This is a genomic window from Labilibaculum euxinicum (assembly GCF_009795715.1).
GTDB lineage: Bacteria > Bacteroidota > Bacteroidia > Bacteroidales > Marinifilaceae > Labilibaculum > Labilibaculum euxinus.
The window spans coordinates 57,672-115,342 of record NZ_WTCR01000014.1; the positions used below are offsets into that span (position 1 = coordinate 57,672).

General features: G+C 36.6%; 45 protein-coding genes and 5 tRNA genes (2 of these 50 cut by a window edge). 31 read left to right on the forward strand and 19 right to left on the reverse strand.

Features of this window, described 5'->3' with window-relative positions; all coding sequences use genetic code 11:
- The 4 genes in view from GQR60_RS16740 to GQR60_RS16755 are tightly spaced (at most 9 nt apart) and all read left to right on the forward strand, a layout consistent with a single transcriptional unit that may run on beyond the window.
- A protein-coding gene (locus GQR60_RS16740; protein WP_124994035.1) for a calcium/sodium antiporter crosses the window boundary here: on the forward strand, positions 1 to 132 show its final stretch. Its footprint begins 804 nt before the window's first position; 132 of the gene's 936 nt are visible here — the last part of the coding sequence; the start codon falls outside the window, past its left edge; the stop codon is at positions 130 to 132.
- 9 nt (positions 133 to 141) lie between these two features.
- Positions 142 to 801, forward strand: coding sequence for an ABC transporter ATP-binding protein (locus tag GQR60_RS16745; protein WP_124994036.1), 660 nt, complete (start codon positions 142 to 144; stop codon positions 799 to 801).
- The gene (locus GQR60_RS16750; RefSeq protein ID WP_124994037.1) at positions 794 to 1,570 is read left to right on the forward strand and encodes a TIGR02757 family protein; all 777 of its coding nucleotides are present in this window, start codon (positions 794 to 796) and stop codon (positions 1,568 to 1,570) included. The genes GQR60_RS16745 and GQR60_RS16750 overlap by 8 nt, the downstream gene beginning before the upstream one ends.
- A gap of 5 nt (positions 1,571 to 1,575) precedes the next feature.
- Positions 1,576 to 2,295, forward strand: a complete 720-nt coding sequence (locus GQR60_RS16755; RefSeq protein WP_124994038.1) for a tRNA1(Val) (adenine(37)-N6)-methyltransferase — start codon at positions 1,576 to 1,578, stop codon at positions 2,293 to 2,295.
- A 1-nt stretch (position 2,296) separates the two neighbouring features.
- Here the strand turns inward: GQR60_RS16755 and GQR60_RS16760 are convergent, their stop codons facing one another.
- Positions 2,297 to 3,055, reverse strand: a complete 759-nt coding sequence (locus tag GQR60_RS16760) for a hypothetical protein (RefSeq protein WP_124994039.1) — start codon at positions 3,053 to 3,055, stop codon at positions 2,297 to 2,299.
- 85 nt (positions 3,056 to 3,140) lie between these two features.
- Positions 3,141 to 4,511 carry a saccharopine dehydrogenase C-terminal domain-containing protein gene (locus GQR60_RS16765; protein ID WP_306598911.1) on the reverse strand — a complete coding sequence of 457 codons (1,371 nt, stop codon included), beginning with the start codon at positions 4,509 to 4,511 and terminating at the stop codon, positions 3,141 to 3,143.
- 274 nt (positions 4,512 to 4,785) lie between these two features.
- On the opposite strand from GQR60_RS16765, the gene mutS reads away from it, so the two are divergent.
- From mutS to GQR60_RS16780, 3 genes are all read left to right on the forward strand, one after another.
- Positions 4,786 to 7,401: a DNA mismatch repair protein MutS gene (gene mutS, locus GQR60_RS16770; protein WP_225441445.1), complete on the forward strand. Its 2,616-nt coding sequence runs from the start codon at positions 4,786 to 4,788 to the stop codon at positions 7,399 to 7,401.
- 211 nt (positions 7,402 to 7,612) lie between these two features.
- Positions 7,613 to 7,685: transfer RNA gene (locus GQR60_RS16775), tRNA-Gly, on the forward strand.
- Between the two features lie 16 nt (positions 7,686 to 7,701).
- A tRNA-Leu gene (locus GQR60_RS16780) sits at positions 7,702 to 7,785 on the forward strand.
- Between the two features lie 100 nt (positions 7,786 to 7,885).
- Here GQR60_RS16780 and GQR60_RS16785 read toward each other — a convergent pair.
- The 5 genes from GQR60_RS16785 to GQR60_RS16805 form a co-directional block, all read right to left on the reverse strand.
- The gene (locus GQR60_RS16785) at positions 7,886 to 9,067 is read right to left on the reverse strand and encodes a PAS domain-containing sensor histidine kinase (protein WP_160463506.1); all 1,182 of its coding nucleotides are present in this window, start codon (positions 9,065 to 9,067) and stop codon (positions 7,886 to 7,888) included.
- Positions 9,068 to 9,528: 461 nt separating this feature from the next.
- Positions 9,529 to 10,794 carry a cation:proton antiporter domain-containing protein gene (locus GQR60_RS16790; protein ID WP_124994042.1) on the reverse strand — a complete coding sequence of 422 codons (1,266 nt, stop codon included), beginning with the start codon at positions 10,792 to 10,794 and terminating at the stop codon, positions 9,529 to 9,531.
- Between the two features lie 5 nt (positions 10,795 to 10,799).
- A complete protein-coding gene (locus GQR60_RS16795; RefSeq protein ID WP_124994043.1) occupies positions 10,800 to 11,513 on the reverse strand; it encodes a hypothetical protein in 714 nt (237 codons plus the stop codon).
- Positions 11,514 to 13,898, reverse strand: coding sequence for an ATP-binding protein (locus tag GQR60_RS16800; protein WP_124994044.1), 2,385 nt, complete (start codon positions 13,896 to 13,898; stop codon positions 11,514 to 11,516).
- Positions 13,899 to 14,166: 268 nt separating this feature from the next.
- The gene (locus tag GQR60_RS16805; RefSeq protein WP_124994045.1) at positions 14,167 to 16,326 is read right to left on the reverse strand and encodes a glycoside hydrolase family 3 N-terminal domain-containing protein; all 2,160 of its coding nucleotides are present in this window, start codon (positions 16,324 to 16,326) and stop codon (positions 14,167 to 14,169) included.
- Between the two features lie 298 nt (positions 16,327 to 16,624).
- Here GQR60_RS16805 and GQR60_RS16810 point away from each other — a divergent pair, with 298 nt between their 5' ends.
- On the forward strand, positions 16,625 to 18,049 hold the full coding sequence (locus tag GQR60_RS16810) for a bifunctional metallophosphatase/5'-nucleotidase (RefSeq protein WP_124994046.1): 1,425 nt from the start codon (positions 16,625 to 16,627) through the stop codon (positions 18,047 to 18,049).
- A gap of 50 nt (positions 18,050 to 18,099) precedes the next feature.
- On the opposite strand, the gene GQR60_RS16815 is transcribed toward GQR60_RS16810, so the two are convergent.
- The 4 genes from GQR60_RS16815 to selD form a co-directional block, all read right to left on the reverse strand.
- A complete protein-coding gene (locus GQR60_RS16815) occupies positions 18,100 to 20,340 on the reverse strand; it encodes a TonB-dependent receptor domain-containing protein (protein ID WP_124994047.1) in 2,241 nt (746 codons plus the stop codon).
- Between the two features lie 90 nt (positions 20,341 to 20,430).
- A complete protein-coding gene (locus GQR60_RS16820; RefSeq protein ID WP_124994048.1) occupies positions 20,431 to 20,709 on the reverse strand; it encodes a hypothetical protein in 279 nt (92 codons plus the stop codon).
- A 331-nt stretch (positions 20,710 to 21,040) separates the two neighbouring features.
- Positions 21,041 to 21,382, reverse strand: a complete 342-nt coding sequence (gene yedF / locus GQR60_RS16825) for a sulfurtransferase-like selenium metabolism protein YedF (RefSeq protein ID WP_124994049.1) — start codon at positions 21,380 to 21,382, stop codon at positions 21,041 to 21,043.
- Between the two features lie 6 nt (positions 21,383 to 21,388).
- Positions 21,389 to 22,429: a selenide, water dikinase SelD gene (selD, locus tag GQR60_RS16830; RefSeq protein WP_124994050.1), complete on the reverse strand. Its 1,041-nt coding sequence runs from the start codon at positions 22,427 to 22,429 to the stop codon at positions 21,389 to 21,391.
- Positions 22,430 to 22,684: 255 nt separating this feature from the next.
- On the opposite strand from selD, the gene GQR60_RS16835 reads away from it, so the two are divergent.
- The gene (locus tag GQR60_RS16835; protein ID WP_124994051.1) at positions 22,685 to 23,467 is read left to right on the forward strand and encodes a histidine phosphatase family protein; all 783 of its coding nucleotides are present in this window, start codon (positions 22,685 to 22,687) and stop codon (positions 23,465 to 23,467) included.
- A gap of 45 nt (positions 23,468 to 23,512) precedes the next feature.
- On the opposite strand, the gene GQR60_RS16840 is transcribed toward GQR60_RS16835, so the two are convergent.
- Positions 23,513 to 24,154, reverse strand: coding sequence for an O-methyltransferase (locus GQR60_RS16840; protein WP_124994052.1), 642 nt, complete (start codon positions 24,152 to 24,154; stop codon positions 23,513 to 23,515).
- 2 nt (positions 24,155 to 24,156) lie between these two features.
- Positions 24,157 to 25,377 carry a M16 family metallopeptidase gene (locus GQR60_RS16845; protein WP_124994053.1) on the reverse strand — a complete coding sequence of 407 codons (1,221 nt, stop codon included), beginning with the start codon at positions 25,375 to 25,377 and terminating at the stop codon, positions 24,157 to 24,159.
- A gap of 126 nt (positions 25,378 to 25,503) precedes the next feature.
- Between GQR60_RS16845 and GQR60_RS16850 the strand changes: the two genes are divergently transcribed.
- The 4 genes from GQR60_RS16850 to GQR60_RS16865 all read left to right on the forward strand — a co-directional run bounded on the left by GQR60_RS16850 (position 25,504) and on the right by GQR60_RS16865 (position 27,719).
- Positions 25,504 to 25,576 (forward strand) — tRNA-Phe (locus tag GQR60_RS16850).
- 28 nt (positions 25,577 to 25,604) lie between these two features.
- Positions 25,605 to 25,677, forward strand: a tRNA-Phe gene (locus GQR60_RS16855).
- A gap of 348 nt (positions 25,678 to 26,025) precedes the next feature.
- Positions 26,026 to 26,319 (forward strand): hypothetical protein, encoded by a 294-nt coding sequence (locus GQR60_RS16860; protein ID WP_124994054.1) that lies wholly within the window; start codon positions 26,026 to 26,028, stop codon positions 26,317 to 26,319.
- 2 nt (positions 26,320 to 26,321) lie between these two features.
- Positions 26,322 to 27,719: an HD domain-containing protein gene (locus tag GQR60_RS16865; RefSeq protein ID WP_160463507.1), complete on the forward strand. Its 1,398-nt coding sequence runs from the start codon at positions 26,322 to 26,324 to the stop codon at positions 27,717 to 27,719.
- Positions 27,720 to 27,748: 29 nt separating this feature from the next.
- Here GQR60_RS16865 and GQR60_RS16870 read toward each other — a convergent pair whose 3' ends face one another.
- The gene (locus tag GQR60_RS16870; protein WP_124994056.1) at positions 27,749 to 29,044 is read right to left on the reverse strand and encodes a S41 family peptidase; all 1,296 of its coding nucleotides are present in this window, start codon (positions 29,042 to 29,044) and stop codon (positions 27,749 to 27,751) included.
- A gap of 362 nt (positions 29,045 to 29,406) precedes the next feature.
- Here GQR60_RS16870 and GQR60_RS16875 point away from each other — a divergent pair.
- From GQR60_RS16875 to GQR60_RS16900, 6 genes are all read left to right on the forward strand, one after another.
- A tRNA-Phe gene (locus tag GQR60_RS16875) sits at positions 29,407 to 29,479 on the forward strand.
- Positions 29,480 to 29,607: 128 nt separating this feature from the next.
- Positions 29,608 to 29,895, forward strand: coding sequence for a GIY-YIG nuclease family protein (locus tag GQR60_RS16880; RefSeq protein WP_124994057.1), 288 nt, complete (start codon positions 29,608 to 29,610; stop codon positions 29,893 to 29,895).
- Positions 29,896 to 30,213: 318 nt separating this feature from the next.
- Positions 30,214 to 31,743 (forward strand): 2,3-bisphosphoglycerate-independent phosphoglycerate mutase, encoded by a 1,530-nt coding sequence (gpmI, locus tag GQR60_RS16885; protein ID WP_124994058.1) that lies wholly within the window; start codon positions 30,214 to 30,216, stop codon positions 31,741 to 31,743.
- 99 nt (positions 31,744 to 31,842) lie between these two features.
- Positions 31,843 to 32,424: a DUF3109 family protein gene (locus GQR60_RS16890; RefSeq protein ID WP_124994059.1), complete on the forward strand. Its 582-nt coding sequence runs from the start codon at positions 31,843 to 31,845 to the stop codon at positions 32,422 to 32,424.
- Between the two features lie 226 nt (positions 32,425 to 32,650).
- Positions 32,651 to 34,021, forward strand: coding sequence for a dipeptidase (locus GQR60_RS16895; protein WP_124994060.1), 1,371 nt, complete (start codon positions 32,651 to 32,653; stop codon positions 34,019 to 34,021).
- A gap of 316 nt (positions 34,022 to 34,337) precedes the next feature.
- Positions 34,338 to 35,057 (forward strand): FadR/GntR family transcriptional regulator, encoded by a 720-nt coding sequence (locus GQR60_RS16900; RefSeq protein ID WP_124994061.1) that lies wholly within the window; start codon positions 34,338 to 34,340, stop codon positions 35,055 to 35,057.
- A 72-nt stretch (positions 35,058 to 35,129) separates the two neighbouring features.
- Here the strand turns inward: GQR60_RS16900 and murQ are convergent, their stop codons facing one another.
- Entirely contained in the window at positions 35,130 to 35,960 is an 831-nt protein-coding gene (murQ, locus tag GQR60_RS16905; protein ID WP_124994062.1) for an N-acetylmuramic acid 6-phosphate etherase, read from the reverse strand.
- Between the two features lie 10 nt (positions 35,961 to 35,970).
- Positions 35,971 to 36,801, reverse strand: coding sequence for an ATPase (locus GQR60_RS16910; RefSeq protein ID WP_124994063.1), 831 nt, complete (start codon positions 36,799 to 36,801; stop codon positions 35,971 to 35,973).
- Positions 36,802 to 37,070: 269 nt separating this feature from the next.
- Here GQR60_RS16910 and nagB point away from each other — a divergent pair, with 269 nt between their 5' ends.
- The 10 genes from nagB (at position 37,071) to GQR60_RS16960 (ending at position 51,913) form a co-directional block, all read left to right on the forward strand.
- On the forward strand, positions 37,071 to 39,053 hold the full coding sequence (gene nagB / locus GQR60_RS16915) for a glucosamine-6-phosphate deaminase (RefSeq protein WP_124994064.1): 1,983 nt from the start codon (positions 37,071 to 37,073) through the stop codon (positions 39,051 to 39,053).
- An 85-nt stretch (positions 39,054 to 39,138) separates the two neighbouring features.
- Positions 39,139 to 42,258, forward strand: coding sequence for a golvesin C-terminal-like domain-containing protein (locus tag GQR60_RS16920; protein WP_160463508.1), 3,120 nt, complete (start codon positions 39,139 to 39,141; stop codon positions 42,256 to 42,258).
- A gap of 27 nt (positions 42,259 to 42,285) precedes the next feature.
- Positions 42,286 to 43,755 (forward strand): glycosyltransferase family 2 protein, encoded by a 1,470-nt coding sequence (locus GQR60_RS16925; protein WP_124994066.1) that lies wholly within the window; start codon positions 42,286 to 42,288, stop codon positions 43,753 to 43,755.
- Between the two features lie 290 nt (positions 43,756 to 44,045).
- Positions 44,046 to 44,924: an N-acetylmuramoyl-L-alanine amidase-like domain-containing protein gene (locus GQR60_RS16930; protein ID WP_124994067.1), complete on the forward strand. Its 879-nt coding sequence runs from the start codon at positions 44,046 to 44,048 to the stop codon at positions 44,922 to 44,924.
- A gap of 76 nt (positions 44,925 to 45,000) precedes the next feature.
- Complete coding sequence (locus GQR60_RS16935) at positions 45,001 to 46,029, forward strand: DUF4922 domain-containing protein (protein WP_225441446.1); 1,029 nt, start codon at positions 45,001 to 45,003, stop codon at positions 46,027 to 46,029.
- Positions 46,030 to 46,326: 297 nt separating this feature from the next.
- Complete coding sequence (locus tag GQR60_RS16940) at positions 46,327 to 47,241, forward strand: GNAT family N-acetyltransferase (protein ID WP_124994068.1); 915 nt, start codon at positions 46,327 to 46,329, stop codon at positions 47,239 to 47,241.
- Between the two features lie 111 nt (positions 47,242 to 47,352).
- Positions 47,353 to 48,678, forward strand: a complete 1,326-nt coding sequence (locus GQR60_RS16945; protein WP_124994069.1) for a SpoIID/LytB domain-containing protein — start codon at positions 47,353 to 47,355, stop codon at positions 48,676 to 48,678.
- A 195-nt stretch (positions 48,679 to 48,873) separates the two neighbouring features.
- Entirely contained in the window at positions 48,874 to 50,181 is a 1,308-nt protein-coding gene (locus GQR60_RS16950; protein WP_124994070.1) for an MFS transporter, read from the forward strand.
- Positions 50,171 to 50,701, forward strand: a complete 531-nt coding sequence (locus GQR60_RS16955) for a GDSL-type esterase/lipase family protein (RefSeq protein ID WP_124994071.1) — start codon at positions 50,171 to 50,173, stop codon at positions 50,699 to 50,701. The genes GQR60_RS16950 and GQR60_RS16955 overlap by 11 nt, the downstream gene beginning before the upstream one ends.
- Before the next feature lie 102 nt (positions 50,702 to 50,803).
- Positions 50,804 to 51,913 (forward strand): acyltransferase family protein, encoded by a 1,110-nt coding sequence (locus GQR60_RS16960; RefSeq protein WP_124994072.1) that lies wholly within the window; start codon positions 50,804 to 50,806, stop codon positions 51,911 to 51,913.
- Between the two features lie 16 nt (positions 51,914 to 51,929).
- Here the strand turns inward: GQR60_RS16960 and GQR60_RS16965 are convergent, their stop codons facing one another.
- The 3 genes from GQR60_RS16965 to GQR60_RS16975 all read right to left on the reverse strand — a co-directional run bounded on the left by GQR60_RS16965 (position 51,930) and on the right by GQR60_RS16975 (position 54,783).
- Positions 51,930 to 52,454 (reverse strand): threonine/serine exporter family protein, encoded by a 525-nt coding sequence (locus GQR60_RS16965; RefSeq protein ID WP_124994073.1) that lies wholly within the window; start codon positions 52,452 to 52,454, stop codon positions 51,930 to 51,932.
- Positions 52,455 to 52,457: 3 nt separating this feature from the next.
- Entirely contained in the window at positions 52,458 to 53,228 is a 771-nt protein-coding gene (locus GQR60_RS16970) for a threonine/serine exporter family protein (RefSeq protein ID WP_124994074.1), read from the reverse strand.
- A 280-nt stretch (positions 53,229 to 53,508) separates the two neighbouring features.
- Positions 53,509 to 54,783, reverse strand: coding sequence for an exo-beta-N-acetylmuramidase NamZ family protein (locus tag GQR60_RS16975; protein WP_124994075.1), 1,275 nt, complete (start codon positions 54,781 to 54,783; stop codon positions 53,509 to 53,511).
- A 117-nt stretch (positions 54,784 to 54,900) separates the two neighbouring features.
- On the opposite strand from GQR60_RS16975, the gene GQR60_RS16980 reads away from it, so the two are divergent.
- Both GQR60_RS16980 and GQR60_RS16985 read left to right on the forward strand, forming a co-directional pair.
- Positions 54,901 to 56,334 (forward strand): transglutaminase-like domain-containing protein, encoded by a 1,434-nt coding sequence (locus GQR60_RS16980; RefSeq protein ID WP_124994076.1) that lies wholly within the window; start codon positions 54,901 to 54,903, stop codon positions 56,332 to 56,334.
- A 1-nt stretch (position 56,335) separates the two neighbouring features.
- Positions 56,336 to 57,671: the 5' portion of a glycoside hydrolase family 10 protein gene (locus GQR60_RS16985; RefSeq protein WP_225441447.1), read on the forward strand. 140 nt of this gene lie beyond the right edge of the window; 1,336 of the gene's 1,476 nt are visible here — the first part of the coding sequence; the start codon lies at positions 56,336 to 56,338; its stop codon lies off the right edge, out of view.

Below are 57,671 nucleotides of genomic sequence, written 5' to 3' on the forward strand. Positions count from 1 at the left end.
ATTATGCTGGGGGTGTCTTTTCTTCTGTTTTTGTTGATTTTGCCGTTGAATAATGGGAAACTTCACCGATGGAAAGGATTTTTACTGCTTGCAGTTTATCTGATTTATGTATATTTGGTTTTCACGAAGTAATTCATCTGTATGATAACTGCTGATCAAATCAAAAAAAGTTTTGGAACGGTTAATGTTCTTAAAGGAATCGATCTAAATATTACAAAAGGAGAAATTGTTTCTGTTGTTGGCGCCAGTGGTGCGGGCAAAACTACACTTTTGCAAATACTCGGGACATTGGACAGACCCGATTCAGGAAAAGTGTTTTATGATGGTGTTGATATTACTTCATACAATGAGAAAGAATTATCTGCATTTCGAAATTCGAACATTGGCTTTGTATTCCAGTTTCATCATTTGCTTCCTGAGTTTACAGCTTTAGAGAATGTTTGTATTCCTGCCTATATTGCCAAGAAATCAAGATATGAAGCCATTACGAAGGCAAAGGAATTGCTCGAAATGCTGAATTTGGGTCATAGAATGGATCATAAACCTTCCGAACTTTCGGGTGGGGAGAAGCAACGGGTTGCAGTAGCAAGGGCTCTGATTAATGATCCAATTGTAATTTTGGCTGATGAACCTTCCGGTAATTTAGATTCTAAAACGCGTCAGGAGCTTCACGAATTATTTTTCACCTTGCGTGATCGTTTCAATCAGACATTTGTGATTGTAACCCACGATACGGAATTGGCGGATATGTCCGATCGAAAAATTAGTATTTCAGATGGATTGATCGATGGGAATGACTAATTTTTCATTTACAGATTTAAAGGAATTTTTGGATGAGAAATACGATTTATTCAATCGGGAATCTTTCATTACCACCGATCCCATACAAATACCACGATCTTTTTCGAAAAAAGAAGATGTTGAAATAGCCGGTTTCTTAAGTGCAAGTATTGCCTGGGGACAAAGACTTACAATTATTCGCAATGCAAAATGGCTGGTCGAAAGAATGGATCACCAACCTCATGAATTTATTCTGAATGCATCCAATCTTGATTTTGAAGTTTTTAAGGATTTTAAACATCGCACGTTTAATGGTGATGATTGCATCTTTTTTCTGAAATCATTGCAAAATATCTATAAAAACTACGGTGGATTGGAAGATGTTTTTGCGAAGGGAGCAAATGATTCAGGTACTGTAAAAGGTGCATTAGCCTATTTTAGAGACGTATTTTTTGAAGCTGAGCATTTGGGCAGAAGTCAGAAACACATCTCAAATGTTTTGAAAAAATCCTCAGCCAAGCGATTGAATATGTATTTGAGGTGGATGGTGCGGAAAGATGACCGGGGAGTAGATTTTGGTTTGTGGAATCAACTTTCATCGGCAGATTTGTATTTGCCTTTGGATGTACATACCGGAAATGTTGGACGTAAACTGGGTTTGCTAACCAGGAAACAAAACGATTGGCAGGCTGTTGAAGAAATAACCGAAAACCTTAGGAAATTCGATCCCAACGATCCTGTGAAATATGACTATGCCTTATTTGGTTTGGGTGCTTTTGAGAAATTTTAAGAAGAATGGCAAATAATTATTTTGAGTTCAAGCAGTTTAGGGTCGATCAGGATGGCTCTGCAATGAAGGTTGGAACCGATGGAGTTCTTTTAGGTGCTTGGGCGGATATTTCCAAAGCCAATCGAATTTTGGATATTGGAACCGGAACCGGATTGATTGCCATGATGATGGGGCAGAGAACCAATTCTGATGTGAAAATTGACGCCGTTGAAATTGAATTGTCTTCTTATCAACAAGCTATTAATAACTTCGAAAATTGCCCGTGGACTTCAAGATTGAGTGCATTTCATCTTTCTTTTCAGGAATTTTGCCAAATTACAACGGTCAGGTATGATTTGATTGTAAGTAATCCGCCTTACTTTCTTAATGGTTTAAAAGCGAAATGCGAAACACGGACACAGGCTCGCCATGCAGATTATTTGCCTTTTGAGGATCTGTTGAAAGGAGCCACGAATTTATTAACAGAATCAGGAGTTTTATCTGTTGTGCTGCCTGTTGAAGAAGGGGAATATTTTCAGAGATTGGCTGGATTAACAGGGTTTTATTTGAAAAGAAAGATTTCTGTTCTGCCTAATCCAGGGAAGCCCGCCAAGCGTTATTTGTTAGAATTTTGTTTGCAGAAATGCGAGGCTCAATTCGCTGAATTAATAGTGGAAAATGGACAGAGACACGTCTATTCTCCTGAATATATAAATCTGACAAAAGACTTTTATTTGAAATTTTAAGCTACTGTTCCGACTCCGTTGATAGTTTAAATTTTACCCACCATTCCGCGAGTTCATAAGGGTTTTGATTGGTGCCGGCTTTTAATTTTTCCATGCGTTTATTAATGTATTCTTTACTGCTTAAAGCGGAATAATATTCCTCATTTGCTTCATTAATACTTGCAACTCCAATGCCTATTATTTCATTGCCCGACAGGTTTTTGGAGTAAAATTCACTCATTGCTATTCGAAGGTGATAACTAAATAGAACTTCGTTTTTCGAACTTAGCTTTACCTGATAGGTATCGTCTTCCTGCAGAGTACTTATAGAAAGACTTTCATTTTTTTTTGCGTTAACAACCTCGAAAAGTTGGAAACGATCCCAAAATTCCTCATTTAATTCTGTTAGTGAAAAACGGGATAAATAATTTTCAAATTTTTCTTCTGTAAAAGGAAATTCAGCCGGCATTGGAAAGTTAATGGCAAAATTGTTTTGAAGTTTTGCTTCTGGATCGATCCAAATACTAAGTCCAAGATTGTATATTTTCCTAAGTGTATTTGTTGAATTTGTCTCAAGAATAATATCGATAAATTTATCGTTGTTGAAAACCTTAACACTTATTTGGTCTTCGGCATTGTAATAGTTTGCCTCTGTTGTTGAATATATTTCGGAATTGAAATTTCTCTCATTTTGCCAATAGGTTGATATTTGATTTTTTACTGCACAGGAATTAAGAGTGAAAAGACTCACTAAAAAAGTAAATTGAACTATTCGGGACATGTATTTTCGTATAATTAATGCAGATCAAAAATATAAAAAAGAGAATGATCTTAGGTGAAAAACGCAATTAATTATGCTGAAGTGCTTACAAAACAGTTTCTTCTTCAATAAATTTTATGCCCAAATTTTCAAGTTCAGTAAGAATTGGTTTGTAAAGTTCAGGTAAGGTTGGGATATGAACTCCTTTCAAATGAATTTTATCTTTGGCCAATAGTTTTGTTGCTATCGCTAAAGGAGTTCCAACAGTATACGACATGGCGGTGTGTTCGCGGTCGGTTCCTTCATAAGTCATTGAAGAAGTAATTCGTTTCCTTTCTCCGTTGATTTCAAAATCAAACAGATGCTGCATAACCAGCAAATCTCTGTCGGTAGGTTCTAGAGCCCATTTTTGTTCCAAAATTTTCTGAAGAATCATGGCTGGAGTGGCATTTTTTAAAGCAACAACTTCATCAGAAAACAATCCAAGCCATTTTAGTTTTGTCATTATTAAAGAGTTAACATCGATGTGTGTAAAATCGGCTAAGTTTTCCTCAGTGGATTTTTCACTATCGGGCAGAAAACTCAATAAATAATCGAGATAAGTTAACTTGTGAGAGTCCTTCATTATATACGTATCGTCGGTGCAGCCCAATTGTACCAGAACGTTCCATGCCTCCGAATAACCAGGTCTTCGCATGGTTCCCCGCATAATGGTTGGAATGTTATTCAGTCCGTATAATTCACAATATTGCAGCGAATCTCTGTTTGGATAAACTTCAAAATCGCCATAACCTGTAATTTGAGTTTTGGTAAGAGTAGAAAATAATTTGTGATAGGGAATGTATTTGTAATGGTTATTTTCTTTAAACTGTGCTGTTCCTTGTCCCGCAACAACTACATTTCTTGGATTCCATGAAAATTTATAATTCCAGGGATTGTTGTCGCAATCGGGAGCGACCAGGCCACCGCAAAAGGATTTGAAAGTTTTAATTTTTCCACCACGTTCCTTTATCTGATCGATAATTTTCATGGCCGACATGTGATCCAATCCTGGATCAACACCGAGTTCATTCAAAAAACAAAGCCCTTTTTCTTTGGCTTCTTCATCCAATTCCATCATTTCAGAGGAAACATATGATGGCGTCAGCATGTGTTTTCTATGGCGCAAGCACTCTTTCGCAACAATAATGTGCATAGAGGCCGGAACCATACTCACAACAATGTCTGCCGTCGAAATTTCTTCAGCCCTTTGTTCTAAATCTTTTAAATTAAACCGAAGTGCTGTTCCGTTGGGATGGTTGTTAATTTTCTTTTGGGCAGACTCTAACGACATATCGCCAACAGTAATTTTCCAATTATTTTTTTCCGAATGCTCTAATAAATATTGTATTAAGCTGGTTGATGAAAGACCTGCGCCAATAATTAGAATATTTTTCATGTGAGTGTCGTTAGTTAGTGTGTTCTGCGTCTCATAAATTTATAATAAAGTGGCTAAAAAACGATAAATAGTTGATTGTTTTTTATAAAGGGATTTTTGGAATGTGAATCCTAAATTTAAGATGCTAAATGGATTGTTACTTTCAAACGCCTGATTTAAAGGTGTAGATTTTTTTTATATGTAAATTAAGAAAATGTCAGCACAAAAATTTATGAGATTTGTTATGATTTTTATTTTCTGATCTCTAAATCGGAATGATTATATTTGTTCGGGAAAGATAAAAAATTGCGTAACCTCTAAATATATTAACTCCTTGGTACAAGCTAGAAAAGCCGTTGAAACCCCATTAATGAAGCAGTATTATCAGATGAAGGATAAACATCCTGATGCTATTTTGCTGTTTCGGGTTGGTGACTTTTACGAAACATTTTCTGATGATGCAATTCGCACTTCTGAAATTTTGGGCATTACCCTGACTAAGCGTGCTAACGGATCGGCATCCTATGTTGAGCTGGCGGGATTTCCACATCATTCTATAGATACTTATCTGCCTAAATTGGTTCGGGCAGGCATGCGTGTGGCTATATGTGAGCAATTGGAAGATCCGAAGAAAACCAAAACGTTGGTTAAACGTGGCATTGTTGAATTGGTAACTCCAGGGGTATCCTATAATGACAACGTTTTGGAGCATCGGGAGAATAATTTTCTTGCATGTATTCATATGGAAAAAAATTCAGCCGGGATCGCATTTTTAGATGCCTCAACAGGTGAGTTTTTAACTGCCGAAGGAAGTTTTGAGTATATCGATAAATTATTGGGCAATTTTCAGCCAAAAGAGGTTTTGTATCAGAGAGGTAAAGAGAAAATCTTTCATGAATTATTTGGTGGTAAGTTTTATACTTTCACCATGGATGACTGGGTTTTTACCGAAAGTGCGGCTAAGGACAGGTTGCTTCGTCATTTTGAGACAAGTTCGTTGAAAGGCTTCGGCGTTCAGACTCTACGCAATGGAATCATTGCCTCGGGTGCCGTTTTGCATTATCTGGATATCACAAAACACAGTCAGGCAGCTCATGTAACTCAGCTTTCGCGGATAGAGGAAGACAAATACGTGTGGCTGGATAAATTTACAGTTCGGAATTTAGAGCTGTTTGGAGCCTTAAACGATGGAGCAAGTACACTTTCGGGTGTAATGGATAAAACCTTATCGCCAATGGGAGCACGTCTTTTAAAAAGGTGGATTGCTCTTCCCTTAAAGGATTCGGCGAGTATTAATGATCGCCTGAGTGTTGTGAATCATTTTTTCGGGAATGAAAAGGTTTCTCATTCTATAGGGGATGAAATACAGCAAATCGGAGATTTGGAACGGATTATTTCCAAGGTTGCTGTGGGCAGAGTCAGTCCGCGGGAAATTGTTCAGCTAAAAAATGCCCTGATTGCCATTGAACCTATCCGAAACTATTGTTTGAGTAGTGGTAATGATGGCTTACTAAAAATAGGGGATCAGTTAAATCCTTGTGCTTCGGTTCGGGAAAAGATTGAAAAGGAAATTCATGCTGATCCGCCAAACATGGTTAGCAAAGGCGGTGTAATTGCTGATGGGGTTTGTGAAGAACTGGATGATTTAAGGAAGATATCGTTCTCGGGTAAAGATTATTTACTGCAAATGCAGATGCGTGAGATTGAAAGAACAGGTATTACCTCTCTTAAAATTGCGTTTAATAATGTGTTTGGATACTATATTGAGGTAAGAAATACTCACAAAGACAAGGTTCCTGAAGAATGGATCAGAAAGCAAACTTTAGTTAGTGCTGAGCGCTACATTACTCAGGAATTAAAGGATTACGAAGAGAAAATATTGGGAGCCGAAGAAAAAATACTGGCTTTGGAAACCCGTTTGTATAACGAACTGGTTCTGGGTATTGCAGATTATATTTCTACCATTCAGTTAAACGCGGCCATGATAGCGCGATTGGATTGTTTGCTGTCTTTTGCGAAACTGGCAAAAGAGAACCATTACAATTGTCCGGGCATTAACGATTCTCAGGTAATTGATATCAAGCAGGGAAGACATCCTGTTATTGAAAAGCAACTGCCAATCGACGAAAAATACATTGCCAATGATGTTTATCTGGACAATGAATCGCAACAGGTAATTATTATTACAGGGCCAAATATGGCGGGTAAGTCGGCTTTGCTCCGACAAACTGCACTAATTGTTTTAATGGCGCAAATTGGGAGTTTTGTGCCGGCTAAGGAAGCAAATATTGGTTGTGTTGATAAGATTTTCACCCGTGTGGGTGCTTCGGATAACATTTCATTGGGTGAATCTACTTTTATGGTGGAAATGAATGAAGCTGCCAGTATTCTTAACAACCTTTCATCAAGGAGTTTGATTTTGTTTGATGAATTGGGACGGGGTACAAGCACTTATGACGGGATTTCTATCGCCTGGTCGATTGTGGAATACATTCACGAGAATAGTAACAGCAGAGCCAAAACATTATTTGCAACGCACTACCATGAGCTTAACGAGATGGAGAAATCATTCTCCCGAGTGAAGAATTTCAATGTTTCGGTGAAAGAAGTCAACAATAAGGTTATTTTCCTGAGAAAGTTAGTTTCCGGAGGATCCAATCACAGCTTTGGTATTCATGTGGCACGTATGGCCGGAATGCCCAAATCCGTTGTGAAACGAGCTGATGAAATATTACTTCAGCTGGAAGGAAAACAAAATGGAGAATCGCTCGCCAAACCTGTAGGTGAGATCGCTCAACAGCGGGAAGGTTATCAAATGAGCTTTTTTCAACTCGACGATCCGGTACTTCTGCAAATTAGAAACGAAATTTCGGATCTGGATATTAATAATCTGACACCAATTGAGGCTCTAAATAAGTTGAATGAGATAAAAAAGATATCCGGATTGTAAAAAAAGATAAAAAATGTGAGTGTCCCATATACAAAGGCTTTTGATGTGTAGTGCCTGAATTTCAAGGAGTCAGATTCAGGATCCTTGTAATGTCTTTTATGATGATTGAAAAAAAATGAGTCAAAAGTTTTTTTTCCTTTGCAGAATCAAAAAATACGCATATATTTGCATCGCAATTGAGAGAACAACGGTTCATTTTTAAAAGCACAATGCGAGAATAGCTCAGTTGGTAGAGCACAACCTTGCCAAGGTTGGGGTCGCGAGTTCGAGTCTCGTTTCTCGCTCAAAATCCGAAAGGATGCCCAGGTGGTGGAATTGGTAGACACGCTGGACTTAAAATCCAGTGGCTTCACGGCCGTGCGGGTTCAAGTCCCGCCCCGGGTACAAGAACCCCCTGTAAACAGCAATGTTTACAGGGGGTTTGTTTTTTGGGGGAACGAATGGGGGAATGCAGCGGTATTAAATTTGGATCAAGTCGAAATAATTAGTGGATTGGTAAAACAAAGTAAAACTGAGATCCTTTTCCTTCTACTGATTCGACCCTTATTTTACCGCCAAGTATTTTGGCGTATTCTTTAACAATAGTTAAGCCTAAGCCAGCTCCTTCATAAATTATTTCTCTTCCATTATCAATACGGTAAAAATGCTCAAAAATAAGTTCTTGGTTCTCCGAAGAAATACCAATACCTGTGTCTTTAATATAAAATTGAATCTCGTTCGTTTTGGTTTTAAAATTAAATCCAAATTCTACACTTCCCTGGTTTGTATATTTAATAGCATTTGAAATCAACTTACTAAGTATTACTGTTATTTTTTCTTTATCCGAGAAAATAATTATTTCTTTTGCCTTATGATTATTTTTATATGAAAATTCGATGCCTTTAGCATCAGCTTCAGGTTTATACAGAACATACATGTCCTCAATTACATTCTTAACATTAATATCTTCAATATAAATATCCAAACAATCAGCATCTAACTTTGACATTTGAATAAGCTCATCTATTGTATTTAACATTCTAATAGAACTTTGCTGAATAGCATCAATATATCTCAGATGATCTTCTTTTGATAAAACAGAATCTTCAAGTATTTCTGAAAACCCAAGAATACTATTCATTGGTGTTCGGATTTCATGACTCATATTTGTTAAAAAAGACGATTTTAATTTGCTGGCCTCTTCAGCTTCTTGTGTAGCCTTAATTAAACTCATTTGGGTAAGTTTAAAATTTGTAATATTATCAATATAACCATCGTACCTAATGATTTTTCCATTAACATCCCTTACAACACGAGCTCCTTCTTTTACATAAATAATATCACCGTCTTTTGTGTACCATTCAGATTGAAAATTAATTATTTCACCTTTTTCTTCCAGTATTTTCTTGAAAACTTCTCTCTTATTATTGTCTGCATAACATCCCTTTGACAGGTTTTTTTTAACTAAATCTTCCAATGAGTCATACTTCAACATTTTTAAAATTGCTCGATTTGCATAGATGATTTGCCCTCCTGGTGTTGTTTGATACAAACCCACCAATGAGTTTTTCACCAAATCCAAATAAAGACTATTATTTTCCCAGTTTCTATTTTTTAGAATCCGGGATACGGAAAAAATCTCACCCAACGGTTTAGATAAGATCTTCTTAAGGGAGTTAAAAATCATTGCCATAATCTAATTTACAAATAAATTCTTATTTATCAAGTTGATTTTCATTGCTGTAAAATAAGTATGTTATCGTAAAATAATTTTTATATGGTGTAGTTTTTAACTAATCTGTAGAAATCTATGTGATGCTTTTTATTTTATCTCAATATTCAACTAAGAATATAAGGAGATCGACAATTTCTATTCTCCAATTCCGTTTTAGGTAATTTAACTATACTATATTCCATCCCATAGTATCAGTCTGTTTAGGGCAGTGTGTTCAGTTTAATTGCAATAGTTTTTGATATAGGTAGTTTTTCCTCCGAATTGATTACAGCCATTAGGATAATAAGTCGTAATTAATACCCAGACTATTAAAAATATTGTTCCTCCGACCATATTTTATTTTTAATTGCGCCCAATTCCTAAATAAACACCATGAAATTCATTTTTATTTTTTCTGCTCAAGAGGTATTTACTTATTTTACATCATCAATGCTTGGTGCTTTCCATTTTACGCTTTCTACTTTTCTGTCTAAGGCTATATTTATGGCCATTGTGTTTCGGTACTTGTCGTAAATCATTGCGAAAGTCATAATTAAACTGGTTCCAATGATTACACAAAGCAATATTCCCGGCTCAAAATCTTCAATTTGTGCTTCGGAAGGTATGCTGTAAAATAAAAGTACGGTGATTAAGCCACGAGGAGCTACAAATAATTGCGGCAGTATATCTTTTCCTGCAAAAATGCGCAGAATAACGTATCGTATCGTATAAATTGAAATCAAAATCAGAAAGCTTACTATTGTTACGTTTAAACTCAGTAAGGAAGAAATGGCAATCGAAAGTCCGAAAATTACAAAGAAAAAGGTTCGTACAACAAAGGCTGTTTCTGCTGTGATTGTATGCAACTCATTGTAGATATGATGTGCTTTTTCGAAATCAATTAATTTTGAGAGTTTTCCTTTGAAAAAAAGTTTCATGTTCGCAATCACTAATCCAAATATCAGGATAATAATAAGCGAAGAAAGGTGCATTTTTTTGCCCAGTGCATATAGTAGTAACAGTACGGCTATCAGTAAAAAGAGTTTTACCTTGCTTTTTATGCGTTGAAAAATTAAAATAATTGCATAACTGGCTATCAGGGAGATAATGATGGTGAGCAGAATGTTTCCTGCAAAACCTGTTACTCCGCTATCTTCGGCGGGATTTAATTTTCCGGTTAAAAAATAGAACATCATAATGCCCATTATATCCGAAAAAGTACTTTCGTAGATATGAAATTCTTTTTTGCCTGCATTTAAACCTGATACGCTTGGTATGATAATGGCACTGGATAGTATGGACAATGGGGTTGCGTAAAGCCAGGCCGATTCCATGGTCATTCCGGGAATGAAATTGTAGAGAATCAATACAACGGCCCAAGTTGACAAAATAAGGCCGGTTAAGGCAACAGTAAATGATTTTAGGATGGGAACTAATTTCTCTCTTTTCAGTTCCAGTTCAAGAGCCGCTTCCAGCACAATCATAATTAATCCAACAATTCCCAAAACTTCAAGAATAGGAAAGAAATTTAATGCTTCTGCATTGAAATATTTTAAAATATATTGCAACCCAACCCCCAGTACGATGAGCATCAGTACTGCAGGGATATTTGTTTTTCTGGACAATCCATTGAATAAAAAAGATAAAATGATGATTATGGATACTTCAATAATCAAATTATAGGATGAAATGATTTCCATAGTTGTTACTTAAAATTGTTTGTTACACTTGTTTCAATCTGTATTTCATGTAAAAAGGCAGTTAAATCTTCTGTGGCAGCACCATTTTCGAGTGTGTACTGAAATTTAAATACCTGAGGAATTTCACTGTTCTTTATGGTAGGTTTTTGTCCGAAATCTAAAATTGGATTGTCAAAAATCAGATTTAAAACCTGTTCTTTTGTTAATTGTGTACGCAGGTAAAGTGTTTGTCGTAATTTGGTATTCACATTTGAGTAGATCGCAAATCCTAAATTTTCAATTTCGGTGTAATTAATAAATCGTTCTCCATATTCGGCATTAATGATTAATCCGAAGGATTGCAGACTCTTAACTTCTCCCTTAAAATCCCCAATTGTGATAAATGCGTCTTTGCTCACCAGAGGGTTTGCCCTGAAAAAAATTCCGCTCACAAAGTTTTTGATATAGTAGAAACCAAAAAGACTTATAAAAACCAACAGAATACTGTGTGTAATGTAATTGATAGATATAAAATCGAGTAGTAAAAAGGATATTGCAATAGGTTTGTAAAACAACATGCCTTTTTTTAAAAAGCTTATTATTTTTTTGTTGGTTACGTTTTTTTTAGCAAATCGCTCTCCAATGTATGTTAGCAGCTTTAGTATCCAATAACAGACTGCCAGCAGTACAAGCAGGCCTAGTAAACCGCTCCAGGTGTATAATGTTTCGATATTTTCCATTTAGTTGAGTGTTCCTCTGTATTTTAGAATTTCGCGAATATTGTGGTACAATACTTGGTTTAAAACAAGATTTCCCTCTGTGTTTCGAAGAAATACTTTGGTGTTTGTTAAACGTTTTAATCCTGATTTATAGGAGATGCTGTATCGATTGCCCAAAAGGTTTTTCAATACAATTTCGTTAATGTGTTTGTATAATAATACATATTTAAGAATAATAATTTCTTCGGGAGTGAAAAAGTCTTCAAAATCATACTCCTTTTCTTCAAAAATTACTTTATGATCATCCGCAGTAGTAATTGCATAGGTCCATGCCTGCAATACTTCACCCATATTATTGTCGTAATTTTTACACAACTTTTGTACGTAAAGCTCCAGTTGTTTATTGAGTAGGGGAAGTCCTTTTTCCGTCACTAAACTTCGGTGCGAGGCACCATGCCGCAATAATATGGCTTTGTGTATTTCGTCAGTTTTTGCTTTGTTAACATCAATAACAGAGCTGAACGAATTGGAAAAAGGAAGTCTTTTATCCAAATGAGACTGCATGGCATTTGAAGTAGTCATGATAACGAAAACCTGATCGGATTCCGATTCTACGAATTCTATGGCGGCTCGTACATTATCCAATAAACTGTGATTTTTGTCTCTCCAAAGTTCCAGATTATCAATTACCAATAAAGGATGGAAATTATAGGTGTGTTTCTTAATATGCTGAAGAGCCTCTGCAAGGTTTTTGGTGGTTGTAAATTTTCTTCCTTCAACGGAAATAGTACTGTCAATTTCGAGAAAAATACTTTGTTTGTCAAAATGATCTTTCGCCGCACTTTCAATAAAAGTAGATTTCCCGCTTAAACTATTTCCTACAACAAGTACCGCTTTGTTGTGTCCTTTTTTCCATAGACTTAAGGTTTCCTGTAGTTTTTGTTTTTCGGTTTCGCGCGGAACGAAAAATAAATCTCCAATAAAATTCTTATTTAAAAAAAGAGTATCGTAATGAACGTTAGATGCTTTAAATGTTCTGTATTCAATGCATTTTGACGATGCCTCTAATTTCATAAACGGATTATCAGCGGTACTGATTTCGTATGTTCTGCTAAAAAAGGAAAGGATATTTTTAAATTTTTTTTCTACTTCAAGTAAGAATTTGTTTTTTGAAGATGTGAGTTGAGTTATTGATGATTGCAAAGAAACTCTTAGAAAATCTTCTGTTTGATAAATATTTGAGACTAAGAATTCGGCACTAAATTTTTCTTGTACCAAACCAATTATCTTCCTCTGCAAATTTTCATTTGTATTGGCCGAGCGCAGTAAGTTTTGTATGCTTTGAACCTGAGAAGGCAGTGTTTCAAGTGTGTTGTTGTTTTTTAGTAAAGTTAAACTGCTCTTTAAATTTATTAAACTGTGTTTATAAAAAGCAAGCAGATTTGTCCTGTTTTGCCACAGCTCGATCATATCGGGAAGCAGCATATAGTTCAGCCACTTTTTAGCCGATTTATTAAAGTCTATTTTTTTAATGAGTAATAAACCATCTTCACTTGCAACAGGAATGCTGTTTTCTTCGAGCGAAGCAATTTTTAATTCAATATCAAAGGCATAGGTTTCTTGTTCTGTATTTGTTACCTCTAAATCATCCAGAATATCTTCAATTAGTGAAATGGTGTCTGCAGTTTTAACAATTTCATCCAAATTCTGAACAGAATCCAACACTTTACTTATGGTTTGTTTAGAATTTTCAAGTTCACTGATAAGCGTTGTGCAAATGTTTTGGGTATGATTTTTAATATCTTTAAAAACAAGAATGATATTGGATAAAGTATGAGTTGATTTCTCAATTTCTTTGGCTTGATTTTGCACCGTTAGAAATTGATTTTTGTAAACTTCCCATGGATTTTGCTGGTGTTTGGTTTTGGAAATATGTTTCTTTCTTTTTTTATCGGTTTGTTGAGCCGGATTTAGTTCTGCGCTAATTTTCTGAGCAAAGGAGTTGATTGCTTTTTCTAAAATTGCTTTGGATTCTTTTAAGTGATGCTGAACAGTCTGATCATCGACCAGAGATTCTTGTTTTTTATTTTTTGAAATTTGAAGCTGTAACAATACATCTCGATGTATCAGCATCGTATTTTTAAACGACTCCGGCAAAAGATAATTCAGAATATATATTTTTTTAAAATCCGGATTTTTATCGGTTTGTGCTTTGTTGTATTCCTGATCACCAATAGAAATAAAGAAATTGCTTACTTCTATAAATTCTTTTAGAATAAGCAGAGAAAGGCCTTCTGTTGTCAGGCTTTGTTCCAATAGGTTCAGATAGTCCTCTAAATGTTTATTTAAAACCTCTAAAACGCTCAGGTTTTTGGTTGTTATATCTTTCTCTTTATCAGACTTCATGTGTTTTAAATCTTTATTAATTCATAGCAAACCCTATGCAATATAAGAATTCCAAGTTCAGGATTTTTAAAATTAAAAATACTTTTTATGATGATTTAATAAATAAGCTGAAAGAGAGAGTTATCAAATCAACGATACTGTCAAAATGAGATTTTGATTAAATTAACCGGGAGTATAAGGAGTCTTAAATAGGTGTATTTCCCATTTAGAAGACTAGTTTCTTGTATTATTTTATGAAATGTTTTGTGTATAAAACCAGTACCTGTATTTATTTTATTGTGAATGTGTGTTCCAGAACTGTTTCGGCTGCATTTTTTGCGATGAGTATTTTATAATCTCCTTTGTACAGCAGCCATTGTTCATGTTGTAAATCCCATTTTTTGAGGTCATTAATATCAATGCTCAGGCTTATTGTTTTTGAGGTATTTGCCTGTAAAGAGACTCTCTTAAAGTTTTTTAGTTCTTTAATTGGCATTCGCTCCATTTTAGGGAATTCAACATACACTTGAACAACATCATCCGCATCCCAATTTCCCGTGTTTATCACATCAATTTGAAGCGATATCTGCTCATTCTTTTTGTATTGGTTAGAAGGTTTTTGAGCCCAGCGATAATTAAAATGAGTATAGCTTAACCCAAATCCAAAAGGATAAGCTACCTCACCGTTAAAATAACGATAGGTTCTGTTTTTCATACTGTAATCGGTGAATGGAGGCACATCATCGATAGATTTATAGAAGGTCAGAGGTAATTTTCCCGATGGGGAGATATCTCCGTAAATAATATTTGCTAATGCGTTGCCGCCTTGCTCTCCCGGATACCATGAAAGGATGATTGCATCTGCATATGGTTCTACTGCCTGAACATCAACAGCACTCCCACTTGTTAAAACAACAACAATTGGTTTGTTATGAGATTTTCTCATTTTTTTCAGATAAACCAGATGGGAGTAAGGAATGCTTAAATCAGCTTTGTCTCCGCTGTTTTTAGATAGAAAAGCATCACCGTCTTCACCTTCAAACAAGGGAGTAAGTCCAAGAACGAGTATCGTGGCATCAGAATTTTCTGCTGCCCAAATTCCACCAAAGCGGGTGGTATCTGCATAACTGCAACCAAAATCATATTGTACTGCTGTTTCCGGTCCCGCTTTTTTTGCAATACCTTCGGCAAAGGTTACCATATTGCCCGACATGCCATGGTAGTTGCCAACCAAAGTACTGATGTTAGCAGCGTTTTCACCGGCTACCATTATGGAGCCAATTTTATCTTTACTTAAAGGCAAAACACCATTGTTTTTAAGAAGTACCATGCTCTTTTCTGCAGCCTTAAGTGCCAGCTGTGTGTGATAGGAATTGTTTATACTATCCAGACCAAAATTTGCATAGGGCGAATTCCCGGGATCATCATATAAACCCAATTTAAGTTGAGTGATGATTGTAGGATAAATTGATTTATCAATGTCAGCTTTGCTGATTAATCCTTTTTTTATTGCTTCAAGTGCATCGTCTTGAAGTAAGTTGGAGCAGTCCATATTCACTCCTTTTTTAATTGCTTCTGCTGCTACTTCAACGCTGGTAGGAATGCTTTTATGTCGCAGCCAAATATCTTCCAATGCCCAGCAATCTGTAGTTATTTGCCCTTTAAAGCCCCATTCTTTTGTAAGTATATTTTCCAGAAGTTTTTCGCTTGTGCAGCAAGGCTCGTCATTCAAGCGGTTATATCCGCACATAATGCCTGAAACACCATTGTCCACCAAAGTTTTAAATGCCGGAAGGTAGGTTTCTCTTAAATCTTTTTCGTCTACAATTGCATTAAATGTATGCCTGATTGCTTCAGGACCACTATGCGCAGCAAAATGTTTGGCGCAGGCAGCAATTTTATAATGATCCGAATCATCGCCCTGCAGGCCTTTCACAAAAGCGGTTCCCATTTTTCCTGTTAAAAAGGGATCTTCACCGTATGTTTCCTGACCTCTTCCCCATCTGGGATCGCGGAAAATATTGATGTTTGGAGTCCAAAAATTGACTCCTAAATACTGCAATCGTCTGTTTTTGGCTGTAGCCAGATTATACTTGGCACGAGCTTCGGTAGAAATAGCATCAGCAACAGATTGAGCCAGTAATGGATCAAAAGTCGCAGCTAAACCAATCGCCTGAGGAAAAACGGTTGCTTCTCCAGCTCTCGCAACTCCGTGTAATCCCTCGTTCCACCAATTGTAAGCAGGTATTTGCAGGCGTTCAACGGCTGGAGAGTTGAAACCGAGTAAAGATATTTTTTCCTCCAGAGTAAGTTTGTTTATCAAGTCATTGGCTCTTTCTTCGATGGAAAAAGAGCAATCTCTAAATTTTTCGTTTTGTGCCCATGTATTGTAAGGAATAATTAGGAAGTACAGGGTAAATAGTATGATGGGTTTTTTATATGAATACATAATACTTAAATTTTAATTGTTTAGGCACTGTTACTAATGGACATTTCATGCGTTTCAAATCGTTATTATTCATGGCAAACGCTATGCAATATAAGAATTCCAAGTTCGGTTTTTAAATTTTTTTAATACTTTTTATGATGACTTTCAAATGGAAAGAATGAAAGAGTTATCGTATTGATAGCATTTTAGAGATAAGATCAAAAATGAAATTAACATTATTTTAGTGATTGATATCTAGGCTGTATTTGAATAGACAGGCATTTATTATTACTTTTCGGTTGAATAAAAATTTTTCCCGATGTTCCGAAATATATCATTCCTTATTTTTTTTGTTTTTAATCTAAGTGTGAATGCACAAAAGGTAGACTTACTGTATTTTACAGATGCTCACCAAATTTTTCCGGTAGATGATGTTGACGGAGGACGAGGTGGTGTTGCCCGCTTAAAAACTATTGTTGATGAGGTACGAACGGTTAATCCAAACACTTTGGTAATTCATGGAGGTGATTTGTGTGGTGGTGTTCTGTTTGGAGGAATGTACAGAGGCGAACCAATGATTGAAGCTTTTAATGAGATTCCCGTTGATATCTGCAATTTCGGACAGCATGAATTTGATTTTGGTGCACAACATACCATTCAGCTTTTATCCAAATCCAAATCGCAGTGGTTTAGTTCCAATCTTAAAAACAGAGATGGTGGTGTGTTTGGGAATTTACCTGCTTTTTTAGTGAAAAAGATTGGCGGTTTACGAATTGGATTTATTGGCCTGACCGATGCTATGAATACAAGTATTCATGATGATTTGGTGGTTCAGGAAAATTTATTTGTTTCTGTTTCTAAGCTTCAGCCTGAAATGGGGAATGTTGATTTTTTGGTACTCATAACCCAAACAGATTTGGAAACCAATCGGAAATTGTTGGAGCAGTTTCCTGAAATTGATTTGATTTTAACTGAGGAGCAGTTTGAGCACGAAAGCAATATTTTTTACAAAGGCAGTGTTCCGATTGTTGCTACTGCCGGAAACATGAGTTCAGTTGCTAAATTGAGCCTGGAAAAGAATAAAAAACCGTTCGTTGAAATTATTCCTTTAACTAGTGATGTGACTTCCGAGAAGTATATGAGAGATATGGAGCTGTATTACAAAAAGGATATGGAATTGCAGTTGTCCGAAAAGATTGGTCGGTTAGAAGTTCCTCTTCGTTTTAAAGATGGGATTACCGGCGAAAGCCTTGCCGGAAATTTAATTGCTGATGCATTTAGGGAATGGCACAGTTCCAATGTGGGAATTATTAATGGTGGTGGAATAAGAGCTGATGTACCTGTGGGAGATTTTACTTTAAAATCTGTTCGCTCGCTGCTGCCTTTTGGAAATAGAATTTGTCAAATACTGATTAAAGGGAAGGTGTTGAAACAGTTTTTAAAAGAGAATGCTGCAGATAAAAATGGTCAGTTGCTTCAGGTTTCAGGAATTAGTTACAAATATTCACCGGCCGATAATGAGATAATTGTTGAGAGGGACGGGAAAGAGTTGGATGATGAGGAATTATTGACGGTTTCATTGAACAATTACAGTTTGGGTAAATTAACCGGAGAGTTTGAAGTTTTGGTTGATGAATTGAATCCCAAGGCAATTGAGGATTTTGAAGTGCTAAAAGCATATTGTAAAAAATTAAAGCTTGTAAAACCGGTTTTGGAAGGACGGATTGTGCTATTGGGAGAGTAAAAATATACCGAAAGAATCACATATATAATTCAATCGGTACATTTGATTAATTACATCAAACTAATTGCCAGAGTCAGATAAAAACTACGCCCGGGAGCATAAATTGCCTTGTTGCTGCCTTTTACCGACCTGTTTAAATGCTCGTAGTAAGCTTCGTCAAAAAGATTTCTTACACCACCAATTAATTTGATTTTATCGGAAAAATCGTAAGATGCTTTAATATCAGCTATAGTAAAAGCAGGTGTTTTGCTTTCGCCGTAATTATTTGATATTCTATTTTGCTTTAAAGCATGTCGGATCATTATTTCCGGATGAAACTTATTCCTGCAAAAGGAAGCTCCCAATGCATATCTGATATCAAGAGGAGGAATTTCAGGCAAGGGCTGATTGAAATCCATATTCTTTCCATAAGTATAGGCAACATTTACCTTGTGATAAATGGAAGATGTGATTTTCTGATACCAGGAAAATTCAAAGCCACGCATAACTGCTTTATCGATGTTGTAATATTGTTTTACACCGGGAGCAGTGGCTAGTCTCGGCGATAAATCAGGTCTGATTTCTGCACTGATGTAATCTCTTAACATGGATGCAAAAAGGGTGATGTCCAATTCTGATTGATCAGTTTTCCAGGTAAAATTATAGTCTAACTGGTAGTTTACCTCCGATTTCAGCTTTGCGTTTCCAATTCTTTCGTACGGGTCAACATCAACTGCTAAATAGTTGATGAAGCGTTCGGTTAAGCTTCCGCTGCGTTCGGCTCTTCCCAGCCACAATCCCATTCTAATCTGTTTCGAGAAATCGTGAGTGGCACCAAAACTTGCCGAAACATTTAGTTTGTCAGATGGATTTTTTGAGTTGGCATTTATAAATTCAGTGGTTATTTCTCTACTCTTGGCACTGTTGTGTTCCAAACGGGTAGAGGCAACAAAATAGACCTCTTGCAATGCAAAATGATATTCTCCAAACAATGAAAATTTGGAAATTTTACTGTCCTGCCAAAGATTATCGAAGAAGGTTGTCCCGCTTTTCGGCCCCATCAGCATTTCGCGGGTACGAGTTCCCTCTGCTTCTTCCGCTTTGTAGTCGATACCGGAAAAAAGAGAACTGTTCTTAAACTGAAACCTTGCCTCCGATCGGCCACCATAGTTTTTGGTTTTTGCCAAAGTGATTGCATTCACCGTTCTCGGATTCAAATCTTTTGTCAGGTTGTCCATGCTGTGATCAACAAAAGAGCCGTAAAATGAAGTGGATAAAGAGCTAAAGTTCGAGTTCTTAAAGTTGATTTTGTGAGAAAGATTTAGCAACCAGGTATCATCTTCCCGCAAATCCATATTCAGAGCAGGAAAATCTACATCCTTGGCAAAGTTGTTATTTGCCGACAGCTTGATGCTCTGAGAACCGGATAATTTAAAGACGCTGCTCATTCCAATGTTGCGCCGGTTAAATCCGGAAGGTGTTTTGTTGCCGTTTCCATCTTCGTAATCATCACCTTCGCTGTAGGCTCCGTAAATGCCAAAGTTATAGAATTTCCCTTTTGCTCCGGCCATGGCTTCTGTGCGGAAGATATTTCCGTTGCTTTCGTAACTGCCGCTTGCCCTGCCAAATGCTTTTGTGGTTTCGCTAAAACTTGCAGGTGCTGATTTAAAATGAATACTGCCGCCAAAAGCATTTCCATATCGCAGTGAATGCGGGCCTTTTACAATTTCTACCCGATCGACCATGCTCATCGGAATTTGACTTGCGGGAGGATCCATTCGGTTTGGACAAGCAGCAGTTGCGCTCATCCCATTGTCCATAACCAGGTTTAACTGATCGTATTTAAAGCCGCGAAGAACAGGATCGAAACCATAACTTCCGCTTTTTCGGATGCCTCCAATCATGGCACTCTGACTCAAAAAATCACCTGCGTCGTGCGATAGTTTATCGCTGATGCGGACTTTCATGATATCACTTTTAGCAGAGCTGTTTGCTCTTGCAATTACAGTTGTTGGCAGCAAAGAAATGTATGATTGGGTGAGAGTTAATACTCCGTTTTTAATTGCTTCCTGCAGTCTGTCGCCTGATATTTCAAGTTTGCCGTAGTTTACATGAGAAATATGAAGCATTTCTTCAGGGATAAATTTGATTGAAATATCTCCGCTAAGGGAGCTCGTGCCTTTTTGGTTTTGGTATAGGTAATGGGCATACTGGATTGGCTCTCCGGTTTCAGTATCTTTCAGTATTATAGTTTGTTGTGAATGCGCTTGTATCCCAATGAATAGGAGACAAATGATTAGAATATTTTTCATTCCTGAGTGTTTTAAGTAATGGAATTACTTGACATGATTAGCCCGCTTTGATCGTGTAAAACCAATGCAAGCCTCCCAATAAAGTAAGATTTACAGTGAATTATCAATTTGTGATTGATAATAATTAATTGGCCAAAATTTGATTCTTGGAGGATGAAAAATATCAAAGGAATGTTGAGTGGGATGCAATGGCTCTATGTAAGCTAATTGTTTTGCAGAAGCAAGAACTGCGGGTTCATTCTTGAGTATACTTATGCTTTGAATGAATAATTGATATTCTTTTTCGGTGATCTGTTTATCCTTCGAAGACTCTTCCTTTTCGTGTTCCTGAATTTGTTTTTTTAGATGACATTTTCCGTTACACTTCATTTCAGGTTTGTCTTTATTGGTGCAGATTGACGCAAAAAAATCCTGATTTATTTTGAAGTTCACAGTGATTAATACCACTTCAAAACTTTGAAATGAGAAAGTTAAAAGGAGTAGGTAGGCAAAGATTCTATTCAGGAACATAAATAAAGACAATTGTGTATTAAATATACAAAGCTTTATGTAATATGTAGTTGTTATGGATAGAAAATCAGAGAAGAAGTAATAATATACCTAAACAAAAAGATATCTTATGGGAGAGTTCTGGAAGCCGAAAATTAAAAAAGCTCATCTGTGGTTCAGATGAGCTTCTTTATTTTCTTTTGAAATCCGTTTATAGATTGATTACCTTATCGGCATCAGCCTGAAGGGTGATAATATCAGGCATACTTCCAACGGTTCCTACTTTTATTTGATCAGATAAATTAAAATAATCCAAACAGGTTTTGCAGGCAAGAAGCTGTACTCCTTTTTTGTTTAGATTTTGTAAAGATTCCAAAGCAGGAGAGTTTTCACAAATTAATTTTACTCCTGCGTTGTAAAAAACAATGATTTTAGGTGTTCGCCCATCAGCATCCAGAAGTTTAAAATAGTTGGTAATTAGTTTCAAACCCAATTCTTCGCTGCCGGTTCCCATTCCGTTCTGAGTAACCTGAATTAATGTATTTCGCTGCATATTATTTTATTTAACGCTGATATAAGGTTCATCTGTATTTGTACGCTCAATCATTTTCCCAATCGGATTTAGATCAAAGCCTTCGCTTTTGGCCAGAGCAACAAACTCGTTGATGTGATTATCGTCTACTGCTACCAAAAGTCCGCCGCTTGTCTGCGGATCGCAAAGCAGTGATTTCTGATCTTCGCTAATCGCTCCAATTAAATGTCCGTACGAAGCCCAGTTTCTTCTGGTTCCGCCAGGAGTACATCCTTGTTTAATTAATTCTTCTACACCCTCAATTTTTGGAACGGCAGTATAATCAATTTCAGCATTTACATTACTGCCTTCGCAGATTTCACCCAAATGACCCAATAAACCAAAACCGGTAACATCAGTCATCGATTTGATATAGGTTTGCTCACCAAAAACGATTCCAGCCTTATTTAGAGTGCACATTAAATCAACAACAATTTTATTGTTTTCGTGTGCTATTAATTTCTTTTTTTCGGCAGTGGTTAGTACTCCAATACCCAATGGTTTTGTAAGGAAAAGCGTGCAGTTTGGAGTTGCAGTGTTGTTTTTCTTTACCCGATCGGCAGCAACAAGTCCGTTTACCGAAAGACCAAAAACAGGATCGCCTATATCGATGGAATGACCGCCGGCCAATTGAATTCCAGCATCAGCGCAAACATCCCGTGCACCTTCCACTACTTTTTGAGCAATATCAGTAGATAATTTTTCCAAAGGCCAGGCCAAAATTGCCAAAGCCATAATTGGTTTTCCGCCCATGGCGTAGATATCACTGATGGCATTTGTTGCTGCAATTCGACCAAAATCGTATGGATCATCAACAATAGGAGTGAAGAAATCGGTAGTGCTGATTAAAGCTTGTCCATTTCCCAAATCGTAAACCGCAGCATCATCCTTTGTATCGTTACCCACCAACATTTTTGGATTGGGAATGGCAGGAGTACTGCTTTTTAGAATGCACTCCAGATCTTTAGGAGATATTTTACAACCACAGCCTGCTCCAGGACTAAATTGGGTTAATTTTTTTGTTTCCATATTGTTTTTGAATCTAATAAACGGTGCAAAGATATTACTTTTTATGCTTCATTATTGGTAAACAAGATGCTTTATTGTTAGAATGTGGTATATTTTGAAAATGTAGTATTTGTGTTTAGATGAGGTGGTATTGAGTGGACAGAAAAAATCTAACCACAGAGAATACGGAGGTTTAAAGAGTTTTCCTAATTGGATTTCTTCCTGATCAATTAATAATTGTTAATTTTGGTTTTGTCTCAATATAAAATTAGAAACTTGATAACGATTAAAAATAGTTTAAAATCTTTTTCAATAGCTATTCTGGCATTTTTTCTTTCGGCTTGTTCTGCTCCATGTAATTTGCAGAAGGAGAAAAAATCATTTGATCAGATTTCCAAAACTAAATGTGAGACGTTTACCTGCATTTCTGAGGTTGATTCGACACTTCAGTCTGACTTGGAGACGCAGGGGAAACGGATGTTTCAAATTTATTTAATTCGTCATGCAAAGCCCAATGTGAAAAAGAATTGGTTTTATTCGGCTGATGAGGCTAAACAGTATGTACTTGATTACAATTCTGTACCAATTATTCCTTTCGATTCTTCGTTAGTGGCAGTCAATTTACGGCCTAATCATATTATTTATTGCTCCAGTTTACCTCGTGCGCAGGAAACGGCATTAAAAATTTTTGGAGATAAATTTCCGGTCGTTTCTGATTCTATATTTCGGGAATTTGAAATCAGAATGATATCGGCGAGTAGCTTTTTGAAAATGCCATTGGGAATTTGGCAGGCTTTTAGTCGGGGCAGTTGGATGCTGGGTTTTAATCATCGGGGCATCGAGAGCCATAAAGAAGCAAAACTTCGGGCCAGACAAGCATCTGAAAATTTAATTAAAGTTGCTTATGATGAGGAAACCGCCGTTTTAGTTGCCCATGGCATGCTGAATGGTGCAATTGCCAAAGAATTGGAGAAGAAAGGATGGAAGCTGATTCAAAAGCAAGGGCATGTTAATCTTGGTGCTACCATCCTTGTTAAAACTGTTGATATAAATGATTAGATGAGGTTTGAGTAAATATGCCTGCTTTGATGACTGATCACTGAATTACTTTTTCCTGATCATCATTAATCCGTGACGTATGGGAAGAATCAGGTTCTCGACTCTGGAATCTTCCTGAATAAAATGATTGAAATTTATTATACCCTGAGTTTGTTTGTCGTTGTTTTCGATTTCTTCTACAACTTTTCCATCCCATAAAACATCATCGGCCAAAATAAAACCGCCTTTATTTAGCTTCGGAAATACAGCCTCAAAATATTCGATGTATTGTCGTTTATCGGCATCAATAAAAATGAGATCGAAATTTTCTTCCAGCTTTGGAATCATCTCAAGTGCATCTCCAATATGAAATTGAATACGATTTTCAAATCCCGATCGCTTAATGTATTTACGGGTAAATTGTTCCAGTTCGTCGTTGCAGTCAATGGTGTGAATGATACAATCTTCACTGGTTCCCATAGCCATGCTTATTGCCGAATATCCTGTATAGGTTCCAATCTCTAAAATGCGCAGTGGTTGAATCATCTGGCAAGTCATCTTTAAGAATTTTCCCTGAAGATGCCCCGACAGCATTCTTGGGCGCAACATTTTAACGTGAGTTTCACGGGTAAGATCCTTCAATACCAAATCTTCTGCTTCAGTATGCTTCAGTATATAATCTTCAAGTTCTTTATTAACTTCTATCATGCTTATTTGTACATCAAAGTGGTTAATAGATCTTTATTTAGAATTTCGTTGGCAACTTCAAGCAATTCATCCGCTGTAATGCTCTCCACCTTTTGATACAATTCCTCCAATGAGTCAATTCGATTGTATAATAAAAAGCTTTTCGCAATGTTGAGCATTAGGTTTTCATTGTTTTCCGAAGAAATAGCAATCTGACCAATCATCTGATTTTTAGCTCGTTTTAATTGTCCGGAGCCAAGTTTATGAGTGCAAAGTAAGTCCATCTCTTTGTTGATTAAACTAAGACACTTATCCAAATTGCCTTTGTCGGTACCAAAGTAGATGCTGAAAACACCTGTATCTGCATAAGGCGTGTAATTTGCTTCAATATTATAGGCCAATCCGTGTCGTTCCCGAAGGGTTAAATTCAAACGTGAATTCATGCCCGGGCCACCTAAAATATTGGTGAGTAACGATAAGGAAATTCGTTTTTCATCATTTAAGTCGTAGGCTATATTTCCAATCACACAATGTCTCTGATAAGTTTTCTTTATCATGGTTTGTGTGCGGGCTTCATACGAATTTGGCTTTTTTCTCTTGGTCGTGCGAATATTCTCAGGTATATGCCCAAAGTATTTCTCTACCATTTTTACCAATTTGCTGAATTTAATGTTCCCCACCGAACTTATTACCATTTGATCTGTGTGGTAATTGTTCTTAATGAAATTCAATATATCATCACGTTTGAACTTTTTAACATGTTTTGGAGTTCCCAAAATATTCCGGCCAATCGGATCATTTTTGAAAATTAGTTCCTCAAAATCATCAAAGATCAATTCCGAAGGAGAATCCTTATACGAATTGATTTCATCCAGAATAACTTCTTTTTCTTTCTCTAATTCCTTTTCAGGGAAAACAGAATTGAAAGTGATATCGCTGATTAGTTCTAAAGCTCTTTTGTAGTCTTTGTCCAGAAAAGTAGTGTAAATACAGGTTTCCTCCTTGGTTGTGTATGCGTTTAATTCTCCGCCTACATCTTCCATTCTACTAAGAATATGGTATGCTTTCCGTTTAGTTGTACCTTTAAACACAACATGCTCTATGTAGTGAGCAATTCCCCATTCCTCCTCTTTTTCATCACGAGAACCGGTATTTAAAATAATTCCGCAGTGTGCAACATTTGCGTTCACGGCATGGTGAATTAGTCGTATACCATTTGATAATGTGTGAGTTTCGAATACCATATATTTTTTTATTAGGTCGCAAAGGTAATAAGAAGTTTAGATTCCTTTAAAATTCCTCTCTAATTTTATTGATTTTATTTGGTGATTTTATTTTTTTGCGTACTTTTGCATCGCTCAAGTAAAGAGGGTACCATAGCTCAGTTGGTAGAGCAATGGACTGAAAATCCATGTGTCCCTGGTTCGATTCCAGGTGGTACCACATCCTTTTTCTTTGAGTACACCAATAGGGTACCATAGCTCAGTTGGTAGAGCAATGGACTGAAAATCCATGTGTCCCTGGTTCGATTCCAGGTGGTACCACGAAAAGAGAGAAAAACATTGCGTTTTTCTCTCTTTTTTGATTTACTCAAAATAGGTTGTGTCGGTATCAGTTTCTATCATAAGGAGCTGTCTGTTAGTGGTTCGTGTGTTTGTGGTGTTGGGTTGTTATGAGCTATTTGAAATCATAATTTGAGCAGGTTATCTGTTCCAATTAGAGTCCATCGTTAAATATAATCATTATAAAATAGAGTAGAGGTGATGATTTATTGAATTTGAATTGTACTTTACAACTCTCTTTTTTGTTAAAAAGAAGTAAATGTATTACCTTGATTAAACGCCTAATATTTGTTTTGATCTAGTTTTTTGAACCTTTAATAATATTAAACTATGTGCCATATAATTGAATCGGAATATGTGTTAATTCATGAATTAATGAAAAAGCAAAGATGTACTATTGAAGATTTAATTATAAGTAAAAAGAAAATTGAGTCTTCAATCGAAGGTGTTTTTGTTGATGTGTCCAGAAGATCTGTTGAAACTTCTGTAATGTGTTATTCAGATTATTTTTCAATCGAAGAAGATGATGTAATTGTTCAAACACGTTCATTTGAAAAATTATTAAAATTAACAGAGAGTCGAATTAAGTTTTCTTTAAGAGAGAAACTAAATAAAGTATTTTAGGTTTGGAGTTTAAAATTGTTCGGGACCCGATTTATGGGTATATAAAAATACCTTCTGAGTATCTTATTAATTTTGTCGATACTAGGATTTTTCAACGATTGCGACGAGTTGAACAAACAAGTATGAGATCGTTGTATCCTTCTGCTCATCATGATAGATTTGTTCATTCTTTAGGTGTTTATCATTTGGGAACATTAGCTTTCCGAAATATCAAAATTAATTCTACGAAATATTTAAATGATATTTTAAAAGATGAAGAATGGGATTTAATTCAATCTTCATTTGAAATTGCATGTTTGATGCATGATTGTGGACATTCTCCCTTTTCTCATACTTTTGAACATTATTATGTTTTGAATAGAGGTGAGGAAATTGATGATCGACTTAGAGTTAACTTTCAAGAAGATGAGGATTTTAGTAGAGATTATAAGCGATCTTCTCCTGCTGCTCACGAAAAAATTAGTTGTTTAGTTCTGTTAGAAAAATATCGTGAATCTATATTGAAATGTGGAGGGAATCCATTTTTAGTTGGAAGAATGATTATGGGTTGCACTTATCGTAACAATCCTAGTATTTTGTGTAAGGTTCACAATAAATTTATTAATCTTTTAAATGGAACAGCTCTGGATGTTGATAGCTTAGACTATATTCAAAGGGATTCATGGGCTTCAGGGGTGAATAATGTTAGTATTGATTACGATAGACTTTTGGGCTCTTTAGTGATTAAGTTAGACAAAGTTGGAGATCCAATAGTTGGATTTAAAAAACATGCAATTAGTGTATTAGAAAATATAAGTTTGGGTAGGAATTTTTTATATAAGTGGATTTATTCACATCATAAGGTTTTGTACGACCAGTATTTATTGACAAATTCTGTTGACTTAATTGATAAGGAAACTAATAATGAATTTTGTAGGGAACTTTTTTCAATAGATAATTTCTATGAACCTAAGAGTTATAATGGAACACATCTTTTTTTACCAACTGATGATGATGTCTTTTATTGTTTAAAGAAGTTTCATAAAGATGGGTCGGTTATTGATGAGTATTTATCAAGATCATATAAATATAAGGCTTTATGGAAAACTCAAATTGAATTTGATAATATTTTTGAAGGTTTATCTTCAGAAGATTTGATGGAAATTGAGACTCAATTAAATCTTAAAGAATTGGATTCGTTTCTGGGAGAAAATTCAAATATTTGTATTTCGGCTAAACCTAAACTTAAAGGATTTAAACAGAATCATTATTTTATATTTATTGATGGATCAACAATTGATGCTTCAAAATTGGTAAATGTAAAAGATGAACAAAATAGATTTTTTTATTTATATGTAAGTCAAGATTGTTTAGGTCGAAAGAAAGAAATAATTCAAAAGATATTATCTTTTAAAAATTAGATTATTCTATTAAAAAGTGCTTAAGTGTGCTAATTCGCATCAATCAGCTCTTCCAATCCTTTTTTCTTGAATTCCCGTTCGTTTGTTGATAAAGCTTTTGCAGCAGTTATAACTGGGAATTTCTCATTCTTAATATATTCCAGTGCAACATGCAGATTTGATTCATCAATATCCCCAAAGTCATGAGTTAAATCATCTGATATTTCATAATTAACAGGAATGCCATCAAAATAGCCGCCTTCATCAGCGGCATTGGTAATTGAAAAGCTAATAGGGACAATTGCCAGGTTTAAGGCTTTCTCCTCAAATACGTACATGCCAACTGGTTTCCCGTGAGTTTTACTTCCAATAAGAATTACGTTTTCAGCCCCCATGTAAGCTTCTGGTTTTAATCCATTAATTACCATTTCGCTTGCAGAAGCAGTGTTTGAAGTTGTAATTACGAAAACTCTGTTGAAAGCATGGGCCGGAGCCTGTGATGTAAATGCTTCGGTGAAATTTTCATTCGTTTTTGAGCTGTTGTGAAATACTTTTGAGTACACTTCACCAGTGTATGCATTGCCTGTAATTAATGAAGCCAACTGATTTGATATGTAGGTGCTGCCACCGCCATTGTAGCGCAGGTCCAAAACCAATTCAGTTGCATTTTGCTCTTTAAAATAGGTAAAGGCTTCGTTCAATTCATCTTCCGATTTGCCTAAAAAGCTGTCAAATGCCAGATAGGCAACTTGAGTTCCGTCATAAGGAATAACTTTTCTTTTTAATACTGTATTTTGATCAAGTACCTTTTGAGAAGCGGTGATTTCTTTTTGCTCGCCGGCATTATTTTCAAAAATGAAGGTTCCGCTCGATTTGTCAAGTTCATTTAATATTTGTTCTTCACTTAGGTTTGAAATTGCCAATTGGTTAATGTTGATCAGTTTCCATCCGCGTGTAACTCCTTCTGCAGCCAAAGGTGATTCATCAAATATAAGTTTTACTCTTAAATCATTATAGCTGTCAAATTTGAAGGATAAACCATAACCTGTGTAGGTGCCATTCTCAAAATATGCTAATAATTCATCAAGGTTGGCTATATAGCTCCATCGATCTTGATCAGCAAGCAATGCTTCAAAATAGTCGTTTGCCGATGAGTAATTGGCTGAACTAATATCCGGTAAATCTTCATTCCACAAATACCACTCCTGCATCGTTTTATCAATGATTTCGTAAGCCGATTTATCATTGCCCGATCGTGGCAATATATTATTGTCATCACTACACGATAGAAATAAGGATGCCAGAATTACTACAAGTGAATATTTATTGAGAATTGAGAATTTCATGTGATTATAATTTTAAATTTTTGCCGTATGGTTCCGAAAGTTTTCGGGATTGCCAAACTGGACTAATTATTCCTATGTATTAATTTTATCTTGACAATTAATCAGCTCGATATTGTAATTTATTGAAAAAACAAGACAATTTAAGTTTAACAAAAACCATACCTAAGGTTTCTTTAACGGGTAAAATCGTCATCTATTGTTTAATTTTCAGCAAAACAATCTATAGAATCAATCTAAATAACATTGTGAAAAAATTGATACTTAATCATATTGACATTTTATATCTGCTATTTATACTCGATGTGGCCTGCTTTGTTTTGCGAAGTACAAATTTTCTTTACATTTGTAACACCAAAATAAAGGGTACCATAGCTCAGTTGGTAGAGCAATGGACTGAAAATCCATGTGTCCCTGGTTCGATTCCAGGTGGTACCACAAAAAGAGAGAAAAACATAGCGTTTTTCTCTCTTTTTGTTTATATTGAATTTTAGGAAAATGAAACTGATCCGGATCAAGTCGAAAAGTTTTGGGGACGTGGTTAAATTTTGTCCTCTTTTGGTTTTATGAAGATTGAAGTTTACATACTGCAAAGTGTTGCCGGAAATTGCTATTACATTGGTTACACAAAAGATTTAACAAATCGATTGTATCTTCATGATGAAGGTACATTTGAAAATTCTTTCACATCAAATTACAAAGATTGGCAGTTGTTTTATCGGTTAGAGTGTGAATCTATAGCTCAAGCTAGGAGAATTGAGAAACATATCAAAAAAATGAAAAGTAAGAAGTATGTTGAAAACCTACTGCTTTATAAGAATATTGCTATTCGATTGTTAGAAAAATACAAGTAGTACCTGTTGTTTGTCCCAAATGTTTTTGGAGCCGGGAGATACAATGAAAAGAGAGAAATGTATCTGGTTCGCCCCGAAAGCTTTCGGGGCCAGGTGGTACCACGAAAAAAGCCGATCATATGATTGGCTTTTTTTATGCTTTTGAATGTGGAAATCCATTTGAAATGTTAAAGTTTGAATAAATTACAAAAAACAAACGTTTTCGATCTAAAATAAAGAAATTCAAGTCTCTAACTAATTTTTTTATTTGAATTAATACGATATTTTTGTAACACTTAGACCAAGTAATAAAGAATTTAAGATATAAAATACTTCAAAATGACAAATAGTAAAAAAGCTTTATTGATGATCCTTGACGGATGGGGGATCGGTGATAAATCAAAATCAGATGTAATTTCTTCAGTAGCTACTCCATACATGGATAGTCTGTTGGCAAAATATCCTAACTCACAATTGCAGGCTGCAGGTAGGTTTGTAGGCCTGCCTGACGGACAAATGGGAAACTCAGAAGTTGGACATTTAAATATTGGTGCGGGTCGTGTTGTTTATCAGGATTTGGTTAAAATAAACATGGCGGTAGAGCAGGACACCCTTAAAGAAAATGAGCAGGTTGTTAAAGCTTTTACTCATGCCAAAACGAATGATAAAAAAGTTCATTTAATTGGATTGATAGGCAATGGTGGTGTTCATTCATTAAGTGCCCATGCAATTGCTCTTTGCGATGCAGCTCAGGCTTTCGGATTGAAAGATGTGTTTGTTCATGGATTAACCGATGGACGTGATACAGATCCTAAATCAGGATTAGGATTCGTAAAAGAATTTGTTGAAGCAATTGAAACTAAAGGATCAGCAAAATTTGCATCTCTTATTGGACGTTACTACGGAATGGATAGAGACAGCAACTGGGAACGTGTTAAGCTTGCTTACGATTTATATACAAAAGGAGAAGGAGAATCAGCTTCCAACGTTGTTACTGCAATGGAAAAATCGTATGCAGAAGGCGTAACAGATGAATTTATCAAGCCAATTGTAATGGTTGATGAGTCAGGAGCCCCTCTTGCTATTATTGAAAAAGGTGATGTAGTTATCTGTTTTAATTTCCGTACTGATCGCTTGCGTCAAATGACAACTGTGTTCACTCAGGAAGACAAGCGTGAGTTCGGAATGCATACCATGGATGTAGAATGGTATACCATGACTTGTTACAATTCTAACTTTAAGGGAGTAAATGTAATCTACGATAAAGATAACGTTCAAAATACAATGGGTGAGGTTGTATCTAAAGCTGGCAAAAAACAAATTCGTATTGCTGAAACTGAAAAGTATGCTCACGTAACTTTCTTTTTCTCGGGTGGCAGAGAAGCTGAATTCGAAGGTGAAAAAAGATTAATGGTTCCATCTCCAAAAGTGGCAACTTACGATTTACAACCAGAAATGTCTGCACCGGCTGTTGCCGATATGATTACTGCTGAATTGAATGCTCAATCGGCTGATTTTGTTTGTTTGAACTTTGCTAATGGTGATATGGTTGGACACACAGGAGTTTATGAAGCAATCTCAAAAGCAGTTCAGGCTGTTGATAAATGTGTTGAGCAAGTTGTTGAGGCAGCAAAAGCAAATGGATATGATGTAATTATTATTGCAGATCATGGAAATGCTGATTTTGCTGTAAATGCCGATGGTTCTCCAAATACTGCTCACTCCTTAAATCCTGTTCCCTGCATTTGGGTGACTGAAAATTCCAAAGGAATTGAGAATGGTATTCTTGCCGATGTTGCTCCAACTTTATTGGATATTATGGGGATTGAGAAACCTGAGGATATGACCGGTAAATCTTTGATAAAATAGAAGATTGTAACTGAAAATATAAGTTTCCGTATTATCTTTGCCGATAATACGGATTTTTTTTTAAATCCACGAAAGTAGAAATTGTAAAAGGATAGCATTGTGTTACAGATAGGAAAAACCATAGTAAGTTTAGACGTGATTGAAAAGAAATTCATTTGTGACATTTCAAAATGTTGCGGGGCTTGCTGTGTAGAGGGAGATTCGGGAGCACCGTTAGAGGAAGAAGAGAAGCTGATTATTGAGGAGATTTATCCTGTTATAGAAGAGTATCTTACCGAAAAAGGCATTGAAGAAATTGAAAAACAAGGTAAGACTGTAATCGATTCGGATGGTGATTTGGTAACACCTATCATTAACAATAAAGAATGTGTTTATACTGTTTTTGAAAATGGATCGGCACAATGTGGTATCGAAAAAGCTTTTTTCGATGGTAAAATAAACTTTCGCAAACCAATTTCATGTCAGTTATACCCGATTCGAATTCAGAAATATGAAGAGTTTGATGCGGTGAATTATAACAAATGGGATATTTGCAAACCTGCCAGAGAATTGGGATTTAAAAATGGAACTCCGGTTTATGTTTTCTTAAAAGAACCATTAATCAGAAAATATGGTGAAGAATGGTATAAAGAGCTTCGGTATGCGGCTGAACACATTGATGAAATCATGAAAAAAATGTAGATGACAAAGTACCAAGTGTAAGAGTAAAAACATCACGAAATTATATTGTAAACAGTAGCCGTTTGGTTGCTGTTTTTTTTATGCTTTTATGTCTGTTTATTTGATTTGTGATTTGATGGGTGTTGACATATAGAGGTTGCAAATCTCTATTAGATGAAGACTGAAAGCTAATTTCTATTTACTATATTTACGTTTCAAATTACTTAAATCCAATAAACACACTATTATGGATAACATTAAAGAATATATTGAAGAGAACAAAGAGAGATTTTTAGAGGAATTGTTTGGACTGATTCGAATTCCATCGATTAGCTCGATTGAAGCAAATAAACCAGAGATGTATAAAGCTGCCGAATACTGGAAGCAGTTAATGCTGAATGCGGGTGCTGATAAGGCGGTGGTAATGGAGACAGAGGGAAATCCTGTTACTTATGGCGAAAAGATTATTGATCCAAAATTGCCGACAGTTATGGTTTACGGACATATGGATGTAATGCCGGTTGATCCAATTAATTTGTGGGATACTGATCCTTTTGAGCCGGTAATTAAAGATGGTAAAATTTGGGCCCGTGGTGCTGATGATGATAAAGGTCAGGCATTTATGCATGCAAAGGCTTTCGAATATATGGTGAAAAATAATTGTCTTCCTTGTAATGTGAAGTTCATGATTGAAGGGGAAGAAGAAGTAGGATCACCTAATCTGCCTAAATTTTGTGAAGAGCACAAAGAAATGTTGCAGGCAGATGTGATTTTAGTTTCTGATACCGGAATGATTGCTCCGGATATACCATCTATTACAACAGGATTACGTGGATTGATGTATTGGGAAGTTGAAGTGACCGGTCCTAATCGCGATCTTCATTCAGGATTGTTTGGTGGTGCTGTAGCAAACCCAATTAATGTATTGGCTAAAATGATTACTCAGATGGTAGATGATAATGGACATATTACCATTCCTGGATTTTACGATGATGTAATTGAAGTTACTAAGGAAGAAAGAGCAATGATGGCTGAAGCTCCTTTCGATGTTGAGGAGTACAAAAAAGCAATCGACGTAAAAGAGTTAGCTGGTGAGAAAGGTTATACTCCTTCTGAACATACAGGAATTCGCCCTTCGTTTGATGTTTGTGGTATTTGGGGTGGATATATTGGCGAAGGTGCTAAAACAGTTCTTCCTTCAAAAGCATATGCAAAAATTTCAACCCGTTTGGTTCCGAATCAAAACTGGGAAAAAATTTCAGTTCTATTTAAAGAGCATTTCGAAGCAATTGCTCCGGATTGTGTAAAGGTAGTTGTTACTCCGCTGCATGGTGGACAAGGATATGTTTGTCCCATAGATTTCCCGGCTTATATTGCGGCAGATAAAGCGTATACCGAAGTTTATGGAAAACGCCCTGTACCTGTTCGCAGTGGTGGAAGTATACCAATTATTTCTTCTTTCGAAGAGATTTTAGGAATTAAATCTGTACTCATGGGATTTGGATTGGAAAGTGATGCGATTCACTCACCAAATGAGAATTTCCCTTTGGAACAATTCTTCAATGGAATCAATACAATTCCATTATTTTATAAGTATTTTGCCGAATTGAAGAAGTAATAATTTGTAATTCAAATATAAGTTGGAAAGGGTATTCTTGTGCAGAGTACCCTTTTTTTTACAAATATATGTTTTGGTATGATCAGTTTAAAGATTGATTGGGATTTGTCTTAATTCCTGATTTTTCGGGGCTATAATTATTATTTTATTTCATTGATACTTCGGAATCGTTTAAAATAAAGCTTAAACCTTGAAAATCGGTATTTTTCTGGTTATGTTTGTATTTGGGTTTAATTGCATGGTTTTTTGATGGAATACAGACTAATTGCTGTATATTTCGTAACAGATCATACAAGTTGAAGTAAATTTGCAGTTCATGGATGAAATTTTTGAAAAAATAGGATCAGCTCAAACTCTTAGTCAGAAGATTGAGCGCCGAATAGAAGAGGCTATTCGCCAGAAGAAATTGCTGGTGGGAGCTAAACTTCCTTCGGAGCGGGAATTATGCGAGATGTTTGCAGTTAGTCGGACTGCATTACGCGAAGCTTTGCGTAGACTTAGCGCACGGGGCTTAATTGAGATCAAAAAGGGTAGTGGCATGTATGTTAGTGAATTGAAGATCAAAGATGCCATTGATTCTTTGAATTTGTATTATGATTTAAGTTTTGATAGTAACCTGATCCCTCAGATTATTGAAGTACGGCGCGTTTTTGAACCGGAAATTGCCCGGATGGCAGCAAATAACCGAAGGGATAAGGATTTGGACTTATTGCTTAAGAATATTTCGGATTTGGAAGATTGTGATCCGGATAATACCCAAATGGAAGCAGATATCATCAATAAATTTCATTTGAATGTTGCTAAGGCCTCCTGCAATCCGATTGTGATTATTACTATGGAGCCAATCTATTCTCTTTTGCCACGCATGCGAAATTTGATTTATGCCAATGTGGATGGAGAGAAAGATTTTACAATTAAAGCTCATCGTACCATTTATGAAGCTATTCGGGATAAGGATGCTGATAAAGCTTTTGAAGCAATGGTTGGACAGATAAACAGAACCCTTGAGATCTACACACAGTATTTGAAAAAGTAAGAACTGTATTTTCAATAAAAAACGGAGATTGATGATTCAATCTCCGTTTTTTTTATCGTTTTAAAACAATATTTATTTGTAAGCCTCAATGGCCTTTTTTACTGAACCATGTTTTAACAGTAAGCTTTTAGCAACTTCTTTTTCAAGTTTTAATTCTTCCATAATCATTTTGGTTCCTCGTTCAACCAACTTTTTGTTGGTTAACTGCATGTTTACCATTCTATTGCCCTGAACTCTTCCCAATTTAATCATTAAGCTGGTGGTGATCATGTTTAGAATCATTTTTTGAGCAGTTCCGGCTTTTAATCTGGTACTTCCGGTAACAAATTCGGGGCCAACAATTGCTTCAATCACAATTTCAGCTTCTTTGGAAACTGGCGCCTCAGGATTACAAGTAATACATGCGGTAAGCAGACTATTTTCGCGGGCTTTTTTTATGCCGCCTATTACATAAGGTGTTGTGCCTGAAGCGGCAATTCCTAATACCGTATCATTTTGATTAAAACCATGTTCCTGTATTTCTTCCCAGGCTTTGTTCCAATCATCTTCGGCCGATTCAACGGCATTTCGTAAGGCCTTTTCTCCTCCTGCAATCAATCCAATTACAATATTATCCGGAACTCCAAAAGTTGGCGGTAATTCCGAAGCATCCAATACGCCAAGTCGGCCACTTGTGCCAGCTCCAATATAAAATAATCTACCTCCGGCTTTAACACGGTCAACAAGTAGGGAAACAAATTTCTCGATTTCTGGAATCGCGCGATTTACTGCTAAATGAACTTGTCCGTCTTCCTGATTAATTCCAATAAGTAGTTCATTAACCGACATCTTTTCCAAATTAGAAAAGTTAGAAGGTGATTCTGTTATTTTGTTTGAAGTTTTCTGGTTACCTGCTTTATTCATTATTTTGTTTTTATTTACCAAGATGGTACTGAATCAATCCTTCCAATGGGCTTTGCTCAATTTTTCCAAGATGTAAACCGATCTTGGCTGCGACCATTTCCAATTCTTTTTTAAAGTAGTATGCAATACTTCCTATAAAATGAATTGGCAGGCTGATGTGATTGTTGTATTGTTTTATATTTCTTTCGAAAAATTCCCCGAAGCTCTTCTTTACAAGCTCCGATATATATGGTGATTGAATGTTTTCAGAAAGAAAGACTGTAAATTGAGCAAGAAAACGGCTGGGCGCTTCCTCTTTGTATACTTTGTTTATAATATCTGCATATTCCAAATTGTATTTCTGATAGAATGCACTTTTTATTTCAACAGGAGCAATATTTTTAAGAATATCAGCCAGCAATTTTTTACCCATAACAGCTCCGCTGCCTTCGTCACCCAATATGTATCCCAAGGGAGGAACGTTGTGTTCAATGTTTTCCCCATCATATAAGCAGGAATTAGATCCTGTTCCAATGATGCACGCTATGCCTTTTTCTCTTCTGCAAACCGATCGGGCTGCAGCTAAAACATCGCTGTTAATTTCGCAATTTGCATCAGGAAAAATTTGTAGTAAGGAATCTTTAATGATTTTCTTCTTCTCATCAACAGCACAACCGGCGCCGTAAAAAAAGATTTGGGTAACCGAACCAAAATCATCAAGTGAGCTAATTATTTTAATTATCGAACTCGTATTTTGATGGTATGGGTTAATTCCCAAAGTCTGTTGGCGTTTAGTTACGCCTTTACTTCCGAGAAGAACCCAGTCGGTTTTGGTTGATCCGCTCTCTGCAATTAATATCATGATTTTATTTTTATAACATGTATGATGAATGTTAATTTAAAATGAATTTACAAATAATTAAATTAATATTGAATTTGTATTTTTCCATTTTCATTCCTTCTACATTGCTTAATATCCTTATCGTACGGGTGAATTTATTTTCACGTTACAAATATATAAAAATTAAACATTTGTAAAAAGTATTATATAACATGTATGACCAATTTTGGAAAATATAATTTTCTGTTCTATTTTTGATCCGAAAGTAATTTAAATCAGGAGATAGCAAAATGGAGAATCAGATACTGCAATTTAGGGAAGAGCTTGATGAAGCCAAGTTGTATTACCAACCTTCAGATGAGTTCGACAGAACAGTGAAAACCCGGTATGAGAAAATGCCGGCAGATATTTTTTCAACTGCTGAAAAGGCAGCCAAGTGGGTTGCAGGTGAAATTGCAAATGAAATTAAGCAAAAACAAAAGCTTGGCGAAATGTGTGTTGTAGGATTAGCTACCGGTGCAACGCCATTGGGAGTGTATTCCGAACTGATTCGTTTGCACAAAGAAGAAGGCTTGTCATTTCTGAATGTGGTTACTTTTAATTTGGATGAGTATTATCCGATGTTGAAATTAAGCGCGCAAAGCTATAATCATTACATGAACGACGTTTTATTTAATCATATCGATATTCCTAAAAATCAAATTCATGTACCAAATGGTGAGGTAAGCAAGGTCACAATTACCGGATACTGCAATGAGTATGAAAGACTGATTGATTCTTTTGGGGGATTGGATTTGCAAATACTTGGAATTGGTCGTACAGGGCACATTGGGTTTAATGAACCAGGTTCGCAACTGGATTCGATAACCCGATTGATTATGCTTGACTCTTTGACCAGACGAGATGCTGCCAAAGATTTTAATGGCTTAAATAATGTACCTAAGGCGGCTATAACAATGGGTGTTGGAACCATATTTAAAGCCAAAAGGGTTATTTTAATGGCTTGGGGCGAAGGAAAAGCGGCGATTGTAAAAAAAGCATTGGAAGAAAGTCAGTGTGATGCAGTTCCAGCCAGCTATTTGCAACGGCATACTGATGTGAAATTTGTATTGGATGTGCCGGCTGCAAGTGAATTGTCAAGGGTAAAGAATCCTTGGCTGGTTGGGAGTATTGAATGGGATCGTTATTGGATTCGGAAAGCGGCAGTTTGGTTGTGTAATAAATTACAAAAACCAATTTTAAAACTGACTAATCGTGATTATAATGATAATGGATTGAGTGAGTTACTTGCTTTGTATGGCTCGGCTTACGAGGTAAATATTAAGGTGTTTAATGATTTGCAGCACACCATAACCGGTTGGCCTGGAGGAAAGCCAAATGCTGATGATTCTCATCGTCCGGAGAGAGCAGAACCGGCAAGTAAAAGAGTTTTGGTTTTTAGTCCGCACCCTGATGATGATGTAATTTCGATGGGAGGAACTTTGAAACGATTGGTGGATCAAAACCATGAAGTTCATGTTGCATACCAAACTTCAGGAAATATTGCGGTTGCCGATGATGAGGCGGTGAGATATCTTTCTTTTGTAAAAAGTTTTTCGAGAACTCATGATACAAACGAGGGCAATCTTCAGTGTGTGATTGAAGACATTCAAAAATTTCTTTTGGAAAATAAAAAGCCGGGAGGAATGGATACAGCTGAAGTGCGCAATATGAAAGCCTTAATCAGGAGAGGAGAGGCAAAAGCTGCCTGCCGTTTTGTAGGTATTCGATCTAAGAACCTTCATTTTTTGGATCTTCCTTTTTATGAAACGGGTACGGTTAAGAAAAATCCGTTGGGGAAAGAAGATGTTCGTATTCTTGTGAATTTGCTTCGAAAAATAAAGCCGCATCAGATATTTGCTGCAGGGGATTGGTCTGATCCTCATGGAACGCACCGGGTATGTTGGGAAGGAATTTACCAGGCATTAAAAATAGTGAAAGATGAAGAGTGGATGAAGGATTGCTATATATGGTTATACCGTGGAGCTTGGCAGGAGTGGGATTTGGACGAAATCCAAATGGCTGTTCCGGTTAGTCCTGAAGAATTACAACATAAACGGAATGCAATATTACGACATCAATCGCAAATGGAAAGTGCTCCCTTTATGGGGAATGATTCCCGCTTATTCTGGCAAAGATCAGAAGAAAGAAATAGGGCTACAGCCGATTTATTTAACAAATTGGGCTTGGCAGAATACGAGGCAATTGAAGCTTTTGTCAGGTTTATTGTTTAGATTTATCTGAGAATTTCCGAATTCGACAGCTTGAATTCGGGCTTCTCTTTAACTGGTTCATTTTAACTGAAAAACAATGATTTCCATGTCTGGATTTTTTATAAATATCCGTTTTCTTAGAATGCTTTGTGTAATCTCTGTATTGTTGTTCTCAAATTTTAATTTGATAGCTGCTAAGAAATCGGACCGACTAACTCGAAAAGCCGATAAAGCGGCACAATTTTTTGTTGAGCAAGCTTCCAAAGATTTTGTTTTCACATTTAAGTACGATAGTTTACAAATAGATTCAGAGCAAGAAGAAATTACATTGTATATGAATCCGGTGTTTTCGTATGTTCCGTTTCGTCCGGAGTCTGTACAGATATATAAGAAAGATTTCAAGGAAGATTTGGGTCGGAGATTTAAAAACTATTCCATCCGAATGGAAAGTATGGGACAGGAAATAAGTGATTTAATCCCTAATTTCTATCGGAATGGAATTGTTGAGGCGGATACAAATCGTTTGAATAAGAATCATGAAGTAACGCAAGCTTTGGTGCGAAGAGTAAACACAGGGAACGATGCAAAACTTGGATTGGAAAATAAACACATTGCTTTGTGGCATTCTCATGGATGGTACTATGAAAACACGCTGGACAGATGGGAATGGCAGCGGGCAAGAGTGTACACAACAGTGGAAGATTTGTGGACCATGGAGTTTGTAGTACCATATATTGCTCCTATGCTCGAAAAGGCTGGTGCTAATGTATTGTTTCCTCGCGAAAGAGATGTTCAGAAAAATGAAGTGATAGTAGATGCTGATTGGTCATCGGAAGGATCGGAATATCTTGCAGATGATTCCGTTTGGGAATTGAATTCTCAAGCGGGTTTCGCAAACAAATATCCCTTTTATATTGAAGGAGAAAATCCATTTGAACTGGGAAGCAGCTATCAGACTGAGGCAGGTACTGACGTATCCGCTAAAGTGCAGTACATTCCTTGTTTTCCTGAAAAAGGAGAATATGCAGTGTCTGTTTCCTATTCTGATGATGAGGATAATGTGAATGATGCGCACTATACCGTGTATCATGCAGGAGGTAAAACTGAATTTTTGGTGAATCAAAGCATGGGTGGTAAAACCTGGATTTATTTGGGGACTTTTCTTTTTGATAAAGGGAGGAATCCCGAAAAGGGAATGGTTGAACTGACTAACGAAAGTAAGGAGCCTGGAAAATGGATTTCGGCTGATGCAATACGATTTGGCGGAGGAATGGGAAACATTGCCCGTGGGAATCCTGAAGAATTGGATGAATTGAAAAAGCAAAGAACAGAGCTTGGTTTTAAATTGGACTCCTGTGTTTGGCAAAAATATACGAGTAATCGGCCAAGATATCAGGAGGCTGCACGTTACTATCTTCAGTATGCAGGCATGCCCGATTCGTTGGTGTACAGCATCAATAAAGATTACGAAGCAGATTACAGCAATCGGGGAAAAGATGCGGCCAAGTTTCGGAAAAAGGAAATTGGCAAAACCGATTACAAGGATGATTACATGAGTCGCGGAGAGTGGGTGGATTATTTGATTGGAAGTCCGGCGGGTCCAACAAAAAATCCAACGGTAAAGGGATTAAGGATACCTGTTGATATGGCTCTGGCATTTCATACCGATGCCGGTTTTACGCCAAATGATTCCATTATTGGAAGTTTGGCTATTTACTCTACAACAAGAGATGAGGATTATTTTCCAAACGGACAATCGAAATGGGCAAGTCGCGATTTAACGGATATTATTCAGTCGCAGGTTGTGCAGGATATTCGCAAAAAGTATGAACCTAAATGGACGCGCAGGGGGATGTGGAACAAGCAATACTCAGAAGCGTACCGTCCAAAAGTTCCTACCATGTTGTCTGAATTGTTATCGCACCATAATTTTGCAGATATGTATCAGGGAATGGATCCGAAGTTTAAATTCGATATCAGCAGAGCTTATTACAAAGGGATTTTAAAGTTTCTGTCATCTCAGGATGGAAGGGATTATGTGGTGCAGCCTTTGCCGGTTGATCATTTTCAAATCAGGGAAACTGAAAAAGGAATTGTTCTTTCATGGAAACCAGTAATAGACCAATTGGAGCCTAAGGCAGTTTCTGAATCATACAAAGTTTACACAAGAATTGAAGATGGTGGGTTTGATAACGGAATAGTTGTCCCCAATTCAGAATACATTATTACGAATTGCAAACCGGGTGTGATTTACAGTTTTAAGGTAACTGCTTTGAATAATGGCGGAGAAAGTTTTGATTCGGAAATATTAGCCTATTGCAAATCAGGAAATGGAAAAAAGCCTGTTTTAATTGTAAATGGATTTGATCGTATTTCGGCTCCTCAGGGATTTGATGATGGGAAGTTTGCCGGTTTCGTAGGTTCGGAAGATGAGGGTGTCGCATACAAAAGAAATATTGCCTATGTAGGTGATCAGTACGATTTCGATCGAAAATCGCAATGGTTGGATGATGATGCATCGGGCCATGGAAGCTCATATGCCGATCAGGAAGAACGAATCATTCCGGGTAATAGTTTCGATTATCCGTTTGTGCACGGACAAGCAGTTCGGGATAATGGTTTTGGGTTTGTGTCGATGAGTGATGAGGCCTTTGAGGAATTGAATTGGGCGGCGCAGGATTATTCTGTGTTGGATTTAATTTTTGGAGAGGAAAAAACGACCAAAAGAATTTACGGCAAAGAGAATAAAGATTTTACAATTTACACGCCTGAAATGAGAGAGGCGATTCGTAAGTATCTAAAAGGGAATAATGCAAAATTAATTATTTCCGGAGCTTATGTGGGAACAGATTTGGAATTGTGTGGCGATACTTTGGCAAAATCTTTTGCGGAGGATGAATTGCATTATCAGTTCAGAACCAATCATGCAAGCAAATTGGGCAACGTATCGCATACAAACGAAGTGAGAAATAATTTTAAAGGAGAATATCAATTCGAAACAGGATATTCCCCCGATATATATAAGGTTGAAGCACCCGATGCGATTGAACCTAAAGGGGAAGATGCAAAGGTTCTTCTTCGTTATTCAGGAAATAATAAAAGTGCCGGTGTAGTGTATGATGGAAACTATCAATCTGTAATTTTAGGATTTCCATTTGAAACACTGGAAACGAAAGAGTATCGCATTGAATTGATGAAACAGATGTTTCAATTTTTTAATCAGTAAGAAAATAATAAAAACACAATAATTACTATGAACGAAAAGGTGACATGTTTTATTCCTTTTGGAACAAAGGAAGAGACCGAAATAACAATCAATGAGCTGATAAAATCAGATTTGACAGCTGCGATTTATGTGGTAGGCGGAGATGCAGAACTAGATGCTGAAGGTGTTACTGTTTTAACATCGGAAACCTTATCGCACGGAAAAACGATTCATGCAATTGCTGAGAAAACAGATTCTGAATATGTTTTCATCTATACAAAAACAAGTGCCTTAACTTTGGGTCAATTGGCTTTGGATCGGTTTATGAAAGTAGCCAAGGATACAAATAGTGGTTTGGTGTATTCAAATTATCGTGCCATTAAAGATGGTGTGGTTGAAAATTGTCCGGTAATCGATTATCAGGAAGGAAGTTTGAGAGATGATTTTAATTTTGGATCGGTTCTTTTTTACGATGCGAAAGTGTTAAAAGAAGCCGTGAAAGATGTTGATACTTCTTTTCGTCATGCAGGATTGTATGAATTGCGTTTGGCAATGGCTGCCCGTTCTGAATTCATGAGAATTCCGGAAATATTGTACACCGAAGAAGAAATGGATACAAGAAAATCGGGAGAGAAAATTTTTGATTACGTTGATCCTAAGAATCGTGCCGTACAAATTGAAATGGAGATTGCCTGCACCGAGCATCTGAAGAGAATCGGAGCTTTTTTAGCGCCAAAATTTGACGATGTTGCCTTTGATGAAGGTAATTTTAAAGTGGAAGCTTCTGTTGTGATTCCGGTTCGTGATCGTGTAAAAACCATCGAGGATGCGATTAAATCGGTATTGGCTCAAAAGGCGGATGTGGCTTTCAATTTGATTGTTGTTGACAATTATTCTACAGATGGAACGACTGAAATTATTCAGAAATATGCTGCTGTGGACAATCGGATCATTCACATTATTCCGGAACGAAAAGATTTGGGAATCGGCGGTTGCTGGAATGAGGCAGTAGCTCACGAGTCTTGCGGTAAATTTGCCATTCAGTTGGATAGTGATGATTTATATGCCGATGAAACCACTGTGCAGAAAGTTGTAGATGCATTTTACAGTCAAAACTGTGCTATGGTTGTAGGAACTTATCAGATGGTAAATTTTGCATTGGAAGAAATTCCTCCGGGAATTATTGATCACAAAGAGTGGACTCCGGAAAACGGAAGAAACAATGCGCTTCGTATTAATGGATTGGGAGCTCCCCGTGCATTCTATACTCCGGTATTGCGAAGGAATCCAATTCCAAATGTAAATTACGGTGAGGATTATGCTTTAGGATTAGCAATTTCGCGTAATTATCAGATTGGTAGAATTTACGATCCAATTTATTTGTGTCGTCGGTGGGATGATAATTCGGATGCATCTTTGGATATTGAAAAAATGAATACTCACAATACGTACAAAGATCGTATTCGTACCATCGAATTGAAGGCTAGAAAACTGTTGTGTAAAAAATACATGATTTAGACTCTGTGTAACTAGTGATCTCTGTGGTAAAAAAAGTCTAACCACTGAGAGCACAGAGTTACACAGAGAAAAAAAGGAATACAGGGGTGATTTGCAAAATGTTAATTTGGTGTAATTTGATCGTGCCAATAGTTTGTTAAATCTTTGTAAATACCTACGATTTAGACTCTGTGAACCTCAGTGTTCTCCGTGGTAAAAAAATAGTTTAATCATAAAAAGCAGGGAGATTCACAGAGAAAAAAGGAATACAGGTATTATTTTAGTGAGAAACCTGATAAAAAATAAGAAGTATGAAGCAATTTTTTCAAATTTTAGTGGTATTGCTTATTTCTCTAAGCTCTTGTCAAGGAAAAAAAATCCAACAAGAGGTAAAGGACTCTGTTCAATTAAAAGATTCAATTGATCAGGAAATCTTTAATTCCATTCGGAAAATAGCAGGATCGATGTCGATTGATTCATTACCATTGGATAATCGGGTAATTGAAGTGGCAAAAATGTTTGTGCAAACACCTTATGTTGGCGGTACTTTGGATGGGAGTGAGAAAGAACAGTTGGTCGTTAATTTCCGGGAGTTGGATTGTACTACTTATCTGGAGAATGTGGTGGCCTTATCAAAAGTACTATCCAACGATTCGCTTACAACTGATGATTTTTTGAAAGAACTTGAAAATCTGCGTTACCGAAATGGCAAACTGACTGATTATTCTTCGCGTCTGCATTATTTCTCCGATTGGATTTATGAAAATGAAAAGAAGGGAATCGTAAAAAATATTACAGCTGAAATTGGTGGTGAAAAGTACAACAAAACAATCAATTTTATGAGTACGCATGTCGGTTCTTATCCTGTTTTAAAAGCCGATTCTTCATTGGTAGAAGAGATCCGGAAGACCGAAAATGAAATCAATAAAAGAGAATTGTTCTATATACCGGAAGCAAAAATACAACAGCTTGAGGATAAAATTCATAATGGAGATTTAATTGCTATTACTACTAAAATAGAAGGACTGGATATATCTCATGTGGGAATTGCTATTCATGTGAATAACCGATTGCACCTGATGCACGCTTCCAGCAAAGCTAAAAAAGTGGTGATTTCAGATATTCCTTTGGCAGAAATGCTCATGCAAAGTAAATATCAATCGGGGATTATGGTGGCCAGGTTGCAGTAAACTATAACTCTGACAGAGTCGGAGACCGGTAAGCGTTAAATGATTTAATTTAACAAACAGACTAAAGGAATATATTTTGTCAAGATATTGGGAAACAATGAATGTAAACAGCATAAATAAATTAGAGAATTTATTGGAGGAGAAATCTTCCACACAGATATTAGGTGATTTTCTGAACGATCAGCTTAGAAATTGGCCTTTGGCAACAGGAAATTACAAGGGATTGGAAAAAGTTGAAGAGAAAGAATTTCAATTCGATGGATATAAGATAAAAGTTCAGTTCAATCCTGAAAGAATCAGATCATCAGCCGCGAAAGTAGATCAAAAGAGTATTGAAAATCGTGCTTGTTTTTTGTGCCTCGATAAACTTCCCAAAGAACAAGGTGGTATCGCTCAAGGCGATGATTTTGTGATTTTGGTAAATCCGTTTCCAATTATCCCACAACATTTTACCATTCCAAAAATCGATCATGTCGATCAGAGTTTTGAAGAGAATGTTTCAGGAATGTTGTCTTTGGCTAAAAATATGCAAGGATATACTTTGTTTTATAACGGGCCAAAGTGCGGTGCTTCAGCTCCCGATCATATGCATTTTCAGGCAGGGAACAAAGATTTTATGCCAGTAGAAACAGAGTATGCAGTTTTGAAAAATTTGCAATCGGAGCTTTTGAGCGATTCGAATCAATTTGAGATGCGTGCTTTTCCGAATTATCTTAGGAAAATGATTTCCATAGAGTCGGAAAATGAAAAAGAAATGATGAAGGCTGTTTCTGTTTTTTATCAGGCTTTTTCGGCGATGCAACCGGAAGAAAAAGAGCCAATGCTCAATGCAATTTGTTCTTTTTCCGATGGCAAATATAGTATGCATTTGTTCCCACGAAAACTACATCGTCCATCGCAATATTTTGCTGAAGGTGATCAGCAATTGCTGATAAGCCCTGCATCAGTCGATTTTGGCGGTGTATTTATTACTCCCCGGCGGGAGGATTTTGAGAAAATCACATCGGAGGATATCGTAGATATCTTCAAACAAGTAAGTGTTGACGATGAGTTTTTCGGAACTCTTTGCAAGAAGTTAAGAGCTAAATTAGGAATCTCACTTTAAGGAGAAAAGAAATTGTATACTCCCGTAAAAGACACGGTTTTTTCTCGAGAGAAACTAAAATGTAGATCTTGGGACTGAAAATGTAACAAAAGGGAGTATGAATGTAGGTCGAGGAACTGTGAATGTAACAGGAAGTAATTCAAATGTAAGTCGAGGGAATGCAATTGTAGCACGAAGTAATTTAAATGTAAGTTGAGGGACTGTGAATGTAACAGGAAGTAACGCAAATGTAAGCCGAAGGAATGCAATTGTAAAAAAGCCTTTACTTCAAATTAACCCTAAGTAATTAAAAGAAACATGTCCAATACCATACGACAATATCACGACAACGATTTTGATGAAGTTTTGACTCTTTGTCAAAATACTCACAAGTTCGATTCTTTTACCAAAGAATTACTTCACGAGAAAATCTACGAAGATCCTTTTTTTAATCCTGAAATTATTTGGGTTACCACGGAAGGAAATGCTATTGTTGGATTTTTGATGGGAACCTGCCGAATGGATATTCGGGGAGTGAATTATGGCTACGTAAAACTAATGGCAGTGCAGGAATCTCATCGAAGAAAGGGAATTGCCCGAAGCATGTATGAGTTGCTCGAAAAAGAGTTGCGTTCGCGAAAGGTTGATGTGATGCGTTTGGGTGATGTTCCAATGAATTATTTTATGCCGGGTATCGATCCCCGGTACACACCTGCACTCTGTTTTGCTATGCGAATGGGATTCAATCGATTTATGGATACTTCCAATCTTGTAGTCGATTTATCTGACCGGGAATGGTCTGATGAAAAGAAAATAATGGCTTTAAAATCTGAGAATATTGAAATTTCACGTGCAACAAAAGAAGACAAGGATGAATTGATGGATTTTGTGGCTGAAGAATGGAAGCTATGGCAATATGAATTGGAGATGGCCTGCAAATCGAATCCGATTGCCATTCATATTGCAAAGATGAATGGAAAAATAAAAGCATTCTCGGCACACAGCGCAAATAATAAAGGCTTGCCATGGTTTGGCCCAATGGGAACACATCCCGATTTATGCGGAAAAGGAATAGGAAAAGTGTTGCTGTATAGCTGCCTGGAAGATTTGAAAAATATAGGCTTCAAAACAGCAATAATTCCATGGGTAGGACCAATCGATTTTTATTCTCATCATGCAGGAGCTGTGGTCGAAAGAGTATTTTGGCGATATGAGAAAAAACTGACTGAATAAATTGATAAGAAATAAGATGGGAAAGATGAGATAATAAAAGTTGAGTTCCGGATAGCTTGGAGCTGTAAATAATCTATTGTCTGGGATCTAATATCTAAAACCTATTAAAAAATGAACGAACCACAATTACGGGTAGGCATCATGTACGAGCCTAAAATTTCATTTATATTAAATGGAATTTACATCCTCCAGCAAAATGGAAAAGAATATACAGGAAAGCAAGATGCCTGCTATATTAATGATAAAATAGCTTTTGATGGTCTTGTAGATGAAGAACTGGTTTTTTATCCTAAATATTACGAAGAAGCATCTTTCGATTTGTCTGATGTGACAATTGGGATTAAATTCCATTGGGAACGAAAAGAAAATCAACGATTTAAAGGGGCTTTGCAATTTATTTGCGAGGATGAAAAATTGACTGCCATCAATGTTCTTTCTTTAGAGGATTATTTGGTAAGTGTTATTTCATCTGAAATGAGTGCTACCAGCAGTATAGAATTGTTGAAAGCTCATGCAATTATTTCCCGTTCCTGGCTAATTGCGCAGGTGATAAAAGGAGCTGAATTGCAAAAAACAGAAACTAATTATCAGAGTATAGTTGAAACCGATGAGCAATATATTCGTTGGTACGATCGCGAAGATCATGTGAATTTTGATGTTTGTGCCGATGATCATTGTCAGCGTTATCAAGGCATTACCAAACAATCTACCCAATTGGTAGTTGATGCAATTAATGCAACCCGTGGATTGGTACTTACCAGTGAGGGGGAAGTCTGCGATGCCCGTTTCTCGAAATGTTGCGGTGGCGTTGCAGAGACGTTTGAAAATGTATGGGAACCTAAAAATCATAAATACCTGCAGGCTGTTATCGATAATCCGAAAGTTCCTGCTGGATACGATATGAATCTGGGAAATGAAGCCGCCGCGGTCAAATGGATCCGTACTTCACCTGAAGCATTTTGCAATACCACCAATAAGGAAATTTTGTCGCAGGTTTTGAATGATTACGATCAGGAAACCATGGATTTTTATCGTTGGAAGGTGGAATATACACAAGATGTAATTTCAGAATTAATAGCACGTAAAACGGGTAAAGATTTTGGACAAATTCTGGATTTAATTCCTGTTGAACGAGGTGAGTCAGGTCGTTTAATCAAGTTGAAAATTGTTGGTTCAAAACGAAGTTTGGTGATCGGAAAAGAATTGGAAATCAGAAAAGTACTATCCGAATCACATTTATACAGTTCTGAATTTGTAGTTGACAAAGAAGGAGAAGAGAATGGAGTTCCGGCTAAATTTATTTTGATTGGTGCCGGCTGGGGACATGGGGTTGGTCTTTGTCAGATTGGAGCTGCGGTGATGGGTGCCAAAGGATACAAATACGATGAAATTTTGCTGCATTATTTCCGTGGAGCAGAATTGGAAAAAAGATATTAATTATAGATGTGAGATTTAAAATGTGAGAAAAAGTGAGGTATTCTTTTTTTTGAATGCTGTAAATAGCCTCATATCTAACATCTCAAATCTAAGAAAAATAAGATACGTGAATCGGTATTTTTTGAAGCTGTAAATAATCTCAGTTCCCAAATCTCACTTCTCATATCTCAGTTCTCAAATCTAAACAAAGAAAGAATGTCAAAAACAAAAAACCGCTCACCATGGGCGTGGATTCCATCTCTTTATTTTGCAGAAGGTATTCCTTACGTTGTGGTGATGACCGTTGCTGTAATCATGTACAAAAAGCTGGGAATTTCTAATACAGATATTGCTTTGTATACTTCCTGGTTGTATTTGCCTTGGATGATTAAGCCTTTTTGGAGTCCGATTGTGGATATTGTAAAAAGTAAACGCTGGTGGATTGTTAGTATGCAATTGTTGATTGGCGCAGGTCTGGCTGGGGTAGCGTTTACGGTTCCTACAACATTCTTTTTTCAGTCAACATTGGCCTTTTTCTGGTTGTTGGCTTTTAGTTCGGCAACTCACGATATTGCTGCCGATGGTTTTTACATGTATGGAATGGACTCCAATAAGCAGGCATATTTTATTGGAATACGAAGTACATTTTATCGCCTGGCGATGATTACCGGACAAGGACTTTTAATTATTCTGGCAGGATATTTTGAAACAACAAAACTGTTCGGGAATAGTGAAAATAACATTCCGCTGGCATGGTCGCTGACCTTTTATATTTTGGCAGTCGGATTTTTGTTGTTTTGTGTTTATCACAAGTTTGCACTTCCGCATCCACAAGAAGATGAAGACCGGGAAGTGAAAAGTTTTTCTACAGTGTTCTCTGATTTTGGAGAGACCTTTGTTACTTTCTTCTTGAAAAAGGATATCTGGAAAATCGTAGGATTGCTTTTGGTGTATCGTTTGGGGGAATCTCAGTTGGTAAAAATGGCATCTCCTTTTCTTCTCGATCCTAAAGAGGTTGGCGGCTTGGGTTTAACAACCAGTGATGTAGGATTGGTTTATGGAACCATAGGAATTATTTTCTTGACTTTAGGTGGTTTATTGGGTGGATTTTTAGCTTCTAAAAATGGGTTGAAACATTGGCTGTGGCCAATGGTTATCGCTATTAACTTACCAAATCTGGTATATGTTTATCTTTCTTACGCATTGCCCGAATCTTTCTTTTTGATTTGTGTTTCGGTGGCAGTTGAGCAATTTGGCTACGGCTTTGGTTTTACAGCTTACATGCTTTATCAGATTTATGTATCTGAAGGAAAACACAAAACAGCTCACTTTGCATTTTGTACAGGTTTAATGGCTGCGGGAATGATGTTTCCAGGAATGATTTCCGGTTGGCTGCAGGAGTTGTTGGGTTATCAGCACTTCTTTATTTGGGTGATGATTTGTACCATTCCAAGTTTTATTATGGTGAAAGTGATTGATATAGATCCAAAATTTGGTATTAAAACAGGAAACAATGAAAAATAGAATTGCTTTTTTAGGAGATAGTTTAACCGAGGGAGGATGCTGGGAAGAATACTTTCCTGCTTATGAAATCTCCAATTTTGGAATATCCGGAGAGCGGTCTGATGAAATCCTATTTCGATTGGATGAGGTTTTGTTCAAGAAGCCTAAAAAGATTTTTTTGATGATGGGGATTAACGATCTGGGTGAAGGTTTAAGTTCTGAAAAGATTCTTACGAATTATCAAAAAATATTTTCAATAATGAAGGAGCATAAGGACATTGAATTGATCGTTCAAAGTCTTTTGCCTACTAATGATACGATGTTTAAGAGTGCCAATTTTGATGGAATGAAAATTCTGGAGGTCAATTATCATTTAAGAGATTTGTGTGATAAAGAGAAGATAGCTTTCGTGGATTTGTACACGGCTTTTTCAACCTATAAATCCCAACTGATAAAAGATTATACCAATGATGGTTTGCATTTGAATGAAGCAGGTTACAGAATATGGCAGAATTGTTTGCAATCTGAAAATCTCATTTAAAAATCTTAAAAAGATGAAACGAGCCATGAGAAGACTTTTCTCACATACGAGAATGACTAAGTTGGCGAGTTCCATGTGGTAATAAAAAACAAATTCAGACTCATGAAAAAAACGGAACGTTTAATGGCTTTGGATGCCTTTCGGGGATTAACCATTGCTGCCATGATTACTGTAAATACTCCTGGGAGTTGGGGACATGTTTATGCTCCATTGCTGCATTCCAAGTGGCATGGCTGTACACCAACCGATTTGGTATTTCCTTTCTTTCTATTTGCCGTTGGTGTTGCCATGTGGTTTGCTTTCGGAAAATTTGATCATAAATTAAGTCCCGAAGCAGGCAGGAAGATTCTGAAGCGGACTGTAATCATTTTTGGGATCGGTTTGTTGTTAAATGCGTTTCCATTTGTTCAGGTTGAATGGGAAAATTTCCGGATAATGGGTGTTTTGCAGCGGATTGCCTTGGCCTATGGAATAGGTAGTTTGCTTTGTTTGTCGCTGAATAAGCTTCGTTTGGTATTTGTTGCATTGGCTATTCTTCTGGCATACTGGGGATTGATTTTTTTCCTTGGCGGTGATGATCCGTATAGTTTAGAAGGAAATCCCACAATGGCTTTCGATGCCATGATTCTTGGAGCGAACCATATGTACAAAGGGTTTGGCGTAACTTTTGATCCGGAAGGATTGTTTAGCACTCTTCCTGCAATTGCTACAGTAATCCTCGGATATCTTTCAGGATTTTTAATTGAGTCAACCGAGCGTAAAAAATTGGTTGCGAAGTTATTGATGTTTGGTTCCTTAGGTGTGATTGCTGGTTTAATTTGGAACTTGGGATTCCCTATTAATAAACCAATCTGGTCTAGTTCTTATGTGATTTATACAGCAGGCTTGGCACTTTTGGTTTTAGCTGTAATGATTTACCTGATCGATATTTTGGAGTACAAAAAATGGGCTCATCCTTTTTTGGTTTTCGGAATGAATCCTTTGTTTATTTATGTTCTTTCAGGAGTTTGGGTAAGAGTGATTATTTATCTGGTTCATTTTTCAGATCAGGCAGGAAATTCAACAACCGGATATGTCTGGTTGTATAAAAATGCATTTGCATCCTGGGCAGGAGATATGAATGGATCTTTGTTTTTTGCTCTGGCACATATCGTTGTCTATTGGCTCATCGTGCTGTTTCTCTATCGTCGGAAAATTTTTATTAAAATATAAAAGAAAAGCTTCGGATTTAATCCGAAGCTTTTTTTGAGTCAAATAATTTATTTAGAAATTTGTTTGGTTTAGTTTCTTTTATTGATTTGTTTCGACTGAGTAACATGGGAGCCGAAACGCCCAGCGAAAGTGCCGATAATACAAAAAAGGCTTTCAATCCATTATCAACAGTTTCTTGTAACAACTGCAGAAAAACAGCATGATCATTTTCTCCTGTTAAATGGATAATTCCCAGCATCATTCGGTAAGTAAATGCACCGGGAACCATTGGTATAACCGCAGGAATAGCAAATACAAAGGGAGGCGAATGTCTTAAGTGAGCACCCCGGATGCTTAAAAAACCAATTAGTAAAGCGCCCATAAGCGAGCTGAGAATGATATTTACTCCCAGCTTTAGGCAGATTAGTTTTACTGTTCCGCCCAAAGCACCCATGATGAATATTACCCATAATGTACGGGGAGGAACATTAAAGAGTATTGCAAAACCACAAGCAGCAAACCCCAGCCAAATCCATGTTTCAAAAAATACAATCCACTCCATATTCTAAATGTTATAAATAAGAATCGCTCCCAGTAAACCCAAAGCAATCGAAAAAGCGATAATTAATCCATTAAGTCCTCTTACCACTCCGTTTATAATATTTCCATCCAAAAGATCCAGCAGGGAATTAATTAATGGAATTCCAGGAATCAGATATAAAACAGAGGTTGCAAAAGCATATTCCGGATTGCTGCTAATGTGCAGATTAACTGCAGCTCCTGAAATCATAGCTGATACAAAAGCGGCCAGGAAAATACATAAATAAGGATTAAATTCTCTTTTTGTGACTTCCTGTCTTACAAATAAGCCAACAAAGGTTGCCACGAAAGCAATTAGCATTTCGATAGCTTCACCACCAAAAATGCGGCAGAATGAGGCGCCTGCCAAAGCTACCATTAGCAGTGTTACGATCCGGGGATAATGAGGTACAGATTTTAATCGGTCTATTTCATGACGAACCATTTCCAAATCCCATTTTTCCTCTATAATGTGCCAGCTCATTCTGCTGAGTCCGCTAACAATTTTGAAATTGACACGATGAGCCGATGTCTGCATCAGCCGGCTAAAGAACTGATCAGACTCTTCGTTGTTGATGGTTAACATTAATGCGCGATGGGTAATTAATAATTCTGCATGGTATCCAAAGGCCGAAGCAATACGCATTACGGTAACCCGAATTCTAAATGTATTTGCTCCGGTCTCCATAAGTAAGGCTCCTACTTCGAGCAGAATTTTACACAGCTCGTTAATCTTTTCTTTTTCGGATAAAACCATATTTTTTTATTGTTTTGAAATGATATTAACCTGATTGTTGAATACTTCAAATGAGTTTTTTGTAAACCGATCTATTTGTTACTCTGTGGTCCTATGTTTAACAGCAAAAAAATGTTTCTTAATTTGTTGTTGTACAAAGTTGTTTAACGGAAAGGTTTTGTTTTGAAGTAGATTTTATTTTCTCTAAAATAAAGAATATATCAGGCAAAAGTAATCATTTTTACAATTTCACATTCTGATGCAATGATAAATTATGATTCTAATTTTCATTTTATTGCGATCAATTATACAGCCAGTATTTTTTTGATTTTTCCAAAAATGATTCTCTGGGCGCAAACCAAAGTTCTTCGATGTCACTTACCAGAAAGTTTTCGGTAAATCTCATTCTTATTTCCTTACTTCCAGATACTTTGTCGAACATACTTAAGCGTGATGCTTCGCACATTTCAAATGGATTTTTATTCGGATACAATTTGTGGCATTCCTGCATCACATAAAATTGAATGAGTGAGATTGGTGCTTGCTGAATGTCCGTAAAATGCAATTGAACCCCATGAAGCATAAGGCCTTTCCCGACTGAATAGTATGGTTTATAGTGTACTGGTCGAAAAAGAACACCCGAAATTTGCAGATTATTTAAACTTTCAGCTAAATCGTCAGCATTGATCCATTCGGCAGCAAATAATTTGAATGGCTGAGTATAACCGACACCAATCGAAATGGTATACAATTCTCCAAGTATGCCCGAAGCTGCATAGTAAATTGCACTTGCTGAGTTTGGGATATGCGGAGATGTTGGTACCCAAGGCAAGCCGGTTTCCTGAAAAGTCATGTTTCGTTTCCATCCTTCCATTTTCACAACATGTAATTTACATTTTTTACCATCCTTCAGTAAGCCTTCTTCATTCAAATAACCAGCCAGTTCGCCACAAGTTAGTCCGTATACATAAGGTATTGGGAACTGACTCACAAAAGATATTTGTTTAGGTTCAACCAAGCAACCTTCTATTTTATTTCCTCCAAAAGGATTTGGGCGATCCAATACGATAAATTCTACATTGTTTTCGGCACAAGCCTCCATTAATAATCCCATACTGCTGATGTATGTGTAGGAACGGACGCCAATATCCTGAATGTCGTATACAATAGCATCCAAATCTTTTAGCATTTTAGCATTTGGTTTTTGTTGCCTGCCATACAGCGAATAGACTTGAATACCTGTTTTTTTGTCGGTGTAGGTTTCTACTTTCTCACCGGCAGCATGATCTCCCCGTATTCCATGTTCAGGGCTGAATAGAACTTTAACATCTACATCATTGCAGGCATGAAGCAGATCGATAGTCGATTCTAAATAATGATTTACTCCAGTAGGGTTGGTGATAATTCCAATCTTTTTTCCGGTAAGAAAAGAGTAATTGGTTTTTTGTAGTACATCTATGCCTGTTTCCACTTTTTGGGCAAGGATAGATGTTTGGAAAAATAATATTTGAATGCAGATTAAAAGAAGGGAATATGGTAATCCTCTGTAAATACGCAATGTGTTGTTGTTAACCATGATGACTGTTTTTTAAGTTTTTGCAATTTAGATACTTGTTTTTTTTAATTTTTCATTGCAAAACTAATAAATTTTATATTTTTGTAACATGTATGACAACTTAATAAGTTTTGTGAAATGAATAACTCTTTAAGTCATTATTTTTTTCTTGCTTTTTGCTTCCTGTTTATTGGCTGTAATGTGTCTAATAAAGGTAAAGCAAATTTAGCCTTTTTAATTGATACAGGTGAGTTCACAATCGCTGGTCAAATTATTGGGGAGAAACTTTTGGATGGTAACTTGAACGAAAAGCAAAAAAATGATCTTTTGTTTCAAAAGGACATGATGTCGCGCATCGAGAGAGAGTATGCTTTGACTGAAGCGGATGTACTTGAAAAACTGATGCCTTACTTTTCTGATTCTACGACAATTTACATGGCAAAATGGGAAAAGGAAAAATCGCTTGAATACAGACTGATTAACGGACAGAAACGTTTTTTTAAAAATGCTGTTCCTAATTTATTCCGTTTGAACGAATTTGCGAAAAACAGAGAAGAAAAAATAAGTGAAAAAACGATAGATTCTTTAAAGAGTTTTTGTGCGTCTCACACCTCACAGTTAATTTCCGAAAGTACTGAAAATGGGGAGTTGGTGAATCCTGTAGAATGCACAATGACATATACAATAAGTGTGAAAGCTGGTGCTGTTCCAGCAGGTGAGATTATTCGTTGCTGGATGCCTTATCCTAAAGAATCAAATTCCAGACAAACAAATGTTGATTTATTGAGCATGTTTCCAGAAAAATACATTGTGGCTCCGGATTCATTTGCGCAAAGAAGTATTTACTGCGAGCAGCTTGCAGAGGCAGGTGTGGAAACGAAATTTTCTGTGAAATTCAGAACGAAAACGTATGCGCAAATATATGATCCTGCTAAGATGAATTGTGTAGTATATGATACTGCATCGGTTTTGTATCAGAAAAATACAAGCGAACGACCACCGCAAATCATTTTTTCTGATCGGATTAAAAATTTAGCTGATGAAATTTGTGGAAACGAGACAAAGGCATTGAAACAAGTGAGTTTGTTGTATGATTGGATCAATTCAAATATTCCATGGGCAAGTGCATTAGAATATTCCATAGTGCCAAACATTCCAGAATATGTGTTGGAAAATAAGCATGGCGATTGTGGAATGCAAACACTCCTTTTTATGACGATGGCTCGTTATCGTGGAATTCCGGTAAAGTGGCAAAGTGGCTGGATGCTGCATCCTGGCGAAGTAAATCTTCACGATTGGTGCGAAGTGTATTATGAGGGAATTGGATGGGTTCCATTGGATCAGTCATTTGGTTTGCAGGAAAGTAAAAATGATAAAGTGCGAAATTTTTACAAAACAAGTATTGATTCTTATCGGTTGATTGTGAATGAAGATTTCTCGCAGGATTTGTTTCCCTCCAAAATCTGGCCAAGAAGCGAGCCTGTAGATTTTCAAAGAGGAGAACTGGAATGGAAAGGTGGAAACCTTTATTTTAGTGATTGGACATATAAAATGGAAGTAACATATAATTAGGATGAGTAAAAAAGGATTTATAGGCTTGTTGATGATGTTGGTTGCATTGGGCTCAATGGCGAAAAAAAAATCGCCTGAAAGAGAGATGCGTGCAGTTTGGGTAGCAACAGTCGATAATATTGACTGGCCATCGAAAGCAGGCCTTTCTGTTGAGGAGCAAAAGAAAGAAATGACAACTCTTTTGGATCAACACAAAAAGAATGGAATGAATACAATTGTATTTCAGATACGGCCAGCAACTGATGCTTTTTATCAATCACCATACGAACCTTGGTCGCAATGGTTGAGTGGGGAGCAGGGAATTGCACCTGATCCATTTTACGATCCGCTTCAATTTGCTGTTGAAGAGTGTCATAAAAGAGCAATGGAACTTCATGCCTGGATGAATCCGTACAGAGCCGTTTTTCTTTATCAGGAAACAGAAACAGATCCTGAACACATAACGAATCAGCATCCTGAATGGTTCTTAACTTACGGAAAGCACAGGTATTTTAATCCGGGATTGCAGGAAACCAGAGATTATGTGTCCAAAATTGTTGGTGATGTTGTTCGTCGATATGATATTGACGCCATCCATTTTGATGATTATTTCTATCCATACAAAATAGCTGGAGAACCATTTCCAGATTCCTTAAGCTTCGCTCAAAATGGAGGTGAATTTTATCCGAACCGAATTGATGATTGGCGAAGAGATAATGTGAATCGTGTGATTAAGCAAATTAATGACACTATCAAATCGATTAAGCCGTGGATGCCTTTTGGGATTTCTCCTTTTGGAGTTTGGCGCAATAAGGATAAGGATAAATCCGGATCGAGAACTAAAGCTGGTCAAACCAATTATGATGATTTATATGCTGATGTTTTGTTGTGGTTAAAAAACGAGTGGATTGATTATGTAACACCTCAAATTTATTGGCACATTGGAAAAAAGGTAGCCGATTATAGAAAAATAGCAAAATGGTGGAGAAGAAATTCTTATGGCAAGCCTTGCTATATAGGGCAGGGTGTTTACCGTTTGGACTCTATTTCCACAGCAAAGGCATGGCGCAGTGCAGATCAAATCATCCGACAGATAAAACTGAATCGTCGTTTGAAAGGATTGAACGGCAGTATGTTTTTTTGTTCAAAGAATTTCACCGAAAACCGATTAGGAATTAATGAAGCCCTGCAAACAGAGGTGTATCGGAGTCCTGCCCTTAATTTGGAAAACAGCAACTATCAAGCAACCAGATTGAAAGCACCAAAATTACAAATGAAGGAAGGTGTGCTGACTTGGAATGCTGTTGAAGGAGCTATTTACTATGTAGTGTATCAATCATCTGGAAAATCCGTTAAAA

Bases quoted from the DNA above. Each gene is read 5' to 3' on its own strand.
- GQR60_RS16745 (WP_124994036.1), top strand. From the start codon at position 142: ATGATAACTGCTGATCAAATCAAAAAAAGTTTTGGAACGGTTAATGTT.
- GQR60_RS16750 (WP_124994037.1), top strand. From the start codon at position 794: ATGACTAATTTTTCATTTACAGATTTAAAGGAATTTTTGGATGAGAAA.
- GQR60_RS16755 (WP_124994038.1), top strand. From the start codon at position 1,576: ATGGCAAATAATTATTTTGAGTTCAAGCAGTTTAGGGTCGATCAGGAT.
- GQR60_RS16760 (WP_124994039.1), bottom strand. From the start codon at position 3,055: ATGTCCCGAATAGTTCAATTTACTTTTTTAGTGAGTCTTTTCACTCTT.
- GQR60_RS16785 (WP_160463506.1), bottom strand. From the start codon at position 9,067: ATGATTTTTAACTCCCTTAAGAAGATCTTATCTAAACCGTTGGGTGAG.
- GQR60_RS16790 (WP_124994042.1), bottom strand. From the start codon at position 10,794: ATGGAAATCATTTCATCCTATAATTTGATTATTGAAGTATCCATAATC.
- GQR60_RS16795 (WP_124994043.1), bottom strand. From the start codon at position 11,513: ATGGAAAATATCGAAACATTATACACCTGGAGCGGTTTACTAGGCCTG.
- GQR60_RS16800 (WP_124994044.1), bottom strand. From the start codon at position 13,898: ATGAAGTCTGATAAAGAGAAAGATATAACAACCAAAAACCTGAGCGTT.
- GQR60_RS16805 (WP_124994045.1), bottom strand. From the start codon at position 16,326: ATGTATTCATATAAAAAACCCATCATACTATTTACCCTGTACTTCCTA.
- GQR60_RS16810 (WP_124994046.1), top strand. From the start codon at position 16,625: ATGTTCCGAAATATATCATTCCTTATTTTTTTTGTTTTTAATCTAAGT.
- GQR60_RS16815 (WP_124994047.1), bottom strand. From the start codon at position 20,340: ATGAAAAATATTCTAATCATTTGTCTCCTATTCATTGGGATACAAGCG.
- GQR60_RS16820 (WP_124994048.1), bottom strand. From the start codon at position 20,709: ATGAAGTGTAACGGAAAATGTCATCTAAAAAAACAAATTCAGGAACAC.
- yedF (WP_124994049.1), bottom strand. From the start codon at position 21,382: ATGCAGCGAAATACATTAATTCAGGTTACTCAGAACGGAATGGGAACC.
- selD (WP_124994050.1), bottom strand. From the start codon at position 22,429: ATGGAAACAAAAAAATTAACCCAATTTAGTCCTGGAGCAGGCTGTGGT.
- GQR60_RS16840 (WP_124994052.1), bottom strand. From the start codon at position 24,154: ATGATAGAAGTTAATAAAGAACTTGAAGATTATATACTGAAGCATACT.
- GQR60_RS16845 (WP_124994053.1), bottom strand. From the start codon at position 25,377: ATGGTATTCGAAACTCACACATTATCAAATGGTATACGACTAATTCAC.
- GQR60_RS16860 (WP_124994054.1), top strand. From the start codon at position 26,026: ATGTGCCATATAATTGAATCGGAATATGTGTTAATTCATGAATTAATG.
- GQR60_RS16870 (WP_124994056.1), bottom strand. From the start codon at position 29,044: ATGAAATTCTCAATTCTCAATAAATATTCACTTGTAGTAATTCTGGCA.
- GQR60_RS16880 (WP_124994057.1), top strand. From the start codon at position 29,608: ATGAAGATTGAAGTTTACATACTGCAAAGTGTTGCCGGAAATTGCTAT.
- gpmI (WP_124994058.1), top strand. From the start codon at position 30,214: ATGACAAATAGTAAAAAAGCTTTATTGATGATCCTTGACGGATGGGGG.
- GQR60_RS16895 (WP_124994060.1), top strand. From the start codon at position 32,651: ATGGATAACATTAAAGAATATATTGAAGAGAACAAAGAGAGATTTTTA.
- GQR60_RS16900 (WP_124994061.1), top strand. From the start codon at position 34,338: ATGGATGAAATTTTTGAAAAAATAGGATCAGCTCAAACTCTTAGTCAG.
- murQ (WP_124994062.1), bottom strand. From the start codon at position 35,960: ATGAATAAAGCAGGTAACCAGAAAACTTCAAACAAAATAACAGAATCA.
- GQR60_RS16910 (WP_124994063.1), bottom strand. From the start codon at position 36,801: ATGATATTAATTGCAGAGAGCGGATCAACCAAAACCGACTGGGTTCTT.
- nagB (WP_124994064.1), top strand. From the start codon at position 37,071: ATGGAGAATCAGATACTGCAATTTAGGGAAGAGCTTGATGAAGCCAAG.
- GQR60_RS16920 (WP_160463508.1), top strand. From the start codon at position 39,139: ATGTCTGGATTTTTTATAAATATCCGTTTTCTTAGAATGCTTTGTGTA.
- GQR60_RS16925 (WP_124994066.1), top strand. From the start codon at position 42,286: ATGAACGAAAAGGTGACATGTTTTATTCCTTTTGGAACAAAGGAAGAG.
- GQR60_RS16930 (WP_124994067.1), top strand. From the start codon at position 44,046: ATGAAGCAATTTTTTCAAATTTTAGTGGTATTGCTTATTTCTCTAAGC.
- GQR60_RS16940 (WP_124994068.1), top strand. From the start codon at position 46,327: ATGTCCAATACCATACGACAATATCACGACAACGATTTTGATGAAGTT.
- GQR60_RS16945 (WP_124994069.1), top strand. From the start codon at position 47,353: ATGAACGAACCACAATTACGGGTAGGCATCATGTACGAGCCTAAAATT.
- GQR60_RS16950 (WP_124994070.1), top strand. From the start codon at position 48,874: ATGTCAAAAACAAAAAACCGCTCACCATGGGCGTGGATTCCATCTCTT.
- GQR60_RS16955 (WP_124994071.1), top strand. From the start codon at position 50,171: ATGAAAAATAGAATTGCTTTTTTAGGAGATAGTTTAACCGAGGGAGGA.
- GQR60_RS16960 (WP_124994072.1), top strand. From the start codon at position 50,804: ATGAAAAAAACGGAACGTTTAATGGCTTTGGATGCCTTTCGGGGATTA.
- GQR60_RS16965 (WP_124994073.1), bottom strand. From the start codon at position 52,454: ATGGAGTGGATTGTATTTTTTGAAACATGGATTTGGCTGGGGTTTGCT.
- GQR60_RS16970 (WP_124994074.1), bottom strand. From the start codon at position 53,228: ATGGTTTTATCCGAAAAAGAAAAGATTAACGAGCTGTGTAAAATTCTG.
- GQR60_RS16975 (WP_124994075.1), bottom strand. From the start codon at position 54,783: ATGGTTAACAACAACACATTGCGTATTTACAGAGGATTACCATATTCC.
- GQR60_RS16980 (WP_124994076.1), top strand. From the start codon at position 54,901: ATGAATAACTCTTTAAGTCATTATTTTTTTCTTGCTTTTTGCTTCCTG.